This is a genomic window from Streptomyces inusitatus (assembly GCF_014651115.1).
Taxonomy (GTDB): domain Bacteria; phylum Actinomycetota; class Actinomycetes; order Streptomycetales; family Streptomycetaceae; genus Streptomyces; species Streptomyces amakusaensis.
On record NZ_BMWG01000001.1, the window covers coordinates 285,357 to 343,027 of the forward strand.

Genomic DNA, 57,671 nt, shown 5'->3' on the forward strand with positions numbered 1-57,671 from the left:
CGGCTCGCGCACCTCGCCCTCGGTACGGACGGACTCGGCCCACTCCAGGGCGTTGGACATGAACTCGACCGGCATCAGCACCGTCCACACGAACTCACTGGCGCGGACCGCGTCCTCCAGCGGGGTGGGGCCGCCGCCGTGCAGCACGGTGATGCGGCGGACGCCCGCCTCGCGGGCCAGCTCCAGAATGCGCGGGCCGGTCTCCAGCGGGGTGAAGTACGGCCCGCCGAAGGTGATCAGATGGAGTCCCGTGACGCCCTGGAGGGCGGCGGCGAGGGACTCGGGGTCGGTGAGGTCGCCGCGTACGGTCTCCACCCCGGCGGGGAGGTCCGCACGGGCGGGGTCACGGGTGAGGGCGCGCACCGAGTGGCCTCGGTCCAGCAGTTCGCGGACAAGCTGAGTGCCGACGGTTCCGGTTGCTCCTGTGACGAGATGAGTCATGGGAACACCCTAGGAAGCCTCGCGGTCAGCTGCTGTCCTTAATTCGATTTGTCACCAAGCAAGCTGGGCGATCTCCTCGGCGACCACCGCGCAGGCGTCCGCCGCCGGGTCGATCAGCGCGAAGTGCCCGATCTCCTCCAGCAGGGTCAGCCCGACGGTCTCCCCGGCCCTGGCGGCGGCGTCGACGAACGACTCGGCGAGCGTGTGCGGCACGGTGATGTCCGCCCGCCCCTGCACCAGGGTGGTGGCGATCCCGGTGGGCAGCAGCACGGCCGGGTCGCTGTGCGCCCGCCGCTCGGCGAGGAGTTCGTCGCCGCCGCCCTCCCCGACCAGGAACTGGCGCACCGCGCCCGCGCACCCGTCCAGCTCCACCGCGAGCGCCAGATCGGCGAGCGGGGCGAGCGCGACCACCCCGCGCAGCGGCGGCGGCTCGGGCAGCCGCCAGGGGGACCCGGCGGGCAGCACATGCCGGGCGGCGGCCCACAGCGCGAGCTGCCCGCCCGCCGAGTGGCCGGTCAGCACGGTCCGCCCGGCGTCGGCCGACGGCAGCGCGTCGCGGGCGAGCGCGGGCAGCGCGTCCAGCACGGCGGCCACATCGTCGAAGGTCTCCGGCCAGCGCCCGGCGACCGGCCCGGCCCCGCCCTGCTGGGGCAGGTCCCGGCCGCGCCGGTACTCGACATTGGCGACCGCGAGACCCCGCCGGGCGAGGAAGTCCGCGAACGGGGTGACATGCCGCCGGTCGTACCGGGCCCGCCAGGCCCCGCCGTGCAGCAGGACGACGAGCGGCACACCCTCCCGGCCGTCGCGCGGCGCGTAGAAGTCGACGATCTGATCGGGATGATCGCCGTACGCGATGGTGGCGTCCGGAGCCACCGCCGGGTGCGAGAAGACCGACTCGGCCTCGGCGGTGTCACGGGCGACAGGGTCCGGCATGCGGGCTCAACCTTCCCGGGGAGTCGCGGAATTGACCGCGGGCCCCGGAAGGGCGACCCGCGGAAATGATCTGATCAGCGGGGACGCTATCAGTACCCCCCGCCGACCGATCTCAATCCCGCGTCAGGCCCGCGGCACTTCGGCGAGCACCTCCCCGAGCGCCGCCGCCGCCCGCCGGACGTCCTCGAATCCGGTGTACAGCGGTGTGAACCCAAAACGCAGCACGTCGGGCCCGCGCAGATCCCCGACGACCCCCCGCCCGGCGAGCCGGTCCATGACGGCGGGAGCCTCGGCGCAGCGCAGCGCGATCTGGCTGCCCCGGGCCTCGTGCGCGACCGGAGTCAGTGAACTCACCCTGGAATCAACGCCGTTGAGACCGCCCTCCGCATACGTCTCGGCGCACCGGAGGAAGAAGTCGGTCAGGGCCAGACTCTTCGCCCGTACGGAGTCCATGTCGACCCCCTCCCAGACGTCCAGCGCCGCGTCCAGCGCCAGCAGGGAGAGGATGTCCGGCGTCCCCACCCGCCCGCGCGCCGCGCCGCCGGCCGGGGTGTAGCGGTGGTCCATCGCGAACGGGTCCGCGTGGGAGTTCCACCCCGGCAGCGGGGACTCGAACGCCTCCTGGTGGCGCTCGGCGACGTACAGATACGCGGGTGAACCGGGCCCGCCGTTCAGATACTTGTAGGTGCAGCCCACCGCGAGATCGACCCCGTGGGCGTCCAGGTCGACGGGCAGCGCGCCCGCGCTGTGGCACAGGTCCCAGACGGCGATCGCGCCCGCCTCGTGGACGGCGGCGGTCAGCGCGGGCAGATCGTGGAGCCGGCCGCTGCGGTAGTCCACATGGTTGAGGAGGACGACGGCGGTGGCCGGGCCGAGCGCGGCGGACAGCTCCCGGGGGTCGGCGTGGACGATCCGGCGGCCCGTCAGCCGGGCCGCCGACTCGGCGACATAGCCGTCCGTGGGGAAGGTGGCGGCGTCCACCACGATGTCCGTACGGCTCTCGTCCGCGCTCAGCCGGACCCCGGCGACCACGGCCTTGAACACATTGACGCTGGTGGAGTCCCCGACCACGATCTGTCCCGGCCCCGCCCCGACCAGCGGCGCGATCCGGTCGCCGATCCGCTCGGGCGCGTCCCACCAGCCGCTCTCGCGCCAGGAGTGGATCCGCAGCTCGCCCCACTGGCGGGCGACGACATCGGCGACCCGGGCGGGGACATGGGCGGGGAGCGCGCCGAGCGAGTTCCCGTCGAGATAGACCCCGCCGTCCAGGACGAACAGCTCGCGCAGCGGGGCGAGCGGATCGGCGGCGTCGAGCGCGGCGGCGTCGCGGACCAGTTCGTCGGTCAGTACTGATTCGTCAGGCTGTGTCATCCGGTGGTCAGACATGGCTGCGGGCCGTCCACAGCTCGGGGAAGACGTTCTTCACGGCGCGCTTCTCCAGCCAGGCCACCCCGGCGGAGCCCCCGGTGCCCGTCTTGGAGCCCATGGCCCGCCGGGTCGCCACCAGATGGTCGTTGCGCCAGCGCCACACCAGCTCGCCGACGTCCGTGAGCGCCTCCCCGAGCCGGATCAGCTCCTCGTGCCGCCCGGGCTCCGCGTATACCCCGGCCCAGATCCGCTCCACGACCGCGTCCGGCTCGTACCTCAGCGCCGGATCGCGCCGCAGCACCTCCTGCGGTACGGGCAGCCCCCGCCGCGACAGCAGGCTCAGCACCTCGTCGTACAGGCTGGGCTCGTGCAGCGCCTTCTCCAGCTCGGCGTGGACCCGGGGCGCGCCCCGGTGCGGCACCAGCATCGACGCGGACTTCTCGCCGAGCAGGAACTCCATCCGCCGGTACATCGCCGACTGGAAGCCCGAGCCCTCGCCGAGCGCGCTCCGGTACGAGTTGAACTGGGCGGGTGTGAGCTGGCCGAGCGGCTTCCAGGAGGCGTTCAGCGCCTCCAGCTCGCGCACAGACCGCTTGAGCGCGTCCACCGCCGCCGGGATCCGGTCCTCGCGCAGGGCGCGCCCGGCGGTCTCCCACTCATGGACGATCACGGTGAACCACAGCTCCATGACCTGGGTGGTGACCAGGAAGACCATCTCGCCCGGGTCCTTCGACCTCGGGTGCTGAAGATGGGTCAGCACATCGGCCTGGACATAGTCCTCGTAGGGCGTGGTCCCCGCGAAGTCCAGATTCGGGGTCGCGTCATGTGACATCGCTGTCTCCTCGACGTGTCCGGGTAGCGGTCCGCCCCTTCCTGTCCGGTGTGGGAGCCCCGGTCCCCGATCGCATCATAAGCCGGGGCCCGTGGCCCCTCCACGCGTCTGCGCGAAAGGGGGCACGGGCCCCGCCGTCCACTCGCCGTCCACCGCTTTCGATCAGCCGAGCGTGGCCGCCGCCGTCTCGGAGGAGTCCCGCAGAAACGTCGAGCACCGCTCGTACTCGGCCTGCTCACCGATGGCCCCGGCGGCCCGCGCCAGCGCGTGCAGCGCCCGCAGGAATCCCCGGTTCGGCTCGTGCTCCCACGGCACGGGCCCGTGGCCCTTCCATCCACTGCGCCGCAGCGCGTCCAGCCCCCGGTGGTACCCGGTGCGGGCGTACGCGTACGACTCCACCACGCTGCCCCGCTCGTACGCCTCGTCCGCGAGCAGCGCCCACGCCAGCGAAGACGTCGGGAACTTGGCGGCGACCTCCGCCGCCGAGGCCCCGGCCGCCAGCAGCTCACGCGGCTCGGCCTCGTCCGGCAGATGCGTGGGCGCCGGTCCCCCCAGAAGATTCTCGTGGATACCCATGCCCCCAGTCTCCCAGGTCCCGCCGGCGATCCCGCGCGCCTCACACCTTCTCCAGGGGCGGCGCCCCCACCCCGCAGTTCACCCTGCACTCCGGGCGCGGACCCGCCCGCTCCGGCCGCCGTACCCACCCGGCCGCGATCAGGGCCCCCAGTACCAGCACCCCCGCGCACATCGGCATAGCCCGCTTGAACGTCGCGCCGAACTCGGCCGCCGAGCGGTACGCCTCCGGGCCCATGCCGGCCAGCAGCGGCAGGGCCGCCACCGCGAGGAGGCCCGCCGCGCGGGCCGCCGCGTTGTTGACCCCGCTGGCGATGCCGGCGCGGGCGGTGTCCACGGACGCGAGGACGGTCGCGGTGAGCGGGGCGACCAGGGTCACCATGCCCAGGCCCATCACCAGCAGCGCGGGCAGGACGTCCGCCACGTACGAGGGGCGCTCCCCCACCCGCAGCATCAGCAGCATCCCGGCGGCGCACAGCAGCGGCCCCACGGTCAGCGGGATGCGGGGCCCGATGCGCTCCGCGAGCGCGCCCGAGCGGGCCGAGAAGAGCAGCATCAGCACGGTGGTCGGCAGCAGCGCCACCCCGGCCTGGAGCGGGGAGTAGCCGGAGACCACCTGGAGCTGGAGCGCCACCAGGAAGAAGAAGCCGCCGAACGCCGCGTACACACAGAGTGTCACCAGATTGACGGCGGTGAACAGCCGCGAACGGAAGATCGACAGCGGCAGCATCGGATCCGGCCGCCGCCGCTCCACCGCGACGAACGCCACCCCGACCACCACCCCCGCCGCCCCCGCCCACCAGGCGGGCGCGATCAGCGCGTAGGTGACCAGCGTCAGCGCCGCCGCGCCGAGGACCGCGCCGAGGACGTCGAAGCCCTTGCCGTGCGCCCGGGGATCCCTCGACTCCGGTACGTGACGCAGTGCGACCGGCACACAGAGCGCCGCGAGCGGCACATTGATCAGGAAGACCCACCGCCACCCCGGCCCGTCGACCAGCCACCCCCCGACGAACGGCCCGACCGCCGCCCCGACCCCGCCAAGACCAGACCAGAGCCCGACCGCCCGCGCCCGGTCGTCCGGATGGAAACTCGCCTGGATCAGCGCCAGCGACCCCGGCGTGAGCAGCGCCCCGCCGATCCCCTGAAAGGCCCGCGCCAGCACCAGCGTCTCCCCGCTCGGCGCGATCCCGCACAGCAGCGACCCGACCGCGAACCACACCACCCCGACGACGAACACCTTCCGCCGCCCGTACCGGTCGCCGAGCGCCCCGCCCAGCAGGATCAGCCCGGCCAGGGAGAGCATGTACGCGTTCACGGTCCACTGGAGGACCGCCATGTCCGCGTTGAGATCCTCGCCGATGCGCGGCAGCGCCACATTCACGACGGTCGAGTCCAGCATCGCCATCGTCGACCCGAGCACGGTGGTGAGCACCACCCACCGGCCGGTCGCCGTACCAAGCCTGATCTCCCCAGGACGGTCATCCATACCGGGATCATCCCCCCGGGACCGGCTCCCCACGAGTGGGCGGGGCCCGGCTCAGACGCCGAGCAGCTCCGAGACGTCGAGAGTGATCTCCGCTGTGCCCTCGGCCCCGACGGAGGCGGGGAGGGTGATCCGCTGGCCCGGGGCGAACACCTGGTGGTTCTCGTAGACGACGCCCACCGGGTCGGTCAGGACATGGATCCGGCCGTGCTTGCGGTTGACGATCAAGTAGACCGGGATCTTGGCCTCGGCGTAGGCGTTGACTTTGCCGCGGAGATCGTTGTTGTAGTTGCTCGACGTCACTTCCACGACGAGGTGAACAATCACCGGGTCGAAGCATCCGTGCTCAACGACATGATCACGGAAGTCTGCGTCCACCACGGCGAGATCAGGGATGGCGTAGTCCGACGGCCCGCTCGGCAGCCAGATGCCGACGCTTTGATGCACCCTGGTCTCTTTGCCGTGCAGCCCGGCGGCGATAAAAGGGACCATGAGGTCCGTCAAGATATCGGCGTGATCGCCGTCCGCAGATGGGGACACGGTGATGATGCCTCCGATGATCTCGACGCGATGCCCCTCCTCCATGAGACGGTCCGCCGCCTCAAGGAGGGACTCGGGCTCGCTGTCACAGGGGTGCTCGACTGCTGCGGCAGACATATGAACCTCCTGATGGCTGATGTCGAGAACATCATCGTAGGACGGCGGGCCCGTATGTGTCCCACAGCGACTCGTCCACCCGTACGAGTGAGGCCCGGCGTCCACCAGGGACACCGGGCCTCATCAGGGGCGATCTGCGCGACTACTTCAGCTTGGTGCCCGCCGAGCGCAGCGCGCCGCACGCCTCGGTGACGCGGACGGCCATGCCGGCCTCGGCGAGCTTGCCCCAGGTGCGGGGGTCGTAGGTCTTCTTGTCGCCGACCTCGCCGTCGACCTTGAGGACGCGGTCGTAGTTGGTGAACATGTGGGCGGCGACGGGACGCGTGAAGGCGTACTGGGTGTCGGTGTCGAGGTTCATCTTCACGACGCCGTTCTCCAGCGCGGTGGCGATCTCCTCGGCGGTGGAGCCGGAGCCGCCGTGGAAGACGAAGTCGAACGGGTCGGCCTTGCCGTACCGCTCGCTCACGCCCTGCTGGAGGTCCTTGAGCAGCTCCGGGCGGAGGACGACATTGCCCGGCTTGTAGACGCCGTGGACGTTGCCGAAGGAGGCGGCCAGCAGGTAGCGGCCCTTCTCGCCCAGGCCGAGGGCCTCGGCGGTGCGCAGGGCGTCGTCGACGGTGGTGTACAGCTCGTCGTTGATCTCGTGCGTGACACCGTCCTCCTCGCCGCCGGTCGGGGTGATCTCGACCTCAAGGATGATCTTGGCGGCGGCGGCCTGCGCCAGCAGCTCCTGGCCGATGGAGAGGTTGTCGGCGAGGTTCTCGGCGGAACCGTCCCACATGTGGGACTGGAAGAGCGGGTTCTCACCACGGGCGACGCGCTCGGCGGAGACCGCGAGCAGCGGGCGGACATAGCCGTCCAGCTTGTCCTTGGGGCAGTGGTCCGTGTGGAGCGCGACGGTGATGTCGTACTTGGCGGCGACGATATGTGCGAACTCGGCCAGGGCGACCGCGCCGGTGACCATGTCCTTGCTGTACTGGCCGCCCAGGAACTCGGCTCCGCCGGTGGAGATCTGGATGATGCCGTCGCTCTCGGCCTCCGCGAAGCCGCGCAGCGCCGCGTGGAGGGTCTGGGAGGAGGTCACGTTGATGGCCGGGTAGGCGAACTTTCCTGCCTTCGCCCGGTCGAGCATCTCGTTGTAGACCTCGGGGGTTGCGATGGGCATGTCCGCTCCTTGTTATGTGCGGTGTGCGATAGGTACTGGCCCTGACCTTGGGGCGACGTCATCGTCAGCCCTCATCTTTCCAGACTCGGCCCAGGACTCCACCACGGCCGGTCCCCCGCCGTGCGCACGGAGCGCCGAACAAGCCCCCGACCTTGCGTCACCGCAGGTCAGGGGCTTGTCAGGGTCAAAGGAGCCTCAGGAAGGCCCCAGGGGGCTCAGGAGAGACCCAGCTCGTCCAGGGAGTACGCGTACAGATACGGCACCCCCGCCGTCTCGCTGATCTTCTCCCCGGCGCCGGTGGCCCGGTCCACGATCGTCGCGACCGCGACGACCACACCGCCGGCCGCGCGCACGGCCTCGACGGCGGTGAGCGGGGAGCCGCCGGTGGTGGAGGTGTCCTCCACGACCAGGCAGCGGCGGCCCTTGATGTCCGGGCCCTCCACCTGGCGCTGCATGCCGTGGGCCTTGGCGGCCTTGCGTACGACGAAGGCGCCCACCCGGCGGCCGCGCGCGGCCGCCGCGTGCAGGACCGAGGTCGCCACCGGGTCGGCGCCGAGGGTGAGCCCGCCGACGCAGTCGTAGTCGAGATCGGCGGTCAGCTCGCTCATGACCTCGCCGACCAGCGGAGCAGCCGCGCCGTCGAGCGTGATCCGGCGCAGATCCACGTAGTAGTCGGCCTCAAGACCCGAGGAGAGGGTCACCTTGCCGTGCACCACGGCCTTGTCCTTGATCTGCTGGAGCAGCTCAGCGCGTACATCACTCATGGCTCCGAGCTTAGGGCCTCTCGTTTCACAGCCGACGCCAGCTCCAGGTGGTGGAGATCTCCAGCGGGTCGATCGGGGTGACGAGACGCGGCAGGGTGTTGAGGCCGTTCGGCGGGCCGGACTGGGGTTCCACACAGACCGCCTCGGCCTGCTCGTCGTAGATCACGACCCACTCGGCGCGGCTGGTGACGGTCAGCTCCAGCAGCCCGGGCCAGGTGAGGGTGACCGCGACCCCGTCGGGCATGCCGAAGCAGTCGTCCCAGGGGCCCTGGAGCGGCGGGATCCGCCGGCCGGTCGGCAGATGGTCCTCGCCCCGCTCCTCCTGCCACTGCGGCTCGAAGGCGATCTCCGCCGGGCCGCCGCTGCCGAGGTCGCGCCGGAACCAGGGGTGCCAGCCCGCCTGGGCGGGGAAGGAGTCGCCGTGGGTCTCGACGCCCAGGGTGAGGGTGAGCGAGTCCTCCGCCAGCTCGAAGAGCTGGGTGACGCGCCCGCTGTACGGCCAGGGCTCGCCGAGCTCCCGGGTGAAGGCCGCCTCGGCCGGGCCGCTGCGGGCGGTACGCCAGGGGAGGTCGCGGACGGTGCCGTGGATGGCGTGCGGTGCGGCGTTCAGCGGCAGTTGATGGACCACACCACCGTTGCGGAACCGCCCGTTCTCGGTCCGGCCGCACCAGGGGGCCATCGGGAAGGAGCCGTACCGCTCGCCCTGGCGCAGCAGTTCGACACCGCCGACGGTCAGGCTCTCGATCCGGCAGCCGGCTTTCGGATTCACGGTCAACTCGACGTCGGACGCGGCCAGACGGACGTTCTCTTCGCTGCTGCTCACCCCACGACAGTACTGGTACGGGTGATCATTTCCGGCGGCGCAGCGCCCGGCCGACGACGACGGCCGAGGCGAGGGCGAGGGCGGCGGCGGGCGCGACCCAGCGCAGCGGCAGTCCGGTGGCGGTCGCGTCGGGCGCGGGGACGGGGGCGTAACGGCCGCGCGGCGGGGCGTGGTCGACCTCTTCGGCGCTGCGTCCGATCATGGTGCGGCGGGCGTGAGCGGCCTCGGCCGGCAGTGCCTCCGGCAGTTCCTCGGGCAGCTCGTCGGAGCTCTTGGAGAGGTCCGCCAGGTCCGCCAGCTCCTCCAGGCCGTCCAGGCCGTCCAGCTCGGAGACGTCGTCGAACCCGTCGGCGTGGGCGTCGGCGTGGGCGTTGGCTCCGGCCTCGGCGGAGAGCGAGGACGGCGGTACGGGGGTGTCGAAGACGGAGGCCGTCCCGGCATCCCCGTCCCCGTCCCTGTCCTCGTCCTCGTCCTCGTCCTCGTCCTCGCCGGTGATGCCGAGCCGTTCGGCGTCCGCGCCGCTCACCGGCCCAGGCCCCTCGAAGCCGGGCGGTTCGGCGTCCCCGGCGGTCTCCTCTGCGGCCTCCTCGGCGAGCCGCTCGCCGAGCCGGTCGAGGAGCCGGTGGGCGGTCTCTTCCCGGGCCTCGTCCGACAGCTCGGCGAGCCGCCCGGCCGGTTCGGCGGAGCCGGTGACGCTCAGATTCGTACCGCCGTCGGCCTCCGTGAGACGGATCGTCAGCGTCACCCGTACCGTGCCGCCGCCGCGCGCCTCCGTGCCCTCGCCCTCGGCGGTGAAGCCGCCGTCGTGCTCCAGCAGGCGCAGAGCGCCCCGGTAGGTGATCGAGTGGCCGCCGACGCGGACCTTGAGCCGGCCGGAGAGCGGGCCCGCCGTGTCGTCGGCGTCCTGTTGCAGCCCGTGGACGCAGCGGGCGACCCGCACGGGGTCCCTGAGCACCTGTCGGACGGTCTCAGCCGGTACCGGAACGAACACCTCATGGTCCATGGGGATCGAGCGTACCCAGCGGGCCCGCGCACGTCTGCGTCTGCGCCGCCCGTGTACCCGTGTATCAGTCCGGATAGCGCGGCTGGACCAGGGTCGAGGGCCGCAGCCCCCGCACCCTGGTGCGCTCCGCGCCCCAGCCGTTCGCGGCGAGGGAGGCCCGGGTCAGCGTCCGGGGCGGGGGGCCGTCGGGGTCGAGGCCGAGCGGGGGGCGCGAGCCGCGCGCGGCGAGCAGGAAGCCCCAGTCGCCCGGGGTCGCGGGCTCGCCCGCCGCGCGGCTGTCCGTGCCGCCGGCGGGCCCGGAGCCCCGGCCGGTGACCCGGTAGGGGCTGGTGCCGAACCCGGCGGCGCGCAGGGTGGCGTCCACCGTCCAGTAGGTGCGCGGGCGGGAGCCCGACGGTCCGGCGTGCACCGCGAGCCGGCCGCCGTCGGCGAGCGCGGCGGTGATCAGCCCGTAGAACTCCTGCGAGTAGAACTTGGCGCTCTGGGTGATCCCGGGGTCGGGCAGGTCCACGATCACCACGTCCCAGAGGCCGCGCGGGGCGCGCAGCCAGCTGAAGGCGTCGGCGGTCACCACCCGCGTCCGGTGGTCGTGGTGGGCCCGCCGGTTGAGCGCGGCGAGCGCCGGGTCGGAGCGGGCGAGGCGGACGACGCCCGGGTCCAGCTCCACGACGGTCACCGAGGCGGTGTCGGGGTAGCGCAGCGCCTCGCGGGCGGCGAGTCCGTCGCCGCCGCCGAGGATCAGCACCCGCTCGTGCCGGCCGAGCATCGCCGGGTGGACGAGGGCCTCGTGGTAGCGGCGCTCGTCGCGGGAGCTGACCCAGAGCCGGCCGTCGAGGAAGAGGTCGAGCGGGCCCTCCCGGTCGCCGGTGATCACCACTTCCTGGACCTCGGTCTGGACGGCGACCCGCACGCGGTCCCCGTAGACCGCCGCGCGCGCGGCCCGCTCGAAGTCGTCCACGAGGACGGTGGCGGTGCCCAGCACGGCGAGGACGGCCGCGTTGGCGACGATCAGCCAGGCGCGGGAGCGCCGGGTGAGGTCGCGGCGGAAGAGCCAGAGGACGAGCAGTCCGCCCGCGACGGCGTTGACCGCGCCGGTCAGCAGTCCGCTGGTGAGCTGGCCGAGCCAGGGCAGCAGCAGAAAGGGGAAGGCGAGCCCGCCGACGAGCGCGCCCACGTAGTCGGCGGCGAAGAGATCGGCGACCGTGCCCTCGACGTCCTGCCGGGAGACGCGCTGGATCAGGGACATCAGCAGCGGCAGCTCGGCCCCGATGAGCACCCCGATGATGAGCGCGAAGGCGACAAGGACGGTCTGGGACTCGCCCACCCAGGCGAAGGAGGCGTACAGCGCCATCGCCGAGCAGCCGCCGATCAGCGCCAGCGACAGCTCCAGCAGCCCGAAGCCGACGGCGGCCCGGCAGCGCAGCCGCTTGGCCAGCAGCGAGCCGACGCCCATGGCGAAGACCATCACCGACAGCACGACGGAGGCCTGGGTGACCGAGTCGCCGATGAGATAGGAGGCGAGGGCGACGAGCTCCAGCTCGTACACCAGTCCACAGGCCGCGCAGACGAAGACGACCAGCAGCACGAGGAACCGGCCCGCCGCCGGGCGTACCGGCAACCGCACCGGGCCCGGGGGCGGTGACAGTTGCTCCGTACGGTCGATCATGCAGTAACGCTACGTCACGTTTGGCGCGCGAACTGTCACCCACACGTGTGCACCTGCGCCACGGCGTACGGACCGGTCCCGGGGGCGGTCCCGGGACCGGTCCGATCCGGTCCGGCTCTACAGCGCGACGGGCTGCGGCAGCCGTCTGACCCGCTGCTGCACCCGGGACACGGCCCCGACGCGGGTACGGGTGACGACGAGTCGCCCCTCCTGCGGATAGGCGTGCCAGGTGCGCCAGCGCACCTGGCCCTCCTGCCACTGCGCCATCATCGCGGTGAAGGCGTGCGGCGAGCCGGGGAAGGTTCCGGCGAGGGAGTTGGGGTGATCGGCGACCAGCGCGAGGAGTTCCTGCGCGCGCCCGGCGAACGAGCCCTCGGAGAGGGTCTCGACGCGGGCGGCGAATTCGTACTCCCAGTCGCCGAGTCTCTTGGCCACGCCCAGGGGCAGCGGGGTGCTGCTGCCGGGCATGCAGGCGACGGTCTCGGAGCAGCTGCCCCGGTCCTCCTCAAGGAGCACTTGGTGGGAGGCGCCGAGCAGTCTGAGCTGGAGCTTGGCTCCGGAGAGCTCCAGATCGAGGACGGCCAGGGCGGGAAGCGGCTCCCGCCCGAGCGCCCAGGCGAGGTCGTCGGCACGGGTGTCGGTGTAGGCGGTACTGAGGGTTGTGAGCATGGGTCGGCTCCGCAAACACGCTTCGGCGGTGGATACGTGAACCTGAGGCGCCCCTGAGCGGGCGTGCATGAAGGTGGGGGACCGCCGACTCGGGGCCGGAAGGCCGGCCCGAGGGCTTGGTGGTTCCAACAGGTTCCGTCAACGACTGAATCATGAAGTACGCGGCGCTCGCAGTGTTTTTACCCAACTTGAAGGGGTTTCCATCCCCTAGGGGGTCTTGCGGTTCAACTGTTCAACAAAATGCCCCGGGAAAACCCGGTTAATGCGGGTCCGGGTGGATCAGAACGCAAGAAAAGAGGCATCCGGCGGAAAACTCCCGCCGGATGCCTCACCCCCCGGTCACGGACCCGCCGCGGACCAGCTACCCCGTGTCAGCTGCCTCCGCCGCATCCGCCCCCGCCTCCGCCGCCGCAGCTACTGCTGCTGCCGCCGCCGTCGGACGACGAACCGTCACCGCCCCACCAGGAGCCGCCGGAGGAGCTGCCCCCCGAGTGGTCGCCGCCGCCCACGGACGCCGGCGTGCCGTCGCTCCCGTGATACCTCCTCCTGGAGTGCGCGGAGACATACCGAGTGCGGCGACCGCCGAACCCTCTCCTCGCCACAATGAGCATGAAGCCCACAAAGACTACGAACAACAGAAAGCCGACGAAAGCATCCATAGCTCCCCCGTTCCTTCATTCCCCCGAAGCGAGCCCCTCGCGTCATTGCGTGACCGCTTCTCGCCACATTGATCGGTACCTCGATATTGCCTCATCCGTCTCTTACGAGCCGTACGAGCCGTGCACCATTCCCGCGCTTTCCCGCGTGAGAGGGGGATGCCCCCCGCGCCACCGAGCCAAAGCAGACTTGAGCAAGTCCAGAGCTTCGGCCCAGGATGGCCGCATGGCGACCATGGACACACCCCCGCCCGGCTCCCCGCCGGGCCCCCCGGCAAGCCCCCGGCCACTGCTCAACCGCAGGCTGGCCGAGTTCGGCACCACGATCTTCGCGGAGATGTCGGCGCTGGCCGCCGCGACCGGCTCGATCAATCTCGGACAGGGGTTCCCCGACACCGACGGCCCCGAGGAGATCCGCGAGGCCGCGGTGCGCGCACTGCGCGACGGCCGGGGCAATCAGTACCCGCCAGGCCCCGGCGTCCCCGAGCTGCGCACCGCCGTCGCCGAGCACCAGCGGCGGTTCCACGGGCTCTCCTTCGACCCGGACACCGAGGTCCTGATCACCGCCGGCGCGACCGAGGCGATCGCGGCTGCCCTGCTCGCCCTGGTCGAGCCCGGCGACGAGGTGATCGCCCTGGAGCCGTACTACGACTCGTACGCCGCCTGCATCGCCATGGCCGGCGGCCGGCGCGTACCGGTCACCCTGCGCCCGGTGGACGGCGTCTACCGCCTCGACCTGGACGAACTCCGGGACGCGGTGACCGACCGCACCCGGCTGATCCTGCTGAACACCCCTCACAACCCCACCGGGACGGTCCTCGGCCGCGAGCAGCTCGCCGCCATCGCCGAACTCGCCGTCGAACGGGATCTCCTGGTCGTCTCGGACGAGGTGTACGAGCATCTCGTCTTCGACGGCGAACATCTCCCGATCGCCTCCTTCCCCGGCATGCGCGAGCGCACGATCACCATCAGCAGCGCCGGGAAGACCTTCTCCTTCACCGGCTGGAAGGTCGGCTGGATCACCGCCGCCCCCGCGCTGGTCTCGGCGGTCCGCTCGGCCAAGCAGTACCTCACATACGTCAGCGCGGGCCCGTTCCAGTACGCGATCGCCGAGGCCCTGCGCCTGCCGGACTCGTACTTCGACGGCCTCCGCGACGAACTGCGGGCCAAACGCGATCTGCTGAGCACCGGCCTCACGGACGCCGGCTTCGCCGTCTACCGCCCGGCCGGCACCTACTTCGTCACCACCGACATCCGGCCACTGGGCGAGAGCGACGGCTTCGCCTTCTGCCGCACCCTGCCCGAGCGGTGCGGGGTGGTGACGATCCCCAACGCGGTCTTCTACGACCACCGCGAACAGGGAGCGCCCTTTGTCCGATTCGCTTTCTGCAAGCGGGAGTCTGTGCTGAAGGAAGCGGTCGAAAGGCTGTCCAAGCTGCGGAGATGATCCCCGTCGGCCTGCGACGGGGAAACGGCGGACGAGCAGAGCGGTTCAGTCTCCTGGGCTCAGCCCCAGGTGAGGCGCTGCCCGTCCGCCCCGACGCGGAGGCGCAGGCTCTCAGCGGGCGGGGAGCCCGCTTCCCTCCACCGACTCACCTCCGCCGCGATGTCGTCCCACAGCCGCACCGGCCCGCCCTGCCGGGCGCACCACGAGCCGGCTTCCTCGTAGACGGCGGCCCAGGCCCCCGCTTCCACATCGATGACGACATGTTCGTTGCGGCCGTTCCGCAGTAACGTGAAGCGCTGAGCCCGGGGAGCCGCGAACTGCGCGACGAACCGCGTGGTCCAGTCGTCCAGCTCATCGCCGCCCAGATCCGTCGGAGCCGCCTTCTCGGAGTCGAGATCCGGCAGCATCCCCAGCGCCGGAGGCATCTGGGGCCGGGCGAGCATGAACGAGACCTTCCCGCCAAGGACCGGACCGCTTGCCGTCCCGTCCTCCTTCACGGTCAGCCGGACGAGTTCGGAAGCATTCATCCACCCACCCACAGTGGCCACGATCTTGCCGCCGGGGCGAGTCTGGGCGATCCACTCCGCCGGGACCGTCTGAACGCCACAGGTGACGATCACTCGGTCGTACGGAGCGCTCTCCCTGTGTCCGGCCAGACCGTCGCCGACCACAAGGGCGGGCCAGCAGTCCAGCCCCGCGAGCGCCACACCGGCACGTGCGGAGACATCGGCGTCCACCTCCACGGATGTCACGTTGCCGTCCCCCACGACATGGGAGAGCAACCCCGTGGAGTAGCCCGTTCCGGTGCCGATCTCCAACACCTGGGCACCCCGGGTGACCTGAAGCTCTTCGAGCATCCGGACGACGAGTCCCGGGAGCGTCGAAGACGAAGTAGGAGTGTGTGCGATACGCCCCTCCACCTGACGCGGAACCACCGTCCCCGCCACCTGCGTGACCAGCGTGTCATCCTCGTAAACCCGGCCGAGACACGCCGGATCGTCCGCGAGGGACACGGGGCGGTACCACCCGCCGTCTTCGTACGCGAACCACCCTTCGCTGAGGAACGCCTCACGGGGCACCGCCATGACGGCGGCTTCCCACTCCGGGCTCCGCAGATCACCCGACGTGCGAAGGCGCTGGGCGAGATCCGCCCGCAGCGCCTCCGAAGAAACCTTGTCGCTCATCAGTTCTCTCCGTGTTGCAACAGGTCAGCGATGGCCGATGTCAGCGGAAGCCCTGCTTCGTGCTCCAGCCATGCCCACTGCCCGTTGGGGTTGCATTCCAGGAACCACCATTCGTCTTCGGCGGTCAGCGCGAAGTCGAAGGCCCCGAACCTCAGCCCGAAGCCGTCGAGGAAGCGCAAGAGTGCCCCGCGCATCTCGTCCGGGCACTTGATCGGCTCGTAGGTCAGGTGCCGATACTCCGCACGCCAGTCCAGAACTCCGGCCGGGGCCGTGATCCGGGCACAGAAGACCTGATCACCGATGACGACCGCGCGCACGTCAGATGCCTTCGGAACCCGGGCCTGAAACAGGTGCGCGCAAACACTCACCCGGCTGTCGATCTCATCGGGCTCGACAGGCGCGGCCCAGATACCGGCGGGCTGCCCATCAACGTCGTACGCCCCGGCGTGAAGCGGCTTGTAAATCGTCGGCTGTTCCGCCGTGAAGGCTCTGGCTTCGGCCGGTTCGTTGGTGATCAGAGTGGCCGGAACGGTCAGCCCTTCCCGGATCGCCGCAGAGAGCTGGGCGGGCTTGTACTCCGCCCGCGCGATGGCCTGAGGGTGGCTCAGGTAGAGGCACCCGGGCAGAGCCCCCAGGACGCCGCCCAGACCGCGCCGATTCTCCTGAGCGGCGAATCGGGCCGCCTGCCCCTGCCCCCGTGGGGCGAAGACAGAAGGCCGACGGTGGTACAGAGCCCGAACACTCGTGAGGTCCACCGTCCGGTTGCCCGCCGTGAGGTGTCCGCCCCATCCCCCGGATCCAGTGCGGGCCGACAGCACGACGCTCGTCGGGAAGTCCTGTCCAGGGTCGAAGCGGAGAACGGGCACCCGGCGCCGGTTCAGTTCCGCGATGACCAGATCAGCGGTCGCATCCTCTGATTCGGTGGCAACCAGCACCGGGCGTCCGTTCACGCGACTACGCCTGGTCCTGGCTCGCGTCGTGGCCGGAGTCGGCGTCCTGCTTCCCGTCCTTGCTGATCTGGGTGGGCGGGTAGGTGTTGACGGACGTGCCGTGCTTGCCCAGCTCCGCCGGCGTCATCTGCCCGTCCGCGCCGACCCAGCGGCCCGTCTGGGTCTTCGGGTCCATGCCCGAGTACCTCCACGGGGACGGGGTGCCGTTATTGAGCGGGGCCATTCGGTGCATACCCCACGGTGTCGGGGTCGGCTGAGTACCAGTGCTCTGCAAGGTGTCTCCTCGGTCCTGGTGAACATCGCACTTACGACCCGCCCCGGTGGGCACTCGGCCTGTCCGGGGTTGAAGTGGATTCTTCCACCGGGGCGGAAATTGCGGGCCGCCCCTGCCGAAGCCCAGCGGATTTCGGCGGGATGCGGGAGACCCCGTCCCGGTGCCATGAGTCCCCACTGCGGACACCGGGACGGGGAGTGCGCGCGACCTCCGGTCAGCGGTCGCGGGTCCTGTCCTGCACGGGGGTACGGGACAGGGCGCAGCGGGTGCCGGTGGTCGTCGTGGTGTGTTCGTCGAGTCGGTTTCGGGTGACGGGGGTGATGCGTCCGCAGTGGGGTGCGGGGCAGTGGATGGCGGTGACGGCTCCGGTGCGGGGGTCCCGGTGGACGGGGGCGGGGAGCATGGGGGATGTGTGGTGCTCGCGGATGCCGATGCCCCAGCGGGTGAGACGGCCTCCGAGCCAGGGGGCGTGGACGTCGTAGGCACGGGCTATGGACCTGATCGACTCGCCCCGGGCATAGCGCTCGATGACGGCGTCCCGGTCGGCGAGGACACGTTCGCGTGCGGCGGCCTTCTGGGCTTTCGTGCGCCGTGGCACTGCTGCGGTCTCCTTCTGTCTCGGTGGGGGTACGGGTGGGCGGCCCCGGCCGCCCGCGTACGGGCCGGGTGGCGGCCGGGGCCGGGAGCGGATGCCCGCTCCCCTTCCCTCCGGGCCCGCAGGCCCGGAGGGGGTGCCGCTCCCGCGCGATTCTCCGCAGTGCCGGGGGACACTGCCGCGCGGAGCGGGGGCTGAAGTGCGCTGCCGCTACAGGGCGTTCCGCATGTCGGCGGTCGGACCCCCGGGGCTCACCACCCACATTTGCCGCAACCCCCCTGGCTGCTCCGCGCGTTGACCTCCGCGAGAGCCGAGGAGAGCCGGTCCGCTTCGGTCGCCGGGCGGACCTCCCCCTTCGGCGCGTCCCACTCCCGCCCGCCCTGCGGTGGGCGGAGCGCGTAGTACGTCTCGCACTCCTCCATGACGACCCCCGTCCGCCTGACGACGGTGTCGTACACAAGGCAACCGACTTGAGGAGAGCCGTCCTCGTTGCCGCCTGCAGCCTGGCCCCCCACCGGGGTGGGTACCGATGATCGCGCCGCGTGATTATTCAATGAGTGGCTGGGGGGTTCTTCCGTTTCGCCGTACATCGCTCGCTCCGGTAATCCGGTTTGACTCACTGTCCTGCAATGACAACGGGTGACCCGTATGCTCCGAAAGCCCCAGCAGATGGACAGCGCCGCTTGTCCTAGGTTCTTCGGAGGTTCGTTTGACCGTCGAATCGGAGTCCGATTACCCGGACCCAACTGCCAGCCCTCTCACGCACTTTGGCAATGAGGTCCGGATTGAGCGCGAAGCGCTGAAATTGTCACGCAGAGAACTGGCCAAAGAGGCGCATTGCAGTCCGTCGCTGGTGGCCAAGATCGAGATCGGTGACCGGGTGCCTCAACTGGAGTTCGCGGAGACCTGCGACCGAGTGTTCCCCCACGCCCGGGGCCGGTTCGTCCGGCTCTGGCCGTTGGCACTGAGGTACGCGTTCCCACCCTGGTTCCGGCAGTACGTAGAACTGGAGTGGAAAGCCACCGTTGTGCGGATGTTCCATCCTCTGCTCATGCCCGGGCTGGTGCAGACGCGCGAGTATGCGACAGCCATACTCCGGGAGGGACGGGCAGAGAACTTGGAAGACCTGGTCACAGCCCGACTCGAACGGCAGCACATCTTGCAACGCGAGCAACCTGCCCGCCTCTGGCTTGTACTCCATGAACGGGCCCTGCGGAACGTCGTCAGAGACAGGCACGTGATGCGGGTGCAGTTGGAGCGGCTGCTGGAGCTGGCCGAGATGCCGACGAACCGCGTGCAAATCATTCCCGATGACGGCCACCAACATGGGCCCATGGCAAGCCCCTTCGGGGTGCTCTCGTTTACCGAAGGGTCAGACGTTGCGCATGTCGATGGCTTCCCTCGTGGATACGTCCTCGCAGAACCATCAGACGTTACCGACGCACAGGATGCCTATGATCTGCTGAAGTCCATGGCCGCGCCGCTGCACAAAACGGCAGAGCTGATCCACTCTGTGAAGGACTCGTACTCATGATCCACGCACTTCCCTCAGAGACAGACTGGACAAGTTCCAGCTACAGCCAAGGCAACGGAGGCGAATGCGTCGAGTGGGCCCCCGCCCACACGTCCGCCACCGGCGTCGTCCCCGTCCGCGACAGCAAGAACCCCACCGGCCCGACCCTGATGGTCACCCCCACCGCGTTCGCCGGACTGGTCGCCCTCGCCCGGGCCGCCGACCTTTAAGAACTCGCGCGCCCCTGAGCCCCGCCGACTCCCATTCTCCGGGTCGGTGGGGCTTGGTCATGGGGATGGACGGGACGGGGTGGCGGCGGCCGGGCTTCAGCCGACCGGGTGGGAAGGAGGGGCCAACCGGCCCTGTTGGATGCTCAACGCTCGCATGGGGGGTCCGGGCCGCTCATGGTCGGGTTGACCGAACCCTGTGTGTGCCCGGAGGTGCTCCCTGTCCGCCGAGACTTTCGACAAAACAGACGGCGCACCCGGCGAGACCGCGTCGCTGCCCCGCTGGCGGGCGGCGCTGCGGCGCGCGGCCCCCGCCCTCGGGCTCTTCGCGGCGGCGCGGCTGACCGGGCTGCTGGTGATGGCCTGCTGGGCCTGGCACATCGACCGGCCGCCGAGGCGGGTTCTCGCGAGATCCTGGGACTCCGACTGGTATCTGCTGATCGCCGAGCACGGCTACGGCCGCACCCTGACCTGGCCCGACGGCGCGGTCCAGAGCGATCTGGCGTTCTTCCCGCTCTACCCAGCCCTGGTCCGGGCGGTCGCCTCGGTGCTCCCGGTGACCAGCGGCAGCGCCGGGCTGCTGATCTCCTGGACGGCGGCCGGGGCGGCGGCCTGGGGCGTCTACGCGATCGGTGAGCGGCTGTACGGGCGGCGGACGGCCACCGCGCTGGTGCTGCTCTGGGGGCTGCTGCCGCACTCGGTCGTGCTCTCCATGGCGTACACGGAACCCCTGCTGACCGCCTTCGCGGCCTGGTCGCTGTACGCCGTACTCAGCGGGCGCTGGCTGTGGGCGGGCACGCTGTCGGCGCTGGCGGGCCTCGCCCGGCCCAATGGGATCGCGGTGGCGGCGGCCGTGTGCGCGGTCGCCGGATACACCCTGCTGAAGCGGGAGCGCCGGGGCGAGTGGCGGATCTGGGCCTCGGCGGCGCTCGCCCCGGTGGGCTGGTGCGCCTATGTGCTGTACGTCGGGTTCCGCACCGGTGATCCGCTGGGCGGCTACTTCCAGGTGCAGAGCGGCTGGACCTCGCGGTTCGACTTCGGTGTGGGGGCGCTGCGCGCGGTGCGCGAGATCGTGCTGCGGCCGACGATGTTCCCGCTGGTGATGACGCTGGTGATCGTCGGGGCCTCGCTGGCGCTGTTCGCCCTGCTGGTGCTGGAGCGGCCGCCGATCGCGCTGCTGGTGTACACCGGGGTCCTGGTGCTGATCACCGTCGGCGGCTCGGGGTTCTTCGAGTCCAAGCCGCGCTTTCTGCTGCCGGCCTTCCCGCTGCTGCTGGCCCCCGCTCGGGCGCTGACGAAAGCCCGGCCGGGGACGGCGGCCGTACTGACCGCCGCCCTGGCCGGGCTGTCGTTCGCCTATGGGACCTACCTGCTGACGCTCTCCCCGGTCGCCCTCTGAGGGATCCGAGGGATCTGAGAGAAAGGCCCTGACCTCAACGGGTCAGGCGTCGTCGCCGGGCTTCTCCTCGTCCGACGCGGGCTCCAGGCCCAGCTGCTCCACGAGCCACTTGTCGAACTCGATCGCGGCGCGCACCCAGCTGACCGTGGAGGACACGAAGTGCTCCAGGCTGACGCCGGAGCCGATCAGCATCTGCGCCTCGCCGATGAGACGGATGGTGGCGCCACCCTCCTCGTCCTCGTGGAGGTGGGTGTAGACCTTGGGCCACAGGGTGCGGCGGTTCCAGTCGTCGATCACATCGAGGACCTTGGACCGCTCCTCGACCGGCAGCGGCCGGTCGTAGAAGGTCCGGACGGAGAAGACCTGCTGGTCGTCCTCGCCCCGGAACATGAAGTACGTGCGGAATTCCTCCCACGGAGCCGCGAGGTCGCCCTCGTCGTCAATGACGTACTTCAGCTCCATCTGCTCAAGAAGCTGCTTCACCAGGTCCTGGTCGGGAACGACGGGGCCCGCCGGTCCTTCGGCCTGGGGCTGGGGCTGGCCCCCGAAATTCGGAATCGAGGACGGATCGATGGTCACCGTGGATTTCCCTTCGTACGGATGCCGCCATCCTCCCCCATCCCCGGCCCGGACTGACAACCCCCACCCCCGCGCCGGTACGGAGCCGTCCGCGACGACTCCGTACCGGCGGAGGAGCTAGAGGGTCTTCCCGGACACGGGGCCCACGGTCAGACCGTCCTCCGAGCGGTCGACGCGGACCGTGTCGCCGTCCGTGACCTCGCCGGAGAGGATCTCCCGCGCGAGCCGGTCGCCGATCGCCGTCTGCACCAGCCGGCGCAGCGGCCGGGCGCCGTACGCGGGGTCGTTCCCCTCGTCGGCGAGCCAGGCCAGGGCGGCGGGGGTGACGTCCAGGGTCAGTCTGCGCTCCGCGAGCCGCTTGGCCAGCCGGTCGATCTGAAGGCCCGCGATGTGCTCCAGCTCGTCCCTGGTGAGCGCCGAGAAGACCACCAGATCGTCCAGCCGGTTGAGGAATTCCGGCTTGAAGGAGGCCCGTACGACCTCCAGCACCTGCTGCTTCTTCTCCTCCTCGGTTGTCACCGGATCCACCAGGAAATGGCTGCCAAGATTGGACGTGAGAATGAGGATGGTGTTCCGGAAGTCGACCGTCCGGCCCTGTCCGTCCGTCAGCCGGCCGTCGTCCAGCACCTGGAGCAGGATGTCGAAGACCTCCGGGTGCGCCTTCTCCACCTCGTCCAGCAGCACCACGCTGTACGGGCGTCTGCGCACCGCCTCCGTCAGCTGGCCGCCCTCCTCGTAGCCGACATAGCCGGGGGGCGCGCCGACCAGCCGGGCGACGCTGTGCTTCTCGCCGTACTCGGACATGTCGATGCGGATCATCGCCCGCTCGTCGTCGAAGAGGAAGTCGGCGAGCGCCTTGGCCAGCTCGGTCTTGCCGACGCCGGTGGGGCCGAGGAAGAGGAAGGAGCCGGTGGGCCGGTCCGGGTCGGAGATGCCCGCGCGGGTGCGGCGGACGGCGTCCGACACCGCGCGCACGGCCTCGGTCTGGCCGATGAGCCGGCGGCCCAGCTCCTCCTCCATCCGCAGCAGCTTCTGGGTCTCGCCCTCCAGCAGCCGCCCGGCCGGGATCCCGGTCCAGGCCCCCACCACGTCCGCGATGTCGTCGGGGCCGACCTCCTCCTTGACCATGGTGTCCGTACGGGCCTCCGCCTCGGCCTCGGAGGCCTCGGCCAGCTCCCGCTCCAGGGTCGGGATCTCCCCGTAGATCAGCTTGGAGGCGGCGTCGAAGTCGCCGTCGCGCTGGGCGCGCTCGGCCTGCCTGCGCAGATCGTCGAGGAGTTCCTTCAGCTCGCCGACCCGGTTGAGGCCCTGCTTCTCCTTCTCCCAGCGGGCGGTGAGGCCGCGCAGCTCCTCCTCCTTGTCGGCGAGGTCGCGGCGGAGCTTCTCCAGGCGCTGCTTGGAGGCGGCGTCGGACTCGTTCTTCAGCGCCAGCTCCTCCATCCGCAGCCGGTCGACGGAGCGCTGGAGTTCGTCGATCTCCAGCGGGGAGGAGTCGATCTCCATCCGCAGCCGGGAGGCGGCCTCGTCCACCAGGTCGATGGCCTTGTCGGGCAGGAATCGCGAGGTGATGTACCGGTCGGAGAGGGTGGCCGCCGCGACCAGCGCGGAGTCGGCGATCTGCACCTTGTGGTGGGCCTCGTAACGGCCCTTGAGGCCGCGCAGGATGGCGATGGTGTCCTCGACGCTCGGCTCGGCCACCAGCACCTGCTGGAAGCGGCGCTCCAGCGCCGGGTCCTTCTCGATCCGCTCGCGGTACTCGTCGAGGGTGGTCGCGCCGACCATCCGCAGCTCGCCGCGGGCCAGCATCGGCTTGAGCATATTTCCGGCGTCCATCGCGGAGTCGCCGCCCGCGCCCGCGCCGACGACGGTGTGCAGCTCGTCGATGAAGGTGATGACCTGGCCGTCGCTGGCCTTGATCTCGGAGAGGACGGTCTTCAGCCGCTCCTCGAACTCGCCCCGGTACTTGGCCCCCGCGACCATCGCGCCGAGGTCGAGCGAGACCAGCCGCTTGTTCCGCAGCGACTCGGGGACATCGCCCTTGACGATCCGCTGGGCGAGGCCCTCGACGACGGCGGTCTTGCCGACGCCGGGCTCGCCGATGAGCACCGGGTTGTTCTTGGTGCGCCGGGAGAGCACCTGGACGACCCGGCGGATCTCCTGGTCCCGGCCGATGACCGGGTCGAGCTTGCCGTCGCGGGCGGCGGCGGTGAAGTCCGTGCCGAACTTCTCCAGCGCCTTGTACTGGCCCTCGGGATCCGCTGTGGTCACGCGCCTGTCTCCCCGTACTTTTCCGAACGCGTCCAGCAGCCTCTTGGCCGACGCGCCCTGCTGATCGAGCACCTCGCCGGCCCGGCCGCCCTTGGCGGCCAGACCGATCAGCAGATGCTCGGTGGAGAGGTATTCGTCGCCCAGCTCCTTGGCGCGGCGCGAGGCGTCGGCGATGACGGCCAGGAACTCGCGGTTGGGCTGGGGCGGGGCGACGGTGGATCCGGTGACGCTGGGCTGGGCGGCCAGCAGCCGCTCCGCGCCGGAGCGCACGGCGGCCTGGTCCGCGTCGACGGCGGCCAGCAGATCCGTCAGATTCTCGTTGTCCTGGCCCGCGAGCAGCGCGACCAGCAGATGCGCGGGGGTCAGATCGGGATGTCCCGCGGTCACCGCCAGCTGGGTGGCGGCGTTGATGGCGTCCCGGCTCTTGTTGGTCAGCTCGGCGTCCACGTTCGGTCTCTCCTCCTTGCGGCGGCGGTGTGGGTGGGGGATCCGTCAGTGCTCGGCGCGTCAGCGCGCCAGCCGGAGGTGTTCCCCTTGACACTGACTCCTACAACCTGCACAAAGTTGAGTCTATTTCACTCAATCCTCTTGCGCCATCCGGGTCGGCCCCCTGTCCCCGCCCGGCCCTTCACCGTTGGCAGCCGCAATTACGCTGACGGTATGACTTCGGATGTGGGCCGCTTCGGCCCCGCTTTCCTCGCGTTCTGGCGTGAGCGCCATCTGTCCACCCTGACCACTCTGCGGCCGGACGGCAGCCCGCACGTGGTCCCGGTGGGAGTGACCTACGACCCCGAGACGCGCACGGCACGGGTGATCACCAGCAGAACCACCCGGAAGGTCGCCAACATCCTGCGCGCGGCCGACGGCGAGGGCGGCGCGCGGGTGGCCGTCTGTCAGGTCGACCGGGCGCGCTGGGCGACGCTGGAGGGCCGCGCGCAGGTGATCACCGACGCGGAGCGGGTCGCCGACGCCGTACGCCGCTACGCGGAGCGGTACGAGCGGACCCCCGCGCCCAATCCCGAGCGGGTGGTCATCGAGATCGCGGTGGACCGGGCGACCGGCCGGGGGCCCGGCATCTCACGCGACTGAGCAGACAGCGGACCCGCCCGCTCCGGGGCGAGGCGTACGGGAAAAGCACAGCGGCGCCATCGCGTTTCAGGTCCGCGATGACGCCGCTGTGTGGGGGAAGCGCTTGAGCGATTTGGAACGACGGGGGAATCGCTCAAGCACTGCGGGGGGTGGCGGTGGTGGTATCGGGCTCGACCATCTGGTGGTCGCGCTGGTCCAGGTTGACGAAAATCATTCCGTAGCGGATCGCGCATCGGACGGGCTGCGGCGCGCCACGGGGCCTGCGAAGGCACCGATACGCTCGGACGTCCTCGTCCTCCTCGCGCGCCACGACGATCGGCTCGCCGAACAGAGTGACCATCAACGAGTCGCCACGGTGGGGGATTGCCGTGACGAGGTCGATGAAGTGCCACCCCGAGCGGTATGCCGTAGCCATCTCACGCCGGAAGACCCGGTCGTCCGGAGGAACGGTCATGCTTCTGTGCCGTTGGTCGAAGGGACTCCCCAGGAGGGCTCACCGGTCGTCGTGAAACCCCAGGAGGGCTCACCGTGTCCGACTGCGATCGTCTCCACGGGAGCGGACCCCCACGAAGGTTCACCACTGAGTCCCCATGAAGGCTCACCCTGGGCCCCCGCCACCTTGTCGGCAGGAGAGCTACCCCAGGAGGGCTCACCGGAGGCTCCCACGCCGAGCGCGGCAGCCGCTATGGCAAGAGCACAAAGAGCACGTAGCGTCCTAGACATGGGTGATCTCCACCTCTTTTGATCAATCCTCCTCCCCCGCGCATAAGACGATGTCTCACTCCGAACGCTTGCACCAGCGACGGCAGGCATCATGTTCCTGTAATGCAGGAGCCTGAGGGGGTGCATATGACGTCTAACGAGGGCGAATTCGGACACCCTCATGCAGACGGCGAGCTGTGCGAGGCTGGGAAAAGTCTGTACATCACCGCTCTTCGTACCGGGCGAATCGCCCGGTCGGAGGCGGAACCCATGCCTTGCCTCTTCGATCTCGCCCTGCTGCACCCGGATCCCGACGACGCGCAGTGGCTCCGTCCGGTGCCTCCGACCACGGCACTGACACAGCTGATACACCCCATTGAGCGGGAGATCCAAGAGCGAAGGCGACGTACTGTCGCTCTGACCGACGCTCTTGAGCCATTCATGGCGTTCACCGCTCAGAATTCCACCGCGCCCCAGGGTGTAACCGTCCTGGAAGGTCTCAACCGCATCAACGCGACCCTCGACCAGGTCACCGCGGACTGCACGGAGGAACTGCTCACCGTCCAGCCGGGCAGCGGCCGGCAGCCGCACATCCTGGAGAAGGCGCTGCGCAGGGTGGAGCCGCTGATCGAGCGGGGCGTACGGATGCGGACGCTCTACCAGCACACCGCCAGGCACCATCCGGCGACGCTCGCCTATATGGAGCAGGTGGGGCCGTCCGGCGTGGAGGTGCGGACGCTGGAGGAGATAATCGACCGGCTGATCATCGTGGACCGCAGGGTCGCCTTCATCCCGGCGAGCAGCGACCGGCTGTCGGCGCTGGAGCTGCGGCACAAGGGGATCGTGGAGTATCTCGTCGGGGTCTTCGAGCAGTTCTGGCTGCACGGGCTGCCCTGGGAGGAGCCGGTCTCCTACGGGCCGGATCTGGACGGCATCACCGGGGTGCAGCGTTCCATCGCGAAACTGCTGGTGGAGGGGCATGTGGACGAGGCGATCGCCCGGCGTCTCGGTATGAACGTCCGTACGTGCCGGGCCCATATCGCCAAGCTGGGGTCCTCGCTGGGCAGCGGCAGCCGTACTCAGTTGGGGTATCTGATCGCGCAGTCGAAGCTTTTGGAGCGCGACTCCTGACGCCTTCAAGGGCGTTCATCGCATCAAGAACCGGGCGGCCGTCCGGTAAACGGCCAAAAACCATCGCCCCCGGCGCAAGCGCGCCGGGGGCGATGTGTAGGCATTGGACCGCCGGAGCCCCTTACGGGCGTCTGACGGTCCGTCCGGCTCCGGTCCGTCCCGGACCCGCTCGCGGGTGCCGTACGCGCCGGAGCGGGCCGCCTCGCGGCTCACAGCCGGCTCTCAGGAAGGGGCGCGCGGGGCACCTGCGGTCCGCCCGGGACGCGACCAACCGCGCCACGGAGGCCGATTTCCGGCGCTCAGGCACCTGTCCCTGGGGCTTGGGGGGGCGGGTGCCCGGGGGCCGGGTCGGGCTATTCGCCGCGCTTGGGCCGCCACACCACCAGCGCGCTGGCCTGCTGCACATCCTGGTACGGCACGAGATCGCGCCGGTAGGAGGCGTGCACCTGGGCCTCGCGCTGCTGGATGGCGACCGCCGCGCTCTCGACCGCCGCCGACAGCTCGGCGACCCGGGACTGAAGGGCGGCGACCTGGTGTTCCAGCTCGATGATCCGCTTGATCCCGGCGAGATTGATGCCTTCGTCCTGCGACAGCTGCTGCACGGTGCGCAGCAGCTCGATGTCACGGGCGGAGTAGCGCCGCCCCCGGCCGGCGGTGCGGCCGGGGGAGACCAGCCCCAGCCGGTCGTACTGCCGCAAAGTTTGCGGATGCAGACCGGAGAGCTGAGCCGCCACCGAAATCACATATACCGGCGACTCATCGGTCAGCTCGTAGGGGTTGCGACGCCTTCCGTCCATGTCATGCTCCCTTCGCGGCCTGGAACAGCTCGGCCCGCGGGTCCTCCTCCGCGATGGCTTCGCGGTAGGCCTCCAGCGCTTCCTTCGCCTTGTCGCTCAGTTCCCTGGGGACCGCGACCTCGACGGTGACGAGCAGATCGCCACGGGTGCCGTCCTTGCGGACCGCTCCCTTGCCGCGGGCGCGCATCGTCCGGCCGTTGGGGGTGCCGGGGGGCAGCTTGAGGGTGACGGCGGGGCCGCCCAGGGTGGGCACCCGCACCTCGCCGCCGAGGACCGCCTCGGTGTAGCTGACGGGCACGGTGACGGTGAGATTGTCGCCCTTGCGGCCGAAGACCGGGTGCTCGCCGACATGGACGACGACATAGAGGTCGCCGGCCGGTCCGCCGCGCTCGCCCGGCGCGCCCTTGCCGCGCAGCCTGATCCGCTGGCCGTCGGAGACGCCCGGCGGGATCCTGACCTGCATGGTGCGCGAGGAGCGGGCGCGCCCGCTGCCCTTGCAGACCTCGCAGGGGTCCTGTGCGATCAGGCCGCGGCCCTTGCACTCCACGCACGGGTCGGTCAGCGAGAAGGAGCCGCTGCCGCCGCGCGAGACCTGGCCGGTGCCGACGCAGGTCGGGCAGACGCGGGGCGTGCCGTTCTTGTCGCCGGTGCCGGAGCAGGCCTTGCACGCGGCCGAGCTGGACATCCGCAGCGGGACGGTGGCGCCGTCGACCGCTTCGGTGAAGCTGAGCGTGACCTCGGACTCGACGTCCTGGCCGCGCCGGGGCTGGGTGCGGGGGCCCGCCGGGCCCGCGCCCCGGTTGAAGAGGCCGCCGAAGACATCGCCGAGCCCGCCGCCGAAGCCGCCGGCTCCGGGGCCGCCCTGCCCGCCGCCCTGGGGACCGCCGAAGAGGTCGCCCAGGTCGAAGTTGAAGTTGCCGCCGCCGGCCCCGCCGGGACCGGCCCTGAAGCCGCCGTTGCCGAAGAGGGCACGGGCCTCGTCGTACTCCTTGCGGCGCTTGGGGTCGCCGAGGATGTCATTGGCCTCGGAGATCTCCTTGAAGCGCTCCTCCGCCTTGGCGTCGCCCTTGTTGGCGTCCGGGTGGAACTCGCGGGCGAGCTTCCGGTACGCCTTTTTGATCTCGGCCTCGGTGGCGTCCTTGGGGACGCCGAGAACCTTGTAGTAGTCCTTCTCGACGAAGTCCTTCGTACTCATCGACATCCCTCCTTCCGGACGGTTTCCGGGGTGGTGCCCCGAAGGGCTTCCGGGAGTGTCTCCCGGAAGCCCCCCGGGAGACGCTCCCGGCCGTTCCTCGCCTGACTCGCGTCAGCCCTCTTCGGGGCCACCGCTCTCCTCGTCGTCCGCGGCCTCGTCCTTGCCGGGCGTGGCGCCCGGCTGAGGCTCGGCCACCCCGACCCTGGCGGGTCGGATGGTCCGCTCGCCGATGCGATACCCCGGCTGAAGCACCGCGACGCATGTGGTCTCGGTGACATCAGGGGCGTAACTGTGCATCAGCGCCTCGTGGATGGTCGGGTCGAAGGGCTCGCCCTCCTTGCCGAACTGCTGGAGGCCCATCTTGGCGGCCGCGGTCTCCAGGGACTCGGCGACCGACTTGAAGCCGCCCACCAGCTCCCCGTGTTCCCGGGCCCGCCCGATGTCGTCCAGCACGGGCAGCAGCTCGGCCAGCAGATTCGCCGTGGCGATCTCCTTGACCGTGACCCTGTCCCGCTCCACCCTGCGGCGGTAGTTCTGATACTCGGCCTGGAGGCGCTGGAGGTCGCCGGTGCGCTCATTGAGCGCCGTACGAGCCTGGTCCAGCTCCGCGGTCAGACCGATGACCTTCGCTTCGTCCCCTGCCGGGGCCGCCTTGCCCTCCTTCTCGGAGGACTCGGCGGACTCGGCGGCGGCGTCGTCAGATGTGGCGCCGGAAGGGACGTCGGGCTTCTCTTCGAACCCCGGAGTCTCCTCCGTCACGCGGCACCACCCTTGGAGTCCTTCTCGTCGTCGACGATCTCGGCGTCCACGACATCGTCGTCGGCCTTGGCCTGGCCGGCCCCGGCGTCACCCTGGGCGTCGCCCGCGGGCTGCTGTGCGTCGGCGTACATCGCCTGGCCCAGCTTCTGCGAGACGGCCGCGACCTTCTCGGTGGCCGTGCGGATCTCCGCGACGTCCTCGCCCTTGAGCTTCTCCTTCAGCTCGGCGATGACGGTCTCGACCTCGGTCTTCACATCGGCCGGAACCTTGTCCTCGTTGTCCTTGAGGAACTTCTCCGTCTGGTAGACCAGCTGCTCGCCCTGGTTCCGCGTCTCGGCGGCCTCACGGCGGCGGTGGTCCTCCTCCTGGTACTGCTCGGCCTCCTGGCGCATCCGGTCGACCTCGTCCTTCGGCAGCGAGGAGCCGCCGGTGACGGTCATCTTCTGCTCCTTGCCGGTGCCCAGGTCCTTCGCGGCCACGTGCATGATGCCGTTGGCGTCGATGTCGAAGGCGACCTCGATCTGCGGGACCCCGCGCGGGGCCGGCGGCAGACCGGTCAGCTCGAACATGCCGAGCTTCTTGTTGTACGCCGCGATCTCGCGCTCGCCCTGGTAGACCTGGATCTGCACGGACGGCTGGTTGTCCTCGGCCGTGGTGAAGATCTCCGAGCGCTTGGTCGGGATCGTGGTGTTGCGCTCGATCAGCTTGGTCATGATGCCGCCCTTGGTCTCGATGCCGAGGGACAGCGGGGTCACGTCGAGGAGCAGGACGTCCTTGACCTCACCCTTGAGGACACCGGCCTGGAGCGAGGCGCCGATGGCGACGACCTCGTCCGGGTTCACACCCTTGTTGGCCTCCTTGCCGCCGGTCAGCTCCTTGACGAGCTCGGCGACGGCCGGCATACGGGTGGAGCCGCCGACGAGGACGACGTGGTCGATCTCGGCGAGGGCGATGCCCGCGTCCTTGATGACGTTGTGGAACGGCGTCTTGCAGCGGTCCAGCAGGTCCGCGGTCAGCTGCTGGAACTGGGCGCGGGTGAGCTTCTCGTCCAGGTGCAGCGGGCCCTCGGCGGAGGCCGTGATGTACGGCAGGTTGATCGAGGTCTCCGTGGAGGAGGACAGCTCGATCTTCGCCTTCTCGGCGGCCTCGCGCAGACGCTGGAGGGCCATCTTGTCCTTGGACAGGTCCACGCCGTGACCGTTGGCGAACTGCTTCACCAGGTAGTCGACGACACGCTGGTCCCAGTCGTCGCCACCGAGGTGGTTGTCGCCGTTGGTGGCCTTCACCTCGACGACGCCGTCGCCGATCTCCAGCAGCGAGACGTCGAAAGTGCCGCCGCCGAGGTCGAAGACCAGGATGGTCTGGTCGTCCTTGTCCAGGCCGTAGGCCAGGGCGGCCGCGGTCGGCTCGTTGACGATGCGCAGGACGTTGAGGCCCGCGATCTCACCGGCCTCCTTGGTGGCCTGCCGCTCGGAGTCGTTGAAGTACGCCGGGACGGTGATGACCGCGTCCGCGACCTTCTCGCCCAGGTACGCCTCGGCGTCGCGCTTCAGCTTCTGCAGGATGAAGGCGCTCATCTGCTGCGGGTTGAAGTTCTTGCCGTCGATCTCGATCTTCCAGTCGGTGCCCATGTGGCGCTTGACCGACCGGATGGTCCTGTCGACGTTGGTGACGGCCTGGCGCTTGGCGACCTCGCCGACCAGCACCTCGCCGTTCTTCGCGAAGGCGACGACGGACGGCGTGGTCCTGGCGCCCTCGGCGTTGGTGATGACGGTGGGCTCGCCGCCCTCCAGAACGCAGACGACCGAGTTGGTCGTGCCCAGGTCGATGCCGACCGCACGTGCCATGTCAATTCCTCCAGCTGACTACTTGAGTGGATCTGGCTCAAGGATGCACGAGACCCCTCTCGGAGTCAACAGAGCTGAGTCAACCCCACTCAACTTTTATCCCCCGCTTATCCGCACCCCTGGAGCCTCCCGGGCATCCCCGGGCGTTCAGGGCGTCGTTCAGGGCGTCCGGCGGCCGTCCGCGCGGCGTACCGCCGCCGGGTGCGGTGCTTCTGTAAGAGTGATGCCCGCAATGGCGTGAAACGCACCAGTTCGACATTGATTGCGGTCGAGAGCCCATGGCGATGCCCGCCTCCTCCCCCGCCAAGCGGGTCTTCGATCTCGCGGCCTGCGTTCCGCTGCTGCTCCTGCTGGCCCCGCTGCTGCTGGCCCTCGCGGCGGCGGTCGCCCTCTCCTCCCGGGGGCCCGTCCTCGTCCGCCGGGAGCGGGCCGGGCTCGGCGGACGCCCGTTCTCGATGCTCACCTTCCGCGCCGCCCCCGGGACCCGGGTCGGACGGCTGCTGCACCGCCACTTCCTCGACCATCTGCCCCAGCTGATCAATGTCGTCCGGGGTGAGATGTCCCTGGTCGGCCCGCGCCCGCTCACCCCGGCCAGGGCGGCGGCCGTCACCGGCCCGGCCCGCGCCGGGCGGTCCGTACGCCCCGGGATCACCGGCCTGTGGCAGACCGGCCGGCGCTCCGGACTGCCCTGGGACGAGATGGCCGTACTCGATCCGCACTATGTGGAGGCCCACTGGCTGGGCCTCGATCTGATGATCCTGGCGCGCACCCTCCCGGCGGCGCTCCGGGGGCGCGCCGCCGTGGGGCGGGGGCGTACGCCCGCGCCCCGAGCACGAAGGGTCGCCTGAGCGACACAGATCACCGGTCGCGTGGCTACAGTGCGGCGAAAAAGGTGGGTAGCCTCAGCACGGACTGATTAAGTTACCGCTTAGTAGTGTCGATGGTCCCCACCTCGCAGGCCTGAGGAGCCAGAAATGCAACTCGCCGCGATCGTCGTGTCGCTGGTCCTGACCGTGGTCGGCGTCGCGCTCATCGCCCGAGCCGTCGCGGAGATCTACCGGTTCGTCCGGCTCGGCCAACCCGTGCCCGCCGGCAGCCGTACCGACAGCCCGAGGCAGCGAGCGATCACCCTGGCCAAGGAGTTCCTCGGCCACACCCGGATGAACCGCTGGGGCATCGTCGGCTTCGCGCACTGGTTCGTCGCGATCGGCTTCCTCACCCTGCCGCCCACCCTGGCCCAGGCGTACGGCCAGCTCTTCAAGGCCGACTGGACGCTCCCGGTCATCGGCGGCTTCGTCCCCTTCGAGATGTACATCGAGTTCATCGGCCTGATGACCGTGGTGGGCATCCTCGTCCTGATCGGGATCCGGCTGCTCAACCTGCCCTCCCGGGCTGGCCGCAAATCGCGCTTCGCGGGCTCCAAGGCCTGGCAGGCCTACTTCGTCGAATACATCATCCTCACCATCGGCCTCGCCATCCTCGCCCTGCGCGGGCTTGAGGGCGCGATCCACCACATCGACGGCTACCAGGCCGCGTACTTCGTCTCGTACCCCCTGGTCCTGCTCTTCGACGGGCTGGCCACCAGCACCCTCCAGACCTGGATCTACTTCACCGCCATGGTGAAGATCGGCACCTCCCTGATCTGGATGATCACGGTCTCGCTCAACACCAACATGGGCGTCGCCTGGCACCGCTTCCTCGGCTTCCCCAACATCTGGTTCAAGCGGAACGCCGACGGCGCCACCGCGCTCGGCGCGCTCCAGCCGATGACCTCGGGCGGCAAGGAGATCGACTTCGAGACGGTCTTCGACGACGAGGGCGAGGAGGCCGTCTTCGGCGCCTCCCAGGTCGAGCACTTCTCCTGGAAGGGCATCCTCGACTTCTCCACCTGCACCGAGTGCGGCCGCTGCCAGTCCCAGTGCCCCGCCTGGAACACCGGCAAGCCCCTCTCCCCCAAGCTCCTGATCATGTCCCTGCGCGACCATGCGCACGCCAAGGCCCCCTATCTGCTGGCCGGCGGCGGCAAGACCATGGAGGGCGAGGAGAAGGCGTCCGCCGAGGCCCTGAAGGACGTCCCCGCCGCCGCCCTGGCGGAGGCGGAGCGCCCGCTGATCGGCACCCTGGAGGAGAACGGGGTCATCGACCCCGACGTGCTGTGGTCCTGCACCACCTGCGGCGCGTGCGTCGAGCAGTGCCCGGTCGACATCGAGCACATCGACCACATCGTCGACATGCGCCGCTACCAGGTGATGATCGAGTCCGCGTTCCCCTCCGAGGCGGGCACGATGCTCAAGAACCTGGAGAAGAAGGGCAACCCCTGGGGCCTGGCGAAGAAGCAGCGCGTCGAGTGGACCAAGGAGGTCGACTTCGAGGTCCCGATCGTCGGCCAGGACGTCGAGGACCTCACCGAGGTCGACTACCTCTACTGGGTCGGCTGCGCCGGCGCGCTGGAGGACCGGGCCAAGAAGACCACCAAGGCCTTCGCCGAACTGCTGCACATCGCGGGCGTGAAGTTCGCGATCATGGGCGGCGAGGAGAAGTGCACCGGCGACTCACCCCGCCGGCTGGGCAATGAGCCGCTCTTCCAGCAGCTCGGCCAGGAGAACGTGGCGATGCTGAACATGGCCTTCGGCGAGGATGACGAGGATCCCGCGACCCGCAAGCCCAAGGCCGCCAAGCGGATCGTCGCCACCTGCCCGCACTGCTTCAACACCATCGCCAACGAGTACCCGCAGCTCGGCGGCGAGTTCGAGGTCATCCACCACACCCAGCTGCTCCAGCATCTGATCGACGAGGGCCGACTGGTCCCGGTGACGCCCGTCGAGGGCCTGATCACCTACCACGACCCGTGCTACCTGGGCCGTCACAACAAGGTCTACACCCCGCCGCGCGAGATCATGTCCGCCGTCCCGGGCCTGCGCCAGCAGGAGATGCACCGCCACAAGGAACGCGGCTTCTGCTGCGGCGCGGGCGGCGCGCGGATGTGGATGGAGGAGCGGATCGGCAAGCGCATCAACACCGAGCGGGTCGACGAGGCGCTCTCCCTCAACCCCGACATCGTCTCCACCGCCTGCCCGTTCTGCCTGGTGATGCTCACCGACTCGGTCAACGGCAAGAAGAACGACGGCCAGGCGAAGGAGAGCCTCCAGGTCGTGGACGTCGCACAACTCCTCCTCGACTCGGTGCGCACCCCTCCGTCCGACCCGGCCCCGGACCCGGCGTCGACCGCCGAACCGGAGCCCGCGCGCTAGGGAGTGTCTTCAAAGTAGCGTCGTCCTCCCGTAGGGAGGGTCTGGCGGGGTCTGGTGCTCCCCCTGGGCCTTCGGCCCGGGAGGTGCCCCCAGATCGCAAGGCGGAGGAGGGAGTCGACGCGGTGGGGGTACTCCCCCTGGCTCCGCCGGGGGCACCCCCACCCGGGCGAAGCCCAGGGGGCCGTCGGCGACCGACGACAACGCGGCGAGCGTGCGTGCCAGGGCACGACAGGCAGACGGGACTTTGAAGACACGACCTAGGGCCTCTCGTGGGGGAGCCCCCGCCGTCCCTCCTGTACGGGGCGGGCTCGGGGCTCCCTTAGGGGATGTCACAGCTCTGCGGCAAAGGGCCCTTCCACCCGGGCCCGCCGGTACTGGAACGGGCCCGAGCGGGTACGTTCGACAACGTGGCTGGATTCAGGATCGGACGCGGCCGGGACAACCGCACGCAGCAGCAGCAACCGCGGCAGGCACCGCCACCGCACGGTGGCGGCGGCCGTGCGGCACCTCCGCACACCCAACAGCAGCCGCCCCAGTGGCCCCAGCCGCCGGGCGGCGGCCACCGCGGTGGACCCCACCAGGGCGAACCGGAGTACTTCGGCGACCCGTACCAGCAACAGCAGCCCCCGCGGCAACCCCCGTACGGCGGCCCCGCCCCGGCCCACGACCCGTACGCCAACGCCCCGGCCCCCGCTCCCTACGCGAACAGCCCGCGCCACGACCCGTACGCGAACAACCCCGGCCATACCCAGGCGTTCCGCGTGGACGACCCCTACGGCCAGGGCGCGACCTACCAGGCGGGCGACGCCCCCGCCGCGCCGCCCGCCGGTCCCAGGCTGCCCTGGAAACAGCTGCTGAGCGGGATGGTGCTGCGCCCGGCCGTGACATTCGGGCAGATGCGGGACTACGCGGTGTGGGGCCCCGCGCTGGCGATCACCTTCGTCTACGGCATGCTCGCGATCTTCGGCTTCGACAAGGCGCGCGAGGAGACCATCAACGCGACGATCTCGTCGGCGATCCCCTACGTCCTGACCACCGGCGTCGCCTTCGTCATCGGCGGTCTGATCCTCGGCGCGGTCACCCACACCCTCGCCCGCCAGCTCGGCGGCACCGGCGCCTGGCAGCCCACGGTCGGCTTCTCCATGCTCCTCATGTCGGTCACCGACGCGCCCCGGCTGCTCTTCGCCATGTTCCTCGGCGGCGAGAACGCCCTCGTCCAGGTCGTCGGCTGGATGACCTGGCTGGCGGCCGGCGCGCTCTTCACCGTGATGGTCGGCAAGTCCCACGACCTGCCCTGGCCGAAGGCGCTGGGCGCTTCGGCCATCCAGCTGATCGCCCTGCTCTCGATCATCAAGCTGGGCACGATCTGACCCCTTTGAGCATGCGAAAGGGCCCCGCCGCCTCGGCAGCGGGGCCCTTTCCGCACTCCGTGTCCCGTGTTCCGTGTCCTGTGTTCCGTGCTCCTGGGTCAGGCGTCGAGAACCTGTCCGGACCTGCGGACGACGGGCTTCTCGACACTCCAGGGGAAATTGATCCACTCGTCGGTGCGCTTCCACACGTACTCGCACTTCACCAGCGAGTGCGACTTCTCGTAGATGACCGCGGAGCGCACTTCGGCGACATGGTCGACACAGAAGTCGTGGACCAGCTTCAGGGTCTTCCCCGTGTCGGCGACATCGTCGGCGATGAGGACCTTCTTGTCCGAGAAGTCGATCGCGTTGGGCACCGGCGCCAGCATGACCGGCATCTCCAGCGTGGTCCCCACCCCGGTGTAGAACTCCACATTCACCAGATGGATGTTCTTGCAGTCCAGCGCGTACGCCAGCCCACCGGCGACAAAGACCCCGCCGCGCGCGATGGAGAGGACGATGTCGGGCTCGTACCCGTCGTCCGCGATCGTCTGCGCCAGCTCACGGATCGCGCCGCCGAACCTGTCGTACGTCAGGTTCTCTCGTACATCACTCATGCTCACACCTGCGTCCGGTGGAAATTCATGAACGAGCGCGAGGCGGTCGGCCCGCGCTGTCCCTGATAACGGGATCCGTACCGCTCACTCCCGTACGGGAATTCCGCGGGCGAGGTCAGCCGGAACATGCACAGCTGGCCGATCTTCATACCCGGCCAGAGCTTGATCGGCAGCGTCGCGAGGTTCGACAGCTCCAGCGTCACATGCCCGGAGAAACCCGGGTCGATGAAGCCGGCCGTCGAATGGGTGACCAGCCCGAGCCGCCCGAGGGAACTCTTCCCCTCCAGCCGCGACGCGATGTCGTCGGGCAACCCGATGACCTCGTAGGTCGACGCCAGGACGAACTCCCCGGGGTGGAGGATGAACGCCTCGTCGCCCTCGGGTTCGACCGTCCGTGTGAGGTCGGCCTGCTCGACCGCTGGGTCGATATGGGGGTAGCGGTGGTTCTCGAACACCCGAAAATAGCGGTCCAGCCGCACATCGATGCTCGAGGGCTGCACCATGGAATCGTCGAACGGGTCGATGCGCACCCGACCGGCGTCGATCTCGGCCCGGATGTCCTTGTCTGAGAGAAGCACCCCCCGAGGATACGCAGAGCACGCGGACCCGCCCTAACTCGGACAGCCCCGCGCGCCCCATCCTCACCCCCGCCAAGCCGCTACCGCTTCTCCCGCACCACCGGCACTACCGGCACCACACTCCGCAACCGCGCACACCTCGGACACCGAATCAACCGCCCGGGCCCAATCCGCCCGGCCCCGAGCTGCTGCATCGGAAACGAAGCGGTAGTGAAAACGTGCCCCTCGGCACAGCGGACGACGGTACTTTCCATCAAGTCCATCTGGTCCCTTCCCCAACAAATGCGGACGAACACCCACATTAGGGGATCCCCACCCCACCCTCACCCCCGGCACTCCGCCCCCACCGTACGCCCCCAACTCCCGCCCCTCACCGCCCCATCCGCCCTCCAACGACCCCTCACCGGCGCAGCGTCGTACGCCCGGGGGCGGGGATGGGGTAGAGTGAGCGGCGTTGCGGATCTGGGAGTCCAGGTCCTCGCGCGGGTGTAGTTTAATGGTAGAACATGAGCTTCCCAAGCTCAGAGCGCGAGTTCGATTCTCGTCACCCGCTCCAAGCAGAAGCCCCAGGCCAGCGGCCCGGGGCTTTCGTGTTGTCTAGACCACTCGCTGTGATGACGTGCCCTTCGCCTGCCCGATGGGCGGCAATCCGATCTTGATGCCACCGGGCTGTGCCCGCCGGCTCTGGCTCGCGGATGCGCCCCGCCTTGTTGCAGGATTCCTGGCGGTCTCGCTTGGCGGGGGCCTACGGTGCTTGTGGGTTCGAGAGCCGGAGGGGGTTCCGTGAGGGGTACGGGGTTGGCGGGGCGGATCGCTGAGCGGCGGGCGGGGGCGGGTGACCCCCGGGAGCTGGTCGGGGAACTGCGGCGCTCGCTGGTGTTGGTACCAGTCGATGGCGGTGGCCTGTGGACGGCGGAGTTCGGTGGGGTGCGGTGGGTGTGCGGCTTCACGGACGAGGAGGCGTTGGCACGGTTCGCGGAGGCGCGCGGGGAGGCGGGGCGGTCGTGGGAGTTCGCCGAGGTGCGTGGGGCGCGATTGCTGGACGAGATGGTTCCGGCGTTGGGGGTGCCGGCCGGGGTGGCGGTGAATGTCGCGGACGGGGAGGGGGCGATGCTGTTCCCGCCGGTCGCGGGCATCGTGCCGGACGCAGTGGCCGTGGACGCGGAGGGCCGGGGCTGATGGGCGGCGGGGCGGAGGATCTCGGAGTCGGCCGGGAGAGTGTTCAGCAGATCACCTCGGGGCTGCGGGCCGCGATCGCCGAGCTCGGCGAGTTCGGTACCAACACCGGGTCGCTGATGGGCAAGGGGCTCTCGGATCTGTCGATGACGGGGATGGAAGCCGGACACCACGGACTATCGACGGACTTCGAGGACTTCTGCGAACGCTGGGAGTGGGGGATGCGGGCGCTGGTCCAGGACGCGAACACGATCGCGGCGAAGCTGGGGCTGGCGGCGGGGCTGGTCTGGGAGGAGGACCGGTACGTCGAGGGCACGATGAAGGTCGCGGTGAACGCCGCCGTCGGCAATCCGCACGCCTCCGAGGACGAGATCGTCAAGCAGGAGTGGGGCGAGGTCCTCAGGCCCGACTATCTGGACCCGGACTACAGCCGGGAGTCGTTCGACCGGGCGAAGGCCGAGGCCGGTCAGACCTGGAAGGACACGGGGCGGGCGGTGCTGACCGAGGGCATGGGCGGGCAGCGGGTCAGCGCGATCAACGACCTGATCGGCGTCGACCAGGAGCAGTTCGAACGGGCCGTCGACAGCGCCTACGGGCCCTCGCCCGAGGAACGGGCCGCACAGCAGCAGGGCAGTGGGGGGAGCTGAGCCATGGGCATCGGGGACATCGTCAGTGATCTCACTCCGGATTCGGTGGAGAACGCGGTCGAGAAGGGGACCGAGTGGGTGGGGAACCGGGTCGAGGACGCCGGGGACTGGACCGCCGACCGGCTCGACGACGTCGGCTGGGAGTCCGGATCCGACTGGGTCCGGGACAAGTCGCGCTCCCTCGCCAACCGCATGGGCGCGGAAGTCGACGAGCTCGATCTCGGACAGAGCGAGGACAAAACCAAACTGGTCTACGGGTCACCGTCGAAGCTGCGTTCCACGGCCGCCCATCTGAAGGATCTCCAGAAGGCCTTCGACAGCGTCGGCAAAGGGCTCGGAGGGCTGGACTCCTCGGCGCTCAAGGGACAGGCCGCGGACGCGTTCCGCGCGACGGTGAAAATCGAGCCGCCGAAGTGGTTCAAGGGCGCGGACGCTTTCGGGAAGGCAGCTGGAGCGCTGGAGTCCTTCGCATCGACGGTGGAGTGGGCACAGGGCCAGGCGCAGACCGCGATCGACAAGTGGAAGGCCGGGACGAAGGCCTCCGAGGACGCCCTGGACGCGCACAAGGCAAGCGTCGACACCTACAACAGAGCCACTGACCAGTACAACGCGAAGCCCGCCGACCAGCGGGACCCGTCATCTCTGCCGCCGAAGCCGGGCGCGTTCTCCGACCCGGGGAAAGCACGGATGGAGGAGGCCCAGGAACTCCTCGCCGAGGCCCGCAAGCAGCGGAACAGCGCTGCCGAGACCGCCCGCGGCGCGGTGGCGGCGGCACGCGACGCGGCCCCGCCGAAGCCCTCGTACGCCGCCCAGATGGCGGACGGCCTGGCCGAGTACGAGGTGCTGCGGACCCACTTCGGCGCGGGGATAGTCAAAGGCACAGCAGGGCTGGTCACCTTCGCCCGCAGCCTCAATCCCCTCGACCCGTACAACATCACGCACCCCGCCGAGTACGCCCTCGCGCTCAACAACACCGCCGCCGGACTGGTCATGGTCGCCAACGACCCCGCGGGCGCGGGCAAGCAGATGATCACCGGCTTCATGAAGGACCCCGCCGAGGGCTTCGGCCGACTCGTCCCCGACCTCCTGCTGACCGCCGCTACCGGCGGCGCCGGAGCCGGCGTCAAAGGCGCCCGGGTCGCGAAGGAAATGGCCGACCTCGCCACCGACACCAACCGGGCGCGCAACGCCGTCGACGACGCACCAGCGGGCACCCACAACCGTACCGACGGCGAGAAGACCACCAAGGGCACCGACCCCGTCGACCTCGCCACCGGCCGGATGTTCCTGCCCCAGACCGATGTAGTCCTTCCCGGCACCCTGCCTCTTGTCTTCACACGCCGTGTCGAGTCCGGCTACTCTCTCGGCCGATTCTTTGGCCCCTCCTGGGCCTCCACCGTCGACGAACGCCTGGAGATCGACGCGACCGGTGTCGTCCATGTGACCGACGACGGCAGGCTGATCACCTACCCCCACCCCGTCCCCGGACTGCCCACCCGGAGCGAGTCCGGGACCTCCCGCACCACACTCGTTCGCCTGAACGACGGCGACTACACGATCACCGACCCCGACACCGGCCGCACACACCACTTCGCGGCACCACCAGGAAACCCCGGCGACGACGGCGACGCCTGGGCCGTCCAGATCAGCGACCGCAACCACAACACCATCACCATCGACCGCGCCGACGACGGCACACCCCTGGCACTCGTCCACTCCGGCGGCTACCACCTCAGACTCACCAGCGAAGACGGCCGAATGACGGCCCTGGCCCTCGCTGACGGCGAGGAGATCCATCCGATACGGCGTTACGGATACACGGCTGGCGACCTCACCACCGTCACCAAACCCTCCGGTGCCACACTCACCTTCGAGTACGACCACCATCACCGAGTCATCGCCTGGATCGACTCCAACAACAGCCGTTACGAATACGCCTACGACCACCGGCACCGCGTGATCGCCGAAGGCGGCGAAGCCGGCCACTTCCGACTCACCCTCGCCTACGGTGACCCCGCCCCCGAAAGCGGCCACCGCACCACCACCCTCACCACCGCCGAAGGACACACCACCCGCCACCTCATCAGCAGCGAAAGCCGCGTTCTGGCCACCACGGATCCGATCGGACACACCACCAGCCACACATACGACACCTGCGGCAACCGACTCACCCGTACAGACCCCCTCGGCCGGACAACAGCCTTCGCGTACGACGAAGACGGACGGCTCACCACCGTCACGCGCGCGGACGGTGCCGAACTACGCTCGACACACAACGAACTGGGGCTCCCAGCGGAGTTCATCGACCCCGACGGTGGCAGTCGCCGTCAGGCATACGACGAACGCGGCAACCTCACAGCAGCCATCGACCAGGCAGGCCACACCACGCACTTTGCGTACAACAGCCATGGCCACCGTCTCTCGATCACCGACGCGCTGGGCGCGGTCACAACAATCCGCTGCGAACCCACTGGGCTGCCGGGGGAGGTGACCGATCCGCTCGGCGCCACCACCCGGTACGAACGCGACGCCTTCGGACGCCCCGTGCGCATCACGGATCCGCTCGGCGCAATCACTCATCTCGAATGGGACGTCGACGGCAGGCTGTCACGCCGTACCGAACCGGACGGCTCGGTGGAATCCTGGGCATACGACGGCGAGGGCAACCGCACCAGCCACACCGACCGCCTTGGCCGAACCACCCGCTTCGAATTCACCCACTTCGACCTGCTGGCGGCCCGCGTCGGCCCCAACGGGGTACGCCACGAGTTCCGGCACGATTCCGAGCTGCGGCTTACTGAGGTTACCGGCCCATACGGACAAAAATGGGCTTACTCTTTCGATCCCGCCGGTCGGCTGGTCTCCGAGACGGACTTCGACGGACGCACCCTTCTCTACGCCCTCGACGCAGCCGGGCAGATCTCCCGTCGCACCGACGCACTCGGCGAAGAGATCTCTTTCGAACGCGATCCGAGCGGCCGCGTAATCAGCAAGAACGCGGCAGGCCGCACGACGACCTACACCTACGACCCGGCCGGGCGACTGATCCATGCAGTCGGCCCGGACAGCGAACTCATCCACCAGTACGATCGTCGCGGGCTGCTCAAGACAGAGATGGCCGAGGGCCGGGTCACCGTCTACGGATACGACGCCCTCGGCCGCCGGACTCATCGGACGACCCCCACTGGTCACCACACCGTCTACCGCTACAATGCGGCCGGACGACGGAGCCACCTTGCCACCGGCGACCGCGGTATTGCCTTCGCCCACGACGCCGCCGGGCGGGAACACGAACGGATCTACGGAGACACTCTCACCGTCGCCTCCGCGTGGAACTCCACGGGCCGCCTCACCGAGCAGCGCTTCATCACGGGCAACCGCACCCTCAACCACCGCGAATACACCTACCGTGCCGACGGCCACCTCACCGCCGTCGACGACACGCTCCGCGGCCTCTCCCGCTTCGATCTCGACATCACCGGTCGGGTCACCAACGTCTCCACCACCGACTGGACCGAGTCTTACGCCTACGACGAGAGCGGAAACCAGACCTCGGCGGCCTGGCCCCCCACTCACTCGGGCCACGAGGCCACCGGCCAACGCTCCTACACAGGAACCGCCCTCGCCCAGGCCGGGAGCGTCCACTTTGAACACGACGCCCTCGGCCGCGTCACCCTGCGTCGGAAGACCCGCCTCTCCCGTAAACCTGATATCTGGCACTACGAGTGGAATGCCGAGGACCGCCTCACCGCCGTCACCACCCCCGACGGCACCCGCTGGCGCTACCGCTACGACCCTCTCGGTCGCCGCACGGCCAAACAGCACCTGGGACCCGACGGTGAAACCGTGGTCGAGGAAACCCTCTTCGCCTGGGACGGCACCACCCTCTGCGAACAAGTCACCACCTCGGCCAGTCTGCCCAACCCAGTCGCCCTGACCTGGGACCACCAAGGGCTGCGCCCTCTCGCCCAGACCGAACGCATCCTCAGCTCCCAGGCACCTCAGCATGTCGTCGACGAGCGCTTCTTCGCTATCGCCACCGACCTCGTCGGAACCCCCACCGACCTCATCGACGAGACGGGCGAACTGGCCTGGCACACCCGCACCACTCTCTGGGGCGTCACCACCTGGAATCGAGACGCCGATACCTACACGCCCCTCCGCTTCCCAGGTCAGTATCACGATCCAGAAACCGGACTGCACTACAATCATTTCCGGCATTACGACCCCGAAACCGCCCGGTACTTGACCTCGGACCCCCTTGGCCTCGCACCCGCGCCCAACCCGCTGGCGTATGTGCTCAATCCCCACGTCTGGGCCGACCCGTTGGGGCTCGCCCCCGACTACCACGAATTCCACACGGTTCAGGACCGATCGAACGCGACGCGACTGCGCGGTGATGGCACCCCTTGGCCGTCGGAGGACACACGAGGGCAGTATGGTGAAGGGGTTTACTCTTGGGGTTCCGCAGAGGAGGCGGCTCGCTATGCCGAGCGGTTGCGCAACCGTGGCGTGGACGTCGAGATTCTGCGGTTCAAAATATCTGACTCCGATTTCTCATCACTCAACAAGGCAGATGTCGTAGAAATGTCACCCGCTGATGCCGAGGCATTCATGGATCGCTACAGTCGTTTGTACGGCGATGGCACTCCACACGACTTCGACTACATTCGCGGCCATACAGGAATGGGCGACGAACACTTCTTCCACAAGAGGATATTCGATCTCTTGAATTTCACGAACTGAGGATCGACATGACCGAGGAGTTCAAGTTCCGTTTCCGTCGGGGATCACACGGACTCGCAGCGAATCTCCGAGCCGGAACACATCCGCTCCGAGAAGCTCCGGCACAGGGCATTCAGATCTACAGGAACATCTGGCTCGCTCTGCCGGAACCCGGGCTGCACTGGAAGGACACGGCCTGGCTCGCGTTCGGCGTCTCGCTGAACGCACCAACGCTGAGCAGGCTCCAGCCAGAAGGGTCGCTCATCCGCGTCGCAGCACTCGACTACCCCTTGAGCGACTACCGAGCCGAGGTGGCAGCACTGGCCATGGACGGATGGCTGCGCGCGCGATTCGCCATCGAGACGCCGGGCGCTTCGGTCGACTACGACGCCATACAAGATCAGTACACCTTCACCTGGGGCGATGTCACTGATCCTTTCTCGGACGCACCCATGAGGTGAGGTGAGCGTGCCCGCCTTGTCGCGTGCCCATCCCCGATCTTCCCTCCGCTCGGCGTAAGGACCGACCGATCAAGGCCCTTTGCCCAGGACGCCGCGGCTGAACAGGCCCCTCCCCGCCGCACATCGCCGGCGCGGCGAATGCCGCCCTGGAGCCGGCGACCGATCCGGCAGAGTTTCGGGATCAGAAGGTCGTCGTGCCAGACCCGTGCCAGACCGGCCGGTGAATCACTGTCAAACGACAGATGCCGGAGAAGACTCGATTGCCTTCCCTGGCGCACTCGTTCCCGCTGTTCAGCACCCCTATCGGACCGCAAGAATCGCTGATTCCCAAGCTCAGAGCGCGAGTTCGATTCTTGTCACCCGCTCCAAGCGGAAGCCCCAGGCCAGCGCCCCGGGGCTTCGTATTATCTAGACCACTTGAGGGTGGTGTGCGACCTCCAAGTGACCCGTTCCGGGACACATCCCGCGTTTGACCACGTCAGACGCCTTGCCAATACGATGGGCAGCCAGAGGCGGGCAACAGCCGTGACAACACACCCTGCCCTCAGGAATGGTGAACAGCGGAAGGACGGCTCGGCACCCCCTTCCGCAGCCACGATCGCCTGAAGGCTGTGGAATCCAGTCCGCACACGCGGAACGCTCGGCTGGGGGACTCCAGCCGAGCGTCTGGTCGAGTTGCTGACAACAGCCGCTTGACCAGGGGGCCGATGTCTCCGGCATGGCCCCCGGGCGCCCGTCGGGTCAGATCGTCGGGGTGTCGTCGACGATCTCCTTGTGGGGTTCGACGACGAACTTCCAGCCTTCGCTGGGCTCCAGGAACCGGACTCGGGTCGGATAGATGTCCAGGGCGCGGCGGTCGCGGTTCTGACTGTTCGTGTTCTTCCTCGCCCGGGCCGGCTCCTCGTACAGGTCGACCTTGACGTCCGGGACCGCGACGACTTCCTCGCTCCAGCGTTGGACGACCCCCGCGCCGAATGCGTCCCGCGCGGCGGAGTAGAGCGAATCCAGGGAATCCTTGTTCCCGTTGGGCACGAAGAGGGCGAGATTCATGAGGACGCCGGCACTCTGGAGAACCTCGATTTCCTGCCCCGCCTTGTCGCCGATCCAGACCCCGCTGCCTTCGGAATCGTCCGGGAGGACATGGATTTCCTCGCCGAAGACTGTCCTCGCGACGAAGGACCCTCCCTCAAAATTCTTACCCGGCTCCGCAAGGGAAGCCGGGGCATAGCAGTTGAGAGGAAGGCCATCCATCTCCGCCGAGACGAAAATACTGTCCTGGAGGCCCAGACCTGAGATCTCCTCGACAGTAAGACGTCGAGCCGTAACCTTCTCGGTATTCACACTATTCCCCTTTTGATAGCGGCACCCCGTGAATTCATCAAGACCCTACCATGAAAAGGATCAACCACTCTCCATTGCAAATACCTTCGCACTCGCGATGGCATCGGCGGCCCTTTCAGCCATTCCCCTCCGAGAGAGTGGCGGGCAAATCTTCCCGCATTACCGAAAAAACCGGCACTCGTAGAGAAATGCGACAGCGATCAAGAGGGGCCACCCCCTTCGGCACTGCTTCAGTAACGCGAGGACCGTGTGAGGCAGCGGCAGCAGAGCGCACATTCGCAGCGCCCCGTCTTCGTACCACGGCAGAACGGCGACAGGTCAGCGCGCCGCGTTCGGCCGACTGGCCGGGCCCGGTGCCGTCGAACGTCGTCGGTACGGCCTGAACGGCGGGCTCAGACGAAGAGGAACGCGGCGGAGGTGGCCGCGCCGAGGGACGCTCCGGCGGCCGTCTGAGCCACCGTGTGGTAGGTCAGAGCGACTCGGGACCAGCACACGGCGGCCGTGAGGGAGTAGGCGATCAGCCACCACGGCGAGTGTGCTGCGGCCAGCAGGGCCACCACTGCCGAGGCTACGGCGGAGTCCACCGAGATCTTCCAGACGGTGTTGACCGCGAGCAGCCCGATGGTCATGGCCCATAGGCCCAGCATCGCGACCAGAATGGGCGTGGGCGCGCCGCCGAGGAGCATGAGTACTGAGCCGGTGCCGATGGAGCCGAGGATGACGAAGAAGATCGGTGCTCGCTGGGTGCGATCGACGACATGGCGGTCGCCCCAGGTGCCTCGCTTGCGTTCCCATTCGATGTAGCCGGCGGGTATCAGCCCGGCGCACAGGGTGCCGAGCAGGCCCCACAGCAGGCCGGTCCAGTGGCCGGCGGCGGCCAGGCCGATTCCGGGCATGCCCGCGAGCAGGACATTGCGCGGCTGGAGGACGTCGGTCACGACGCGGGCCACAGCAGTGCCGGCCGAACCGGCCGCACGACGGCTCTCGGGCGGGCGTTCAAGGAGTCGTTGCCCTGCTTCCACACAGGCGACTCTACAATCTCGCATTCCGGCCGACAGCATCGATGCCCCGGACCACGACGGCGGAAGCCCTTGAGTTTCTGACCTCTGACTGAAATCGGATCGGTTCAACGCTAAACCGGGGGTGGCAGAGAGATCTTTCAGTCGGCCGCCTCGGCGGCCAAGCGCAGCACACAGAGACCGATTTGCACTGTGTGTGTTCATGTGGTTACAGTCCCGCCGAGCGACCCGCTCGGTGTCCGACATCATGGCAGCGCGACCTGCTCGGTCAGAAGAATCCGGGTCGCCGTGTTGTCTCGCCGCGCTCCTCGGGAATGAGGCTTTCACCGCCTTCTCTCCAGGGCCGGATGGTGTACGGCCCGCGCGGCACCAGAGGTCCGCGGAAATCCTTTCCCTCCGCCGGCCGACACGGGTGGAGTCGGCGGTCGGGTACGCCCGCGTTCTCTCGCTCTGCCCGACGCACCCGCGGCCGGGCAAGCCAGGTGCCATCGCCGATGAGCCATCGGCCGACGCAGCGGAGCGCGATCCCGTGACGGAGACGATCGACAACTTCTTCATCCCCCTCGACCAGGAGCAAGTCAGCCTCGTGGCCGCGGTACTGCACCGGGCAGCCCAGGACTGCCGGGCCCTGGACGCGCCCGAGATTCCGGCGGGCGACCGCTCGGTGGTGACCCTCGGCCGCATGGCGGCGCGGTGGGCAGCCATCGCGGAGCGCGAGGAGCACTGCGATGTCGTCAACGTCCACGGCGAGCGGTTGTACAACGTCTCGCTCAGCCTGGAGGAGTGGTACCAGGTGCGAGCGGCACTCAGCGAGTACGCCGCACGGCTCACGCGTGCCCTGCGCAATCCGCCGTCGGCACGAGAAGACCGAAGGCGGGCGAGGCAGGCGCTGCTCCTCGTGGACCGCATCACGGAGGCCATTGCCAGTGATTGACGATTCTTCGGATGTGAGCGGATCGACGGAAGGGGAAAGGGCACCGGGATGGGAGCCCCCTTTTTGGGCGTTGCCCCGCGCGGCGGCGGTCGACAACCTTGCCAAGGCGCTGCGAGGGTACGGTCTTTCGGAGGGTGGAGTACGGACAATGGCACAGGCCGCCGTTCGCCCGGACGATATGCGGCGGAAACTCGCGGACCCCGCCGAGCTGCGGGTGCAGGGCGGCACCCTGCTGATCGCGGAGACACGGCTGTGGTCGGCGACAGTGCTCCCCCATCCCGCCAACCCTCGCGAGTACGGGTACCGCCAGTACGCGCTGGCGGCTTCAGGGACACAGCGGTCGATGATGACCGAACCGGGTTCGTCCCCTTACGGCACGGCGGAGTTGGAGATACGTGTAGACACACCGAACACGATCGCGCAACGTCTGGAGGACGCGAAGAGCCGACTGATCAGGGACAACCCTCTGGCCGAGGACATCGCTGTCGAAGGCGTTCTCCAGCCGCTGACCGTAGTTCCCCTGATCGTGGTCCACGGGAACGGCCACCCCGGCTGCGCCCTGCTCATCGCGGCTGACGGGTCGAGTCGGATCAGCGCGGTCCACGAGCTACTCGGCTACGCTCCGTCGAAGGTCGTGTACGAGTGGGGGAGCGATGGTCGAAGACTCCGCAACGAGATCGGCCGTTGGAGCCGCCTGGTGCGGAGTCAGGGCTGGCAAGGGCTGACCGAGGACGAGCGCCGCAGGGTCCGCGCACTCAGTGTGCCCGCCCGCGTAGTTGTCGGGTTCCGGCCCAACAACCGGTCCGGCCAGGCGTTCCACACGGCGGTGCGCAACTTCATCGGGCTCACCCACATCCGTCCGCCGCGCCCCTACGGAGCATCCGTGGAGAACGAGGCGAAGGCGGACGCCGTCCTCGACAGCCTCGCCGAGCCGGGGAGCTCCGAAGCGCCCCACATCACGGAGCTGGAGAAGCGATGGTTCGCCGGAACCATCTCCCAAGAGGAGGTGGAGGCGGCCGGACTGAGCGGCCGACCGGACGTCCGCGCTGGAGAGATCGTCCGTTCGCTGCTGGGCGGCGGATTCAGGACCTCGCAGCGTGTCAATGAGGGGATCCGGTCCCTCACCGCGAAACAGCGGCCCAGACGGGAGGAGCGGGTCGACGTCGCCGTGGAGCTGATCCTGCGGCCGGTGCGCACCGGGCTGAGCGACGGCGCCAAGTTCGTCCGTCCGCGACGTGCGGTCCTTCAGCGGGTGTACCGGCTGCCGGAGATCGAGGACCTGTCGGCCGAGGTCCGGATGGAAGGCACTGGTGCGGACAGCCGTTCTCCTGAGGAGTTGCGCGATGCGGCCTTGGCCGAGGCGGACCAGGGCATGGGCAACAACGGACGGCTCGGCCCGGCGCAGACCGAACTCGCGGTGAAAGCCGCGTACTACATGGCGATGGCCTCACCGATGGCCCTGCAGCGTGAGGTCTTCGGCGGCGGCGAGGACGACCGGGGTGCCGCGTCGGTGCTGCGGGCCATGCTGTCCCGGCCACGGGGCATCCTCCAGGCGTACGAGGTCATCAGGGCGGGGCGAGCGGGCGAGCGGCTCCATGAGGTGGATGAGAACGGCAAACCCCTGGTCACGGCCGAGGGCCGCCCCCGGGGTCTCACGGATGCTCTGGTGCGTCACGCGTACAGTGGCGGGCCGGCACCGCTTGAGACTGCCCGGGTGGGCCCCAAAGCCGCCGCTATGGGCTGGGCGTGTGTGCGGGAGTCCGTCGAGAGGCTGTACAGGGACGTGGACGGGATGGCGAGCGTGCCGCTGGAGGAAGGCGGCCCGAGCTTTGTCTCCGAGGAAGGATGGGACCCCTCTCGGGTGAGGGAGGTGCGGGAGACCCTCGACCGAGTCAGTCGCAGAGTCGCGGACTGGGCCGATCGGTTCGAGGAACGGGAGCGAGCAGTGGCGGCGGAGCAGTGACCGCCCGGTCGCCTCAGTCGCACTGGGCGAGGCCCTCCTCCGCCCGCATCCGGTCCACCTCCAGTCCGGGTACGCCGACGGTGTCCCGCTGGATCTCCGTGTAGGCCTGCGAGGCCGACTCGCGGTCGGCCTGGGCGAGCAGCGCCTCGGCCAGGTCGAAGCGGAGGTCGAGCACTTCACGGGCCCGGAGGCCGTACTGCTCCCCGAGGGTCGGCAGGTGTTCGGTGAGCAGGTCGACCGCCTTGGCCGGTTCCGTCGTGAGCAGACGCCGCACCTCGTGGTGGAGATCCTTGGCGTCGGCGCGCGGCCGGTACGTCGGCGAGGCGGCGGCGGGCAGCTCCACGCGAGGGCCGGTCAGCGGCGTGTCCTCGGGCGCGAAGGGCACCCTGAAGGGCCGTGTGGGGTCGGGCGAGATGTAGTCGAGCGGCGGGCCGTCGCCACTGACCGGCAGATAGCGACGGAGGATACGGTTCACCTCGTCCGCGGTGGCGGGCCGCTCCGCGGGGTCCTTGGCGAGCAGTCGGTGGACGAGGTCCAGCACCTCGTCGGGAAGTCCTTCCCGGAGCGCTCCCAGTGAGTCGGGCGGGACGGTGGTGTGCAGGTGCCGGAGTGCGAACTCGTCTTTCTGGGGGAAGACCGGACGGCCCGCGAGCATCTCGTACAGCAGACAGCCCAAGGAGTAGAGGTCGGACCGCCCAGTGACCTCCTCGCCCCTGTACTGCTCGGGTGACATGTAGCCGGGGGTTCCCGGGTTCCTGCCCAGGCTGGTGAGTCTGGTGTCCTCGGCGGCCCCCGACACCCGGGCGATGCCGAAGTCCAGGACCTTGGTGTGCCCCCGCTCGGAAACCATCACGTTGGAGGGCTTCAGATCACGGTGCACGATACCGACGCGATGGGCTGCCGCGAGGACGTCGCAAATGGGTAAGGCGATACTGGCCGTCACGGAGAGTTCGAGCGTCTCGCCCTCATCCATCTCGTCCAGCAGTGTCTTCAGGGTGTGTCCCTGGATCAACTCCATGACGAGGTAGAACTGTCCGTGTTCCTCGCCCAGGTCGTACACGGCGGGCACCCCGCTGTTCGTGAACCGCGCGGTCACCCCGGCCTCCTGCTCGAAGCGCTTGAGCATCTCATTGCGTTCTCCGATCGTCGAGGCCGCCGCGGGGTTCGCGAACTTCACGGCGACCACACGGCCGAACGCCAGGTCGTACGCCTGCCAGATCATCCCCATGCCGCCGGAATCGAGGGGCCCGTCCAGCCGGTAGCGGGAGCGCAGTACGCGACCCGCCTGGATGTCGAACATGCTCCCGGCCTCTCCCCAGAACATCTCAGCCCTGCCTGTCGTCGTCGATCGGGTCGGCCGCCCCGGTGGCCAGCGCGTCCGCCAGGTGGCGGGCGACTCGGCGGCCGTGGTCGGCGACCCGGTCCAAGGTTTTGTGAAAGCGTGCGATGTCCCGGAAGGCCCGGCCGATCCGGCGCTGCTCGTCCGGCTGACGGACCGGGAGGAAGAGGCGTGCCGGATCGAGACGGCTCGGCCGTCCGCCAGTCCCCGTCCCGGTGGCGGAACGTCCGGCGCCGGGGCCGCCCGTCAGGGCCCCGGCCAGGAACCAGGGGTCCAGGGAGTCCTGCTCGGGACGCAGGACAGTGATTCCCGGACCGGCCGCGGCACCGTGCTCCCCCGGATCGGCGGGGCGGGCGCCCTGCAGTGATCCGGCGAACACCAGAACGTCTCCTTCTCTGATGCGTTCGGCGTCGGCGGCGTACGTCAGATCCTCCGACCGCATACGGGGAAGTCCGTCGTGCAGGCTGATGAACGGGACCTGGACCGCCGTCCCGTCGGGCATCTCCCGTCCGGAGGAACCGCGCCACATCCGCAGGGAGCCGGAGCGGATGAGGTCGTCCAGGGGAACGAGTGCCCGCGAGTGGGCCGGGGAGGCGCTCGGCGGTGCTTCCCTCACAGCGGGGAGGGCTTCCGCAAGCCCTGCCAGCGTCCGGCTCCAGTGGATCCGGTCCTTCTCCAGTCCCGCCAGGTCGACGGTCTCGCCAGGGTCCGCGCGGACATGGCGTGCGGGGGTGATGTCCACCTCCTCGTCGAGGAGTTCGGCGACAGGGACCGCATTCGAGACACCGGGATCAAGTTCCGCTCCCGCTTGGAAATCCCGCCACGCATCGGAGACGGTGGTGTGCACGGCTGCCCAGTCCGGGCCGGCGGTGCGACTCTCCAGAGGCTCCGTGTCCACGAAGAGCACACGGTGCGAAGCCGGGCCGTCGGACCGCCGGGCCACCCAGAGATGGGTCCCCAGGCTGTGGGTGGAGGCAGACCCGGCCGGCAGCGCCACGACCGCGCGCAGCGTGCCGCGCCGCACCAGCTCGGCCCGGATGCGACGGCCCGAGGGTCTCGCGGCGGCTGCCGCGGGCATCAGGAGGACCGCGCTGCCCCCATCGTCCAGATGGGCCAGAGCATGCTGGACCCAGGCGAGTTCGGATTCTCCCTTCGGCGGTAGGCCATGGGTCCACCGTGTGTCGTATCCCAGCTCCGATCGGCCCCATTCCCGCTGGCCGAACGGAAGGTTGCAGACGACGCCCCGCACCCGTGCGGCCGGGTGGGCGTCGCCGAGGAGTGAGTCGCCCGCGGCGACATCGACCTCGTGATGCCCGTGGAGCCGCAGCCGAACAGCCGTGATCCCGGCGAGGTCGGGGTGTGTCTCCTGGCCGAGCAGGCAGACGGTGCCGCTCTTCGCGGCTTGGAGGAGGAGGCTGCCCGTGCCGCACGCGGGGTCCAGCACGGAGTCGGGGGGCGTGCCGTCACCGGAACCGGCCAGCGCGCACATCAGTGCCGCGACCGGGGTGGGGGTCACCTCCACCTGACGGGCATGCGCCTCCACCCAGCGGCTGAGGAGCGCCTCGAACGCCTCGGCCGCGCCCAGTCGGTCACTCAGTCCGTCGACATGGGCGCCCAGTTCCACGGGCAGGTCGATGATGCCCGCCCTCGTCCGGTCCAGGTGCGGGGGCGGCTCCTCGCCGAGCAGGCGGAATCCGACCGTGGCCAGCATTCCGCCAGGCAGTGCCGGGTCCCGCAGAGCCTCCATGGCCCGCCACACCTTGTCGACCGGCGAAATGTGCACCGGTCTGCCATGGGCTTCTAGCCATTCCACGACCTCCGGCAGAGAGAACTGCGGACTGGCCGCCGTGCCGCCCACCGGGATGGGAAACTCCGCGTACCTCCGACGCCAGTTGCTCACCGCCGCCGGCCCCACTCCGGCGATACGGGCGATCTCGGCTGCCGTGACCGTGGCTTCGCTCGTCATCATGCCTCTCCTCACGCGCAACACATTCGGAGGATCATAGACCCTGGGGATAGTTGATGACAGTCACTCGAAAGAGCTGGTTGACCCATTTAACAAGACGTGCTGCCATGGTGAACCCCATCGAGGTCGATGCCATGGAGATCGCATGCCCGTGTGGACACCACCAGATGAGAGCACCTGGACCAGCGGACTGATCCGTGTGTTCGCGGGGTCCTTCCTCCGCCCGGACCGGCGGGGCGGTTGCGCCTACAAAGGCGCGCTCAAGGCCCGGGCCGGCATCAGGCTGGCCCCGGGGCCGCTTCCCTCGTACAAGGCCGATCCCCGGACGGGCTTCAACCTCGGGCCGCTCGGAGACACGCTCGACCTGATCGAGTACGAGGGGATCGAGCCCGAGGAAGCACTCCGACGCTCCATGGCGGCCACCCGTGAGCGGCCGGAGGCCGACCCGGGACTCGCCGCATGGACCCGCTTCGCGCTGGAGCGCTATCTGGAGGGCGGCACCCCGGGCCTTCTGCCGGTCTCCCACTCCTGGGTGCTCGTCACCCGGCTCGGCAAGCCCGACAACCGCGGTGCCAGACGCTACGAGCAGTGTGTCTGGGGACGCCCGTACGCCTCGGCCGACGGCCGGGTGCGTGAGCTGCGCGTACCGGTCGCCAGAGAGCTGCTCGGGGCGGCGGCGCAGGCCGATCGGGCCGACCTGGCGGCGGCGGCGCAGGTCGTGGCCTTCGGTGAACCGCATCGATTACCGGACCGCTTCCACTGGCACGAGAATGCCCGGCCCGTGCCGGATGCTGGCGAGGCGGCCCGGCGGCAGCCCGAGGAAGTGAGGATCACAGAGGTCAGCTGCCTCGACGGACAGCGTCACGAGTTACTCCGCGAAAGCCCGGAAGAGGTGCGGCGGCGCTACGCGGCCCATGGCCTCCCCGCACTGGCCGCCGCCGTCTCCGCAAGTGCCTTCACCCCTGGCCATGACTGCGAGGACTGCAAGTACACCCCCCGCTGCCCCGCGCTGAAACGCCTCGGCGGCGTTCTGGGCATCGAGGACCTGACCCGCCCGCGCCGCACCTGGTCGGTCACCAACGGGCGCTCCTACGTCGGCCGGCCGGGCCGTGACGAGGGCTGCCCTGCCCGGGAGCGCCTGCGGCGGCTCCGGCTGCCGGACCGCGAGGCACGTGCGCTGACCCCGCAGGTCATCCGCGGCCACGCCGTGCACACCTGGATCCAGGAGCGCCACGAAGCCCGTCCGGGAATCGCCTGCCGCCCCGACGACGCCCCCGACGGCCGGTCCTCCTGGTCGGCAGGACGCTGGACGGTCCCGCGTGAGCAGGCGGACCTCGGCGCACGCATGGTCGCCGCACACGCGCGTCACTGTCCATACAAGCTGTCCACGGTCGCCGAGACGGCACACGAGCAGACCCTCGTGGTGCACGACACGGCCGCCGACGTCGTGGTGGTGGCCAAGACGGACATGATCTACCGGGACGGCTCCTCCTGGGTCTACCGGGAGACGAAGACGGACGCCCGGCGGAATCCGCCCCAGGAGGACGACATCCTCCGCGAACGGCCCCAACTCGCACTCGCGGTCCTGCTGCTCGGCACCAGCACCGCGATCGGCGAGGATATCTCCACCGCACGGGTGGAGCTGGAGGTTCTCAGACCGCACGGCGCCCGGCTCACCGTCATCGACCCTCTGGACCCCGAGGTCCGCGCCTCCGCACGCCAGGTCGTCCTGGACCTGTCCGCCGACTGGCACGCGGACACCACCGCCCTCGCCCGGCCCGGTCCGCACTGTCAAAGCTGCGAGATGGCCGTCTGGTGCCGCCCCGCCTCGCCCGACGCCACGGAAGGCTGAGCCGGGATGAGCCAAGACCGGACAATGCTCACGACCCTGTGGTCCGAGACTGACGGCGTCCTTCTCCTCCGGAGCGTCGCCACCGCCATGGTCCGCCTCAGCGAGGTCGGTGATCCGGGGGCGTACACCCTGCCGTACCCCGACGAAGCCCAACGCGCCCTGAACACCACCGTCCTCACCTGCCTCCTGCTCAAGGCGAAGCCCCCGGAAAGCCTGCCCGAACTGGTCGAGTGGGCGGCGAAACGCCCACTCGACCAATGGCCCGGCACACTGCCGCCGGACGTGGTACCACCGGAGTCCCGGTTCCTGGACGAGGCCACCCGCCAGCCGACCGCACTCTGCTACGAATGGGCCGTGGACGCGGAGGACTCCGCAGCCCGCCACTCCGAACAGCGCTACATGGCCATCGCCTCCCAGCGCTGCTGGGAGGAGAACTATCCGGAGGCGTATCGGGCCTTCCGCCTGCTACTGACACGGCGTCCCGTGCTGACCCATCGCGAACTGGCCACCCTTCCCGCGGCAGCGGACGGCGAGCTGGGACCGCTCGGCGATCTGCTATACGACGTCTACCGGCCAGCACCGTCCGGTCATCTCGACCGGGAACGGCGAAGCCACATCTCCTGTGCGCGCTGTCACACACTGCTGCACCTCACAGTCGGCGGCGACCTGTGGTGCGAACGTCGGCGCTGCCGGGAGCTGGGCACCGCCCGCCGCGGACGCGAGTACCCGGTTGACGACGGCGGCGGTGCCCAACTGTTGATCCGGCCGCTGCGCCAGTGGGTTTCGGCGACCGGCGCCCTGGAGGAACGGCTGGCCCAGCGGCTGGCGGCGGCAGGAGCGGACGTCGAGCTGTGGCCCGGCTTCGGCGCGTACGGCATACGGGTGCGGTTCCCCGGCGGTACGACCCTGGCCGTCGACCACAAGGACTGGGAGAGCCCCGCCCTGCTGGGACGCCGGGCCGTTCCGCCGCAGCCCGACCCGCCGTACGACCGCTGCGTATGGGTGGTACCAGCCGCCCGGCTCCGCAAGAACCCGGACTTCCGGACGACCTTCGAGGCCTATAGGCCGTCCGCGTCACCGGAACTCATGACCGACAGGGAGCTGCTGCGCACCGCCCGGCGGCTCATCGGGACCACCGCGCCGGGCCTACGGGACACGGCCCCGGATCCGGGCCCGGACGGTGAAGCGACGGAAGGACTGTTCTGATGCGCGACCGCGACTCCTGGCTCGCCAGGACCGCCACCGGAATCAGGGCCGCCTGGCCCAGCGAGAGCGGCACGCCCCGCCCCGCCCGGCTGTGCCGTGTGGAGCTGGGGCTCTATCTGCTGGAGCGCCTTCGCCCGGGAGAACCGGCCATCGCGGCGTGGACCTTGCTCAGTGGCTATCCCTTCGCACTGGTCGCGGACCGAACACCGGAACGGGAGAGGATGCTCCGAGTGGCCCGGCATCTGCTGTGGACGCTCCGCCGCCGCCGCACCTGGGAACGCGCGCTGCGGCAGTACGCGTCCTTCCCCGCCGAGGTGCGCGGCTACCGGATCACCGACCTCGACGCACCCGCCCGGCGGGAGGACGTGTCCATCGCCTCCGACCGCTGGATGGTGTATGAACGGACCCTCACCTCCGTGCCCCCCTTCCACCGCAGGCAGCGGCTGGCCATCGCCGAACCCGGCAGGTCCTACCGCTTCCCGCAGGACAAACTGCTCACCTCCGTCCGGCTGCCCGAACACCTCCCGGTCTCCGCCGCCCGGCCGCACACTCTCCAGCCTCCTCCCAAGGTGGGTCTTCCGGTCGAGACGACCTGGGACGAGCTGCTGGCCACGGCCGAGTGGATGGACAAGAAGCTGGGGATCACCGACCGCCGGAAGACCTGGCGCGGCCGGGTACTGCGGATCGAACTCGACCTGCTCGCCCCCGGGGGGACGGCCTACCGGCCGAGCCGGAAACTGTCGATCACCGGTCTTTTCCACCTCGTGGGCATGGTCGGCGCCGGCAAGAGCACACTGCGGGACGTCCTGACCGTCCAGGCCGTAAAACAGGGCCGGAAGGTGACCATCATCGTGGGAGACGTCGCCGAGCAACTGACGCTGGTGAACCTTTTCCGCGCGCTGGAGCTGAAGGCGGCCCCCGTGCTGGGCGCCTCCACCCGAGCCCGGAACGCTCAACGCATGCACCGCAGGCTCGCGGGCTCGGGATCGGTGTCACTGCTCAGCCACGCCGCCAAACACTTCACCCACCTGAGCACGGCCTGCCCGCTCGACGCTCTGCGCGGCACCGAGGCGGCCGGGCCTCTCGGCATCCTCGAATCGCCCTGCACCCGTCTGTATCCGATAGAACCGCGAACAGCCGAAAGGGAACCGGGAGGGACGGGCACGCTGTTCGCGGACCCCCTGGCCGAGCCGTCCGCCGGGGAATCCGATGCCACCGATACCGACCGTTCCGGCCTTGGGCACGGCTGCCCCCTATGGTCCAAGTGCCCCCGGCACCAAGGCGCCCACGACCTGGTGACAGCGGACATCTGGGTGGCCAACCCCGCGAGCCTGGTCTACGGGCTGACGCCTCGGCACCAGAACCGGGAACGGGCCCGGTTCCTGGAGGTCGCGTGCGTCCGCAGCGACCTGATCATCGTGGACGAGGCAGACCGGGTACAGATGCAGCTCGACTCGATGTTCGTGCCCTCCGCCACCCTCGTCGGACGCGCCTCGGACTCCTGGCTCGACGAACTCCAAACCCACACGACCGGCGAATTCACCCGGAGGGGCCGCCTTCAGCTGTCGAAAGCGGAGGTGGACCGCTGGTCCTCCTCCCTGACCGCGTCGATCGCCGCGACCAACCGGCTGTACTCGATGTTGATGCGCCACCCCGGACTCCTCTCCTGGGTACAGGCGGACTACTTCAGCACATGGACCCTCCAGCAGAAGCTGGTCGAGGACTGGTTCCGGGACCGGTCCGCCCCGGACGGCCCCGACGAGGACGACGAACCCGACGACGAGTTCGAGGAGGACGACTCGGAGAGCCAGGACCACGCCCCCGACGCCCGCGAGCACGAGGAGGACGGGGAGCCGGCGGACCCGCGCACCGCACGGCGAACCGCGGTCATGAACCTGCTGGACGTCTTCCGCGACGACCCTCTCGGAGGAGAGCATTCCGACAATCCCGAACTGGCGGAGCTGGTGAGCCTCACCCACGATCTGCTGCACACACTGGACGAGGGCCGTACCCGCGACAGGGCCTCGGCCGTGCTGCGACGGCTGTCCGGAATCACCCCCGGGTCCGCGGAGGAACTCCTCGACAAGACCATGCGCTTTGAATTCATGCTGCTGCTCGGGGTGCTCCAGCAGCGCCTCGACGTCCTCACCGAGCTGTGGCCGACGGTCGAAGCGGCGCTCAACCTGGAGTCGACGGACAATCAGCTGTCCCGTCGCCCTCCGCTCGACTACAGCCCCCTTCTGCCTGAGTCGCCGATG

Annotated in this window: 49 protein-coding genes and 1 tRNA gene (2 of these 50 cut by a window edge); 19 read left to right on the top strand and 31 right to left on the bottom strand. The window is 69.5% G+C overall.

What is annotated here, in order from left to right; all coding sequences use genetic code 11:
• The 13 genes from IE247_RS01255 to IE247_RS01315 form a co-directional block, all read right to left on the bottom strand.
• A protein-coding gene (locus IE247_RS01255; protein ID WP_190120936.1) for an NAD(P)H-binding protein crosses the window boundary here: on the bottom strand, nt 1-441 show its 5' portion. 420 nt of this gene lie to the left of the window's left edge; the window shows 441 of its 861 coding nt (coding positions 1-441); it begins with the start codon at nt 439-441; its stop codon lies off the left edge, out of view.
• Between the two features lie 51 nt (nt 442-492).
• A complete protein-coding gene (locus IE247_RS01260; protein ID WP_190120937.1) occupies nt 493-1,374 on the bottom strand; it encodes an alpha/beta hydrolase family protein in 882 nt (293 codons plus the stop codon).
• Nucleotides 1,375-1,497: 123 nt separating this feature from the next.
• Complete coding sequence (kynU, locus tag IE247_RS01265; RefSeq protein ID WP_190120938.1) at nt 1,498-2,745, bottom strand: kynureninase; 1,248 nt, start codon at nt 2,743-2,745, stop codon at nt 1,498-1,500.
• 7 nt (nt 2,746-2,752) lie between these two features.
• Entirely contained in the window at nt 2,753-3,574 is an 822-nt protein-coding gene (locus tag IE247_RS01270; RefSeq protein ID WP_190120939.1) for a tryptophan 2,3-dioxygenase family protein, read from the bottom strand.
• Between the two features lie 162 nt (nt 3,575-3,736).
• Nucleotides 3,737-4,150 (bottom strand): DUF3151 domain-containing protein, encoded by a 414-nt coding sequence (locus IE247_RS01275; protein WP_190120940.1) that lies wholly within the window; start codon nt 4,148-4,150, stop codon nt 3,737-3,739.
• 40 nt (nt 4,151-4,190) lie between these two features.
• Nucleotides 4,191-5,633 (bottom strand): MFS transporter, encoded by a 1,443-nt coding sequence (locus IE247_RS01280; protein ID WP_190120941.1) that lies wholly within the window; start codon nt 5,631-5,633, stop codon nt 4,191-4,193.
• Between the two features lie 51 nt (nt 5,634-5,684).
• Nucleotides 5,685-6,287: a Uma2 family endonuclease gene (locus IE247_RS01285; RefSeq protein WP_190120942.1), complete on the bottom strand. Its 603-nt coding sequence runs from the start codon at nt 6,285-6,287 to the stop codon at nt 5,685-5,687.
• Between the two features lie 142 nt (nt 6,288-6,429).
• Nucleotides 6,430-7,452: a class II fructose-bisphosphate aldolase gene (gene fbaA, locus IE247_RS01290; protein WP_190120943.1), complete on the bottom strand. Its 1,023-nt coding sequence runs from the start codon at nt 7,450-7,452 to the stop codon at nt 6,430-6,432.
• A gap of 215 nt (nt 7,453-7,667) precedes the next feature.
• On the bottom strand, nt 7,668-8,216 hold the full coding sequence (gene pyrE / locus IE247_RS01295) for an orotate phosphoribosyltransferase (RefSeq protein ID WP_190120944.1): 549 nt from the start codon (nt 8,214-8,216) through the stop codon (nt 7,668-7,670).
• Nucleotides 8,217-8,241: 25 nt separating this feature from the next.
• Nucleotides 8,242-9,039, bottom strand: a complete 798-nt coding sequence (locus IE247_RS01300; RefSeq protein ID WP_190120945.1) for an aldose epimerase family protein — start codon at nt 9,037-9,039, stop codon at nt 8,242-8,244.
• 25 nt (nt 9,040-9,064) lie between these two features.
• Nucleotides 9,065-10,042, bottom strand: a complete 978-nt coding sequence (locus IE247_RS01305) for an SRPBCC domain-containing protein (RefSeq protein ID WP_190120946.1) — start codon at nt 10,040-10,042, stop codon at nt 9,065-9,067.
• Between the two features lie 64 nt (nt 10,043-10,106).
• A complete protein-coding gene (locus tag IE247_RS01310; RefSeq protein WP_190120947.1) occupies nt 10,107-11,708 on the bottom strand; it encodes a polyamine aminopropyltransferase in 1,602 nt (533 codons plus the stop codon).
• Nucleotides 11,709-11,825: 117 nt separating this feature from the next.
• Nucleotides 11,826-12,377, bottom strand: coding sequence for a DUF2617 family protein (locus IE247_RS01315; protein ID WP_190120948.1), 552 nt, complete (start codon nt 12,375-12,377; stop codon nt 11,826-11,828).
• An 882-nt stretch (nt 12,378-13,259) separates the two neighbouring features.
• Here IE247_RS01315 and IE247_RS01320 point away from each other — a divergent pair.
• A complete protein-coding gene (locus tag IE247_RS01320; protein WP_190120949.1) occupies nt 13,260-14,480 on the top strand; it encodes a pyridoxal phosphate-dependent aminotransferase in 1,221 nt (406 codons plus the stop codon).
• Nucleotides 14,481-14,539: 59 nt separating this feature from the next.
• Here IE247_RS01320 and tgmC read toward each other — a convergent pair whose 3' ends face one another.
• From tgmC to IE247_RS01340, 4 genes are all read right to left on the bottom strand, one after another.
• Nucleotides 14,540-15,664 (bottom strand): ATP-grasp peptide maturase system methyltransferase, encoded by a 1,125-nt coding sequence (tgmC, locus tag IE247_RS01325; protein ID WP_190120950.1) that lies wholly within the window; start codon nt 15,662-15,664, stop codon nt 14,540-14,542.
• Nucleotides 15,664-16,614 carry an ATP-grasp ribosomal peptide maturase gene (gene tgmB / locus IE247_RS01330; RefSeq protein ID WP_190120951.1) on the bottom strand — a complete coding sequence of 317 codons (951 nt, stop codon included), beginning with the start codon at nt 16,612-16,614 and terminating at the stop codon, nt 15,664-15,666. The genes tgmC and tgmB overlap by 1 nt, the downstream gene beginning before the upstream one ends.
• A gap of 4 nt (nt 16,615-16,618) precedes the next feature.
• Complete coding sequence (locus tag IE247_RS01335; protein ID WP_190120952.1) at nt 16,619-16,846, bottom strand: putative ATP-grasp-modified RiPP; 228 nt, start codon at nt 16,844-16,846, stop codon at nt 16,619-16,621.
• A gap of 256 nt (nt 16,847-17,102) precedes the next feature.
• Nucleotides 17,103-17,486 (bottom strand): hypothetical protein, encoded by a 384-nt coding sequence (locus tag IE247_RS01340; RefSeq protein WP_190120953.1) that lies wholly within the window; start codon nt 17,484-17,486, stop codon nt 17,103-17,105.
• A 706-nt stretch (nt 17,487-18,192) separates the two neighbouring features.
• Between IE247_RS01340 and IE247_RS01345 the strand changes: the two genes are divergently transcribed.
• The 3 genes from IE247_RS01345 (at nt 18,193) to IE247_RS01355 (ending at nt 20,622) form a co-directional block, all read left to right on the top strand.
• Nucleotides 18,193-19,017, top strand: a complete 825-nt coding sequence (locus tag IE247_RS01345; RefSeq protein ID WP_190120954.1) for a helix-turn-helix domain-containing protein — start codon at nt 18,193-18,195, stop codon at nt 19,015-19,017.
• The gene (locus IE247_RS01350; protein ID WP_190120955.1) at nt 19,014-19,226 is read left to right on the top strand and encodes a DUF397 domain-containing protein; all 213 of its coding nucleotides are present in this window, start codon (nt 19,014-19,016) and stop codon (nt 19,224-19,226) included. Before IE247_RS01345 ends, IE247_RS01350 begins: the two co-directional genes overlap by 4 nt.
• A gap of 271 nt (nt 19,227-19,497) precedes the next feature.
• Complete coding sequence (locus IE247_RS01355; RefSeq protein WP_190121379.1) at nt 19,498-20,622, top strand: putative hexosyltransferase; 1,125 nt, start codon at nt 19,498-19,500, stop codon at nt 20,620-20,622.
• 42 nt (nt 20,623-20,664) lie between these two features.
• Here IE247_RS01355 and IE247_RS01360 read toward each other — a convergent pair whose 3' ends face one another.
• A complete protein-coding gene (locus IE247_RS01360) occupies nt 20,665-21,201 on the bottom strand; it encodes a type III secretion system chaperone family protein (RefSeq protein ID WP_190120956.1) in 537 nt (178 codons plus the stop codon).
• A 117-nt stretch (nt 21,202-21,318) separates the two neighbouring features.
• Complete coding sequence (gene clpB, locus IE247_RS01365; protein ID WP_190120957.1) at nt 21,319-23,916, bottom strand: ATP-dependent chaperone ClpB; 2,598 nt, start codon at nt 23,914-23,916, stop codon at nt 21,319-21,321.
• A gap of 213 nt (nt 23,917-24,129) precedes the next feature.
• On the opposite strand from clpB, the gene IE247_RS01370 reads away from it, so the two are divergent.
• Nucleotides 24,130-24,558, top strand: a complete 429-nt coding sequence (locus IE247_RS01370; protein ID WP_190120958.1) for a pyridoxamine 5'-phosphate oxidase family protein — start codon at nt 24,130-24,132, stop codon at nt 24,556-24,558.
• Between the two features lie 133 nt (nt 24,559-24,691).
• On the opposite strand, the gene IE247_RS01375 is transcribed toward IE247_RS01370, so the two are convergent.
• Nucleotides 24,692-25,012: a Rieske (2Fe-2S) protein gene (locus tag IE247_RS01375; protein WP_190120959.1), complete on the bottom strand. Its 321-nt coding sequence runs from the start codon at nt 25,010-25,012 to the stop codon at nt 24,692-24,694.
• A 395-nt stretch (nt 25,013-25,407) separates the two neighbouring features.
• Between IE247_RS01375 and IE247_RS01380 the strand changes: the two genes are divergently transcribed.
• Entirely contained in the window at nt 25,408-26,391 is a 984-nt protein-coding gene (locus IE247_RS01380; protein WP_190120960.1) for a helix-turn-helix transcriptional regulator, read from the top strand.
• A 353-nt stretch (nt 26,392-26,744) separates the two neighbouring features.
• On the opposite strand, the gene IE247_RS01385 is transcribed toward IE247_RS01380, so the two are convergent.
• The 4 genes from IE247_RS01385 to dnaK form a co-directional block, all read right to left on the bottom strand.
• Nucleotides 26,745-27,188: a heat shock protein transcriptional repressor HspR gene (locus IE247_RS01385; RefSeq protein ID WP_190120961.1), complete on the bottom strand. Its 444-nt coding sequence runs from the start codon at nt 27,186-27,188 to the stop codon at nt 26,745-26,747.
• 1 nt (nt 27,189) lies between these two features.
• Nucleotides 27,190-28,383 (bottom strand): molecular chaperone DnaJ, encoded by a 1,194-nt coding sequence (dnaJ, locus tag IE247_RS01390; protein ID WP_190120962.1) that lies wholly within the window; start codon nt 28,381-28,383, stop codon nt 27,190-27,192.
• 111 nt (nt 28,384-28,494) lie between these two features.
• Nucleotides 28,495-29,142: a nucleotide exchange factor GrpE gene (grpE, locus tag IE247_RS01395; protein ID WP_190120963.1), complete on the bottom strand. Its 648-nt coding sequence runs from the start codon at nt 29,140-29,142 to the stop codon at nt 28,495-28,497.
• On the bottom strand, nt 29,139-30,989 hold the full coding sequence (gene dnaK / locus IE247_RS01400) for a molecular chaperone DnaK (protein ID WP_190120964.1): 1,851 nt from the start codon (nt 30,987-30,989) through the stop codon (nt 29,139-29,141). The genes grpE and dnaK overlap by 4 nt, the downstream gene beginning before the upstream one ends.
• Before the next feature lie 278 nt (nt 30,990-31,267).
• Between dnaK and IE247_RS01405 the strand changes: the two genes are divergently transcribed.
• From IE247_RS01405 to IE247_RS01415, 3 genes are all read left to right on the top strand, one after another.
• A complete protein-coding gene (locus IE247_RS01405) occupies nt 31,268-31,837 on the top strand; it encodes a sugar transferase (protein ID WP_229868418.1) in 570 nt (189 codons plus the stop codon).
• A 126-nt stretch (nt 31,838-31,963) separates the two neighbouring features.
• The gene (locus IE247_RS01410; RefSeq protein ID WP_190120965.1) at nt 31,964-34,240 is read left to right on the top strand and encodes a (Fe-S)-binding protein; all 2,277 of its coding nucleotides are present in this window, start codon (nt 31,964-31,966) and stop codon (nt 34,238-34,240) included.
• Nucleotides 34,241-34,647: 407 nt separating this feature from the next.
• Nucleotides 34,648-35,610, top strand: a complete 963-nt coding sequence (locus tag IE247_RS01415; protein ID WP_190120966.1) for a Yip1 family protein — start codon at nt 34,648-34,650, stop codon at nt 35,608-35,610.
• 98 nt (nt 35,611-35,708) lie between these two features.
• Here IE247_RS01415 and IE247_RS01420 read toward each other — a convergent pair whose 3' ends face one another.
• The 3 genes from IE247_RS01420 to IE247_RS34065 form a co-directional block, all read right to left on the bottom strand.
• Nucleotides 35,709-36,206, bottom strand: coding sequence for a phosphoribosyltransferase (locus tag IE247_RS01420; RefSeq protein WP_190120967.1), 498 nt, complete (start codon nt 36,204-36,206; stop codon nt 35,709-35,711).
• A 2-nt stretch (nt 36,207-36,208) separates the two neighbouring features.
• Nucleotides 36,209-36,784, bottom strand: coding sequence for a dCTP deaminase (gene dcd / locus IE247_RS01425; protein WP_190120968.1), 576 nt, complete (start codon nt 36,782-36,784; stop codon nt 36,209-36,211).
• 80 nt (nt 36,785-36,864) lie between these two features.
• Nucleotides 36,865-37,047 carry a hypothetical protein gene (locus IE247_RS34065; RefSeq protein WP_229868421.1) on the bottom strand — a complete coding sequence of 61 codons (183 nt, stop codon included), beginning with the start codon at nt 37,045-37,047 and terminating at the stop codon, nt 36,865-36,867.
• Nucleotides 37,048-37,266: 219 nt separating this feature from the next.
• Between IE247_RS34065 and IE247_RS01430 the strand changes: the two genes are divergently transcribed.
• The 5 genes from IE247_RS01430 to IE247_RS01450 all read left to right on the top strand — a co-directional run bounded on the left by IE247_RS01430 (nt 37,267) and on the right by IE247_RS01450 (nt 43,793).
• Nucleotides 37,267-37,340, top strand: a tRNA-Gly gene (locus IE247_RS01430).
• 227 nt (nt 37,341-37,567) lie between these two features.
• Nucleotides 37,568-37,963 (top strand): SseB family protein, encoded by a 396-nt coding sequence (locus tag IE247_RS01435; RefSeq protein WP_190120969.1) that lies wholly within the window; start codon nt 37,568-37,570, stop codon nt 37,961-37,963.
• Nucleotides 37,960-38,607: a hypothetical protein gene (locus tag IE247_RS01440; RefSeq protein ID WP_190121381.1), complete on the top strand. Its 648-nt coding sequence runs from the start codon at nt 37,960-37,962 to the stop codon at nt 38,605-38,607. The genes IE247_RS01435 and IE247_RS01440 overlap by 4 nt, the downstream gene beginning before the upstream one ends.
• Nucleotides 38,608-38,610: 3 nt before the next feature.
• On the top strand, nt 38,611-43,353 hold the full coding sequence (locus IE247_RS01445; protein ID WP_190120970.1) for a putative T7SS-secreted protein: 4,743 nt from the start codon (nt 38,611-38,613) through the stop codon (nt 43,351-43,353).
• 8 nt (nt 43,354-43,361) lie between these two features.
• Nucleotides 43,362-43,793, top strand: a complete 432-nt coding sequence (locus tag IE247_RS01450) for a hypothetical protein (protein ID WP_190120971.1) — start codon at nt 43,362-43,364, stop codon at nt 43,791-43,793.
• Nucleotides 43,794-44,534: 741 nt separating this feature from the next.
• Here the strand turns inward: IE247_RS01450 and IE247_RS01455 are convergent.
• Nucleotides 44,535-45,134, bottom strand: coding sequence for a hypothetical protein (locus IE247_RS01455; RefSeq protein WP_190120972.1), 600 nt, complete (start codon nt 45,132-45,134; stop codon nt 44,535-44,537).
• 392 nt (nt 45,135-45,526) lie between these two features.
• Nucleotides 45,527-46,084, bottom strand: a complete 558-nt coding sequence (locus IE247_RS01460; RefSeq protein ID WP_190121382.1) for a phosphatase PAP2 family protein — start codon at nt 46,082-46,084, stop codon at nt 45,527-45,529.
• A gap of 598 nt (nt 46,085-46,682) precedes the next feature.
• Here IE247_RS01460 and IE247_RS01465 point away from each other — a divergent pair.
• Together IE247_RS01465 and IE247_RS01470 are read left to right on the top strand one after the other, a co-directional pair.
• Complete coding sequence (locus tag IE247_RS01465; protein ID WP_190120973.1) at nt 46,683-47,087, top strand: hypothetical protein; 405 nt, start codon at nt 46,683-46,685, stop codon at nt 47,085-47,087.
• Nucleotides 47,088-47,235: 148 nt separating this feature from the next.
• The gene (locus IE247_RS01470) at nt 47,236-49,050 is read left to right on the top strand and encodes a hypothetical protein (protein WP_190120974.1); all 1,815 of its coding nucleotides are present in this window, start codon (nt 47,236-47,238) and stop codon (nt 49,048-49,050) included.
• Between the two features lie 13 nt (nt 49,051-49,063).
• On the opposite strand, the gene IE247_RS01475 is transcribed toward IE247_RS01470, so the two are convergent.
• Together IE247_RS01475 and IE247_RS01480 are read right to left on the bottom strand one after the other, a co-directional pair.
• A complete protein-coding gene (locus tag IE247_RS01475) occupies nt 49,064-50,350 on the bottom strand; it encodes a serine/threonine-protein kinase (RefSeq protein WP_190120975.1) in 1,287 nt (428 codons plus the stop codon).
• Nucleotides 50,351-50,375: 25 nt separating this feature from the next.
• Nucleotides 50,376-52,355 (bottom strand): HsdM family class I SAM-dependent methyltransferase, encoded by a 1,980-nt coding sequence (locus tag IE247_RS01480; RefSeq protein ID WP_190120976.1) that lies wholly within the window; start codon nt 52,353-52,355, stop codon nt 50,376-50,378.
• A 145-nt stretch (nt 52,356-52,500) separates the two neighbouring features.
• Between IE247_RS01480 and IE247_RS01485 the strand changes: the two genes are divergently transcribed.
• The 3 genes in view from IE247_RS01485 to IE247_RS01495 are tightly spaced (at most 24 nt apart) and all read left to right on the top strand, a layout consistent with a single transcriptional unit that may run on beyond the window.
• The gene (locus IE247_RS01485; protein ID WP_190120977.1) at nt 52,501-54,207 is read left to right on the top strand and encodes a PD-(D/E)XK nuclease family protein; all 1,707 of its coding nucleotides are present in this window, start codon (nt 52,501-52,503) and stop codon (nt 54,205-54,207) included.
• Between the two features lie 24 nt (nt 54,208-54,231).
• Complete coding sequence (locus IE247_RS01490; protein WP_190120978.1) at nt 54,232-55,413, top strand: pPIWI_RE_Y domain-containing protein; 1,182 nt, start codon at nt 54,232-54,234, stop codon at nt 55,411-55,413.
• Nucleotides 55,413-57,671: the 5' portion of a pPIWI_RE_Z domain-containing protein gene (locus IE247_RS01495; protein ID WP_190120979.1), read on the top strand. It continues 1,314 nt past the right edge of the window; the window shows 2,259 of its 3,573 coding nt (coding positions 1-2,259); the start codon lies at nt 55,413-55,415; the stop codon falls past the right edge of the window. Before IE247_RS01490 ends, IE247_RS01495 begins: the two co-directional genes overlap by 1 nt.

Bases quoted from the DNA above. Each gene is read 5' to 3' on its own strand.
- IE247_RS01280 (WP_190120941.1), bottom strand. From the start codon at position 5,633: ATGGATGACCGTCCTGGGGAGATCAGGCTTGGTACGGCGACCGGCCGG.
- IE247_RS01470 (WP_190120974.1), top strand. From the start codon at position 47,236: ATGGCACAGGCCGCCGTTCGCCCGGACGATATGCGGCGGAAACTCGCG.
- IE247_RS01350 (WP_190120955.1), top strand. From the start codon at position 19,014: ATGATCCACGCACTTCCCTCAGAGACAGACTGGACAAGTTCCAGCTAC.
- dnaK (WP_190120964.1), bottom strand. From the start codon at position 30,989: ATGGCACGTGCGGTCGGCATCGACCTGGGCACGACCAACTCGGTCGTC.
- IE247_RS01285 (WP_190120942.1), bottom strand. From the start codon at position 6,287: ATGTCTGCCGCAGCAGTCGAGCACCCCTGTGACAGCGAGCCCGAGTCC.
- IE247_RS01315 (WP_190120948.1), bottom strand. From the start codon at position 12,377: ATGCTCACAACCCTCAGTACCGCCTACACCGACACCCGTGCCGACGAC.
- IE247_RS01310 (WP_190120947.1), bottom strand. From the start codon at position 11,708: ATGATCGACCGTACGGAGCAACTGTCACCGCCCCCGGGCCCGGTGCGG.
- IE247_RS01385 (WP_190120961.1), bottom strand. From the start codon at position 27,188: ATGGACGGAAGGCGTCGCAACCCCTACGAGCTGACCGATGAGTCGCCG.
- fbaA (WP_190120943.1), bottom strand. From the start codon at position 7,452: ATGCCCATCGCAACCCCCGAGGTCTACAACGAGATGCTCGACCGGGCG.
- IE247_RS01375 (WP_190120959.1), bottom strand. From the start codon at position 25,012: ATGACCGTTCCTCCGGACGACCGGGTCTTCCGGCGTGAGATGGCTACG.
- IE247_RS01410 (WP_190120965.1), top strand. From the start codon at position 31,964: ATGCAACTCGCCGCGATCGTCGTGTCGCTGGTCCTGACCGTGGTCGGC.
- IE247_RS01485 (WP_190120977.1), top strand. From the start codon at position 52,501: ATGCCCGTGTGGACACCACCAGATGAGAGCACCTGGACCAGCGGACTG.
- tgmC (WP_190120950.1), bottom strand. From the start codon at position 15,664: ATGAGCGACAAGGTTTCTTCGGAGGCGCTGCGGGCGGATCTCGCCCAG.
- IE247_RS01275 (WP_190120940.1), bottom strand. From the start codon at position 4,150: ATGGGTATCCACGAGAATCTTCTGGGGGGACCGGCGCCCACGCATCTG.
- IE247_RS01260 (WP_190120937.1), bottom strand. From the start codon at position 1,374: ATGCCGGACCCTGTCGCCCGTGACACCGCCGAGGCCGAGTCGGTCTTC.
- pyrE (WP_190120944.1), bottom strand. From the start codon at position 8,216: ATGAGTGATGTACGCGCTGAGCTGCTCCAGCAGATCAAGGACAAGGCC.
- IE247_RS01450 (WP_190120971.1), top strand. From the start codon at position 43,362: ATGACCGAGGAGTTCAAGTTCCGTTTCCGTCGGGGATCACACGGACTC.
- IE247_RS01320 (WP_190120949.1), top strand. From the start codon at position 13,260: ATGGCGACCATGGACACACCCCCGCCCGGCTCCCCGCCGGGCCCCCCG.
- IE247_RS01335 (WP_190120952.1), bottom strand. From the start codon at position 16,846: ATGCACCGAATGGCCCCGCTCAATAACGGCACCCCGTCCCCGTGGAGG.
- IE247_RS01305 (WP_190120946.1), bottom strand. From the start codon at position 10,042: ATGGACCATGAGGTGTTCGTTCCGGTACCGGCTGAGACCGTCCGACAG.
- IE247_RS01490 (WP_190120978.1), top strand. From the start codon at position 54,232: ATGCTCACGACCCTGTGGTCCGAGACTGACGGCGTCCTTCTCCTCCGG.
- kynU (WP_190120938.1), bottom strand. From the start codon at position 2,745: ATGACACAGCCTGACGAATCAGTACTGACCGACGAACTGGTCCGCGAC.
- IE247_RS01405 (WP_229868418.1), top strand. From the start codon at position 31,268: ATGGCGATGCCCGCCTCCTCCCCCGCCAAGCGGGTCTTCGATCTCGCG.
- IE247_RS34065 (WP_229868421.1), bottom strand. From the start codon at position 37,047: ATGGACTTGATGGAAAGTACCGTCGTCCGCTGTGCCGAGGGGCACGTT.
- dnaJ (WP_190120962.1), bottom strand. From the start codon at position 28,383: ATGAGTACGAAGGACTTCGTCGAGAAGGACTACTACAAGGTTCTCGGC.
- IE247_RS01420 (WP_190120967.1), bottom strand. From the start codon at position 36,206: ATGAGTGATGTACGAGAGAACCTGACGTACGACAGGTTCGGCGGCGCG.
- IE247_RS01445 (WP_190120970.1), top strand. From the start codon at position 38,611: ATGGGCATCGGGGACATCGTCAGTGATCTCACTCCGGATTCGGTGGAG.
- IE247_RS01270 (WP_190120939.1), bottom strand. From the start codon at position 3,574: ATGTCACATGACGCGACCCCGAATCTGGACTTCGCGGGGACCACGCCC.
- IE247_RS01475 (WP_190120975.1), bottom strand. From the start codon at position 50,350: ATGTTCGACATCCAGGCGGGTCGCGTACTGCGCTCCCGCTACCGGCTG.
- IE247_RS01480 (WP_190120976.1), bottom strand. From the start codon at position 52,355: ATGACGAGCGAAGCCACGGTCACGGCAGCCGAGATCGCCCGTATCGCC.
- IE247_RS01370 (WP_190120958.1), top strand. From the start codon at position 24,130: ATGACTTCGGATGTGGGCCGCTTCGGCCCCGCTTTCCTCGCGTTCTGG.
- IE247_RS01380 (WP_190120960.1), top strand. From the start codon at position 25,408: ATGACGTCTAACGAGGGCGAATTCGGACACCCTCATGCAGACGGCGAG.